Origin of the sequence: Staphylococcus cornubiensis, from assembly GCF_900183575.1 — a bacterium.
GTDB lineage: Bacteria > Bacillota > Bacilli > Staphylococcales > Staphylococcaceae > Staphylococcus > Staphylococcus cornubiensis.
Genome location: NZ_FXUZ01000010.1, coordinates 1 through 57,671, shown reverse-complemented (window position 1 = coordinate 57,671; position 57,671 = coordinate 1). Strand labels below are relative to the sequence as shown.

The 57,671-nt window shown below is 37.5% G+C and carries 62 protein-coding genes and 1 riboswitch (1 of these 63 running past the window's edge); of the genes, 6 read left to right on the top strand and 56 right to left on the bottom strand.

Annotated elements, in window-relative coordinates:
• The 11 genes from CCE82_RS09620 to CCE82_RS09570 form a co-directional block, all read right to left on the bottom strand.
• A protein-coding gene (locus CCE82_RS09620) for a SpoIIE family protein phosphatase (protein ID WP_086429178.1) crosses the window boundary here: on the bottom strand, positions 1 to 586 show its 5' portion. 419 nt of this gene lie to the left of the window's left edge; 586 of the gene's 1,005 nt are visible here — the first part of the coding sequence; the start codon lies at positions 584 to 586; its stop codon lies off the left edge, out of view.
• A 57-nt stretch (positions 587 to 643) separates the two neighbouring features.
• A complete protein-coding gene (locus CCE82_RS09615; protein ID WP_019169266.1) occupies positions 644 to 997 on the bottom strand; it encodes a type II toxin-antitoxin system PemK/MazF family toxin in 354 nt (117 codons plus the stop codon).
• Positions 998 to 1,168: a type II toxin-antitoxin system antitoxin MazE gene (gene mazE, locus CCE82_RS09610; protein ID WP_019169265.1), complete on the bottom strand. Its 171-nt coding sequence runs from the start codon at positions 1,166 to 1,168 to the stop codon at positions 998 to 1,000.
• An 84-nt stretch (positions 1,169 to 1,252) separates the two neighbouring features.
• Positions 1,253 to 2,401 (bottom strand): alanine racemase, encoded by a 1,149-nt coding sequence (gene alr / locus CCE82_RS09605; RefSeq protein ID WP_086429187.1) that lies wholly within the window; start codon positions 2,399 to 2,401, stop codon positions 1,253 to 1,255.
• A gap of 33 nt (positions 2,402 to 2,434) precedes the next feature.
• A complete protein-coding gene (gene acpS / locus CCE82_RS09600) occupies positions 2,435 to 2,785 on the bottom strand; it encodes a holo-ACP synthase (protein WP_086429177.1) in 351 nt (116 codons plus the stop codon).
• Positions 2,782 to 3,300 (bottom strand): PH domain-containing protein, encoded by a 519-nt coding sequence (locus CCE82_RS09595; RefSeq protein WP_086429176.1) that lies wholly within the window; start codon positions 3,298 to 3,300, stop codon positions 2,782 to 2,784. Before CCE82_RS09595 ends, acpS begins: the two co-directional genes overlap by 4 nt.
• Positions 3,284 to 4,813 carry a PH domain-containing protein gene (locus tag CCE82_RS09590; protein ID WP_086429175.1) on the bottom strand — a complete coding sequence of 510 codons (1,530 nt, stop codon included), beginning with the start codon at positions 4,811 to 4,813 and terminating at the stop codon, positions 3,284 to 3,286. The genes CCE82_RS09595 and CCE82_RS09590 overlap by 17 nt, the downstream gene beginning before the upstream one ends.
• Positions 4,806 to 5,279, bottom strand: a complete 474-nt coding sequence (locus CCE82_RS09585) for a PH domain-containing protein (protein ID WP_086429174.1) — start codon at positions 5,277 to 5,279, stop codon at positions 4,806 to 4,808. Before CCE82_RS09585 ends, CCE82_RS09590 begins: the two co-directional genes overlap by 8 nt.
• A gap of 269 nt (positions 5,280 to 5,548) precedes the next feature.
• Positions 5,549 to 7,036 carry a degradosome RNA helicase CshA gene (gene cshA / locus CCE82_RS09580; protein ID WP_086429173.1) on the bottom strand — a complete coding sequence of 496 codons (1,488 nt, stop codon included), beginning with the start codon at positions 7,034 to 7,036 and terminating at the stop codon, positions 5,549 to 5,551.
• A gap of 285 nt (positions 7,037 to 7,321) precedes the next feature.
• The gene (locus CCE82_RS09575) at positions 7,322 to 8,686 is read right to left on the bottom strand and encodes a UDP-N-acetylmuramoyl-tripeptide--D-alanyl-D-alanine ligase (protein ID WP_086429172.1); all 1,365 of its coding nucleotides are present in this window, start codon (positions 8,684 to 8,686) and stop codon (positions 7,322 to 7,324) included.
• Positions 8,687 to 8,697: 11 nt separating this feature from the next.
• Positions 8,698 to 9,768, bottom strand: coding sequence for a D-alanine--D-alanine ligase (locus CCE82_RS09570; RefSeq protein WP_086429171.1), 1,071 nt, complete (start codon positions 9,766 to 9,768; stop codon positions 8,698 to 8,700).
• A 153-nt stretch (positions 9,769 to 9,921) separates the two neighbouring features.
• Here CCE82_RS09570 and CCE82_RS09565 point away from each other — a divergent pair, with 153 nt between their 5' ends.
• The gene (locus tag CCE82_RS09565) at positions 9,922 to 11,127 is read left to right on the top strand and encodes an FtsW/RodA/SpoVE family cell cycle protein (RefSeq protein WP_086429170.1); all 1,206 of its coding nucleotides are present in this window, start codon (positions 9,922 to 9,924) and stop codon (positions 11,125 to 11,127) included.
• Between the two features lie 52 nt (positions 11,128 to 11,179).
• Here the strand turns inward: CCE82_RS09565 and CCE82_RS09560 are convergent, their stop codons facing one another.
• The 6 genes from CCE82_RS09560 to csoR form a co-directional block, all read right to left on the bottom strand.
• On the bottom strand, positions 11,180 to 11,944 hold the full coding sequence (locus tag CCE82_RS09560; protein WP_086429186.1) for a peptidase: 765 nt from the start codon (positions 11,942 to 11,944) through the stop codon (positions 11,180 to 11,182).
• Between the two features lie 765 nt (positions 11,945 to 12,709).
• The gene (locus CCE82_RS13065) at positions 12,710 to 12,856 is read right to left on the bottom strand and encodes an Lmo0850 family protein (protein ID WP_014613367.1); all 147 of its coding nucleotides are present in this window, start codon (positions 12,854 to 12,856) and stop codon (positions 12,710 to 12,712) included.
• A gap of 85 nt (positions 12,857 to 12,941) precedes the next feature.
• A complete protein-coding gene (locus CCE82_RS09550) occupies positions 12,942 to 15,125 on the bottom strand; it encodes a heavy metal translocating P-type ATPase (RefSeq protein WP_086429169.1) in 2,184 nt (727 codons plus the stop codon).
• A gap of 100 nt (positions 15,126 to 15,225) precedes the next feature.
• Positions 15,226 to 15,432 (bottom strand): cation transporter, encoded by a 207-nt coding sequence (locus tag CCE82_RS09545; RefSeq protein WP_086429168.1) that lies wholly within the window; start codon positions 15,430 to 15,432, stop codon positions 15,226 to 15,228.
• Between the two features lie 3 nt (positions 15,433 to 15,435).
• Positions 15,436 to 15,657, bottom strand: a complete 222-nt coding sequence (csoZ, locus tag CCE82_RS09540; RefSeq protein WP_086429167.1) for a putative copper chaperone CsoZ — start codon at positions 15,655 to 15,657, stop codon at positions 15,436 to 15,438.
• Positions 15,658 to 15,669: 12 nt separating this feature from the next.
• Positions 15,670 to 15,957 carry a copper-sensing transcriptional repressor CsoR gene (gene csoR / locus CCE82_RS09535; RefSeq protein WP_086429166.1) on the bottom strand — a complete coding sequence of 96 codons (288 nt, stop codon included), beginning with the start codon at positions 15,955 to 15,957 and terminating at the stop codon, positions 15,670 to 15,672.
• Between the two features lie 131 nt (positions 15,958 to 16,088).
• On the opposite strand from csoR, the gene cls reads away from it, so the two are divergent.
• Positions 16,089 to 17,579 (top strand): cardiolipin synthase, encoded by a 1,491-nt coding sequence (cls, locus tag CCE82_RS09530; RefSeq protein ID WP_086429165.1) that lies wholly within the window; start codon positions 16,089 to 16,091, stop codon positions 17,577 to 17,579.
• An 18-nt stretch (positions 17,580 to 17,597) separates the two neighbouring features.
• A complete protein-coding gene (locus CCE82_RS09525) occupies positions 17,598 to 18,263 on the top strand; it encodes an HD domain-containing protein (RefSeq protein WP_086429164.1) in 666 nt (221 codons plus the stop codon).
• Positions 18,264 to 18,310: 47 nt separating this feature from the next.
• On the opposite strand, the gene yidC is transcribed toward CCE82_RS09525, so the two are convergent.
• From yidC to CCE82_RS09495, 6 genes are all read right to left on the bottom strand, one after another.
• A complete protein-coding gene (gene yidC, locus CCE82_RS09520) occupies positions 18,311 to 19,177 on the bottom strand; it encodes a membrane protein insertase YidC (protein ID WP_086429163.1) in 867 nt (288 codons plus the stop codon).
• Between the two features lie 88 nt (positions 19,178 to 19,265).
• Positions 19,266 to 19,904 carry a thiamine phosphate synthase gene (gene thiE / locus CCE82_RS09515; protein WP_086429185.1) on the bottom strand — a complete coding sequence of 213 codons (639 nt, stop codon included), beginning with the start codon at positions 19,902 to 19,904 and terminating at the stop codon, positions 19,266 to 19,268.
• Complete coding sequence (gene thiM, locus CCE82_RS09510) at positions 19,894 to 20,697, bottom strand: hydroxyethylthiazole kinase (RefSeq protein ID WP_086429162.1); 804 nt, start codon at positions 20,695 to 20,697, stop codon at positions 19,894 to 19,896. The genes thiE and thiM overlap by 11 nt, the downstream gene beginning before the upstream one ends.
• Before the next feature lies 1 nt (position 20,698).
• Positions 20,699 to 21,505: a bifunctional hydroxymethylpyrimidine kinase/phosphomethylpyrimidine kinase gene (thiD, locus tag CCE82_RS09505; protein WP_086429161.1), complete on the bottom strand. Its 807-nt coding sequence runs from the start codon at positions 21,503 to 21,505 to the stop codon at positions 20,699 to 20,701.
• Positions 21,505 to 22,188, bottom strand: coding sequence for a thiaminase II (gene tenA, locus CCE82_RS09500; protein WP_086429160.1), 684 nt, complete (start codon positions 22,186 to 22,188; stop codon positions 21,505 to 21,507). The genes thiD and tenA overlap by 1 nt, the downstream gene beginning before the upstream one ends.
• A gap of 66 nt (positions 22,189 to 22,254) precedes the next feature.
• A riboswitch (TPP riboswitch) is annotated at positions 22,255 to 22,355 on the bottom strand.
• A gap of 411 nt (positions 22,356 to 22,766) precedes the next feature.
• Positions 22,767 to 23,123: a single-stranded DNA-binding protein gene (locus CCE82_RS09495; RefSeq protein ID WP_086429159.1), complete on the bottom strand. Its 357-nt coding sequence runs from the start codon at positions 23,121 to 23,123 to the stop codon at positions 22,767 to 22,769.
• A 179-nt stretch (positions 23,124 to 23,302) separates the two neighbouring features.
• Between CCE82_RS09495 and CCE82_RS09490 the strand changes: the two genes are divergently transcribed.
• Positions 23,303 to 23,737: a YwpF-like family protein gene (locus CCE82_RS09490; protein ID WP_086429158.1), complete on the top strand. Its 435-nt coding sequence runs from the start codon at positions 23,303 to 23,305 to the stop codon at positions 23,735 to 23,737.
• A 168-nt stretch (positions 23,738 to 23,905) separates the two neighbouring features.
• Here the strand turns inward: CCE82_RS09490 and fabZ are convergent, their stop codons facing one another.
• The 28 genes from fabZ to fdaB all read right to left on the bottom strand — a co-directional run bounded on the left by fabZ (position 23,906) and on the right by fdaB (position 48,463).
• Positions 23,906 to 24,349 carry a 3-hydroxyacyl-ACP dehydratase FabZ gene (fabZ, locus tag CCE82_RS09485; RefSeq protein WP_086429157.1) on the bottom strand — a complete coding sequence of 148 codons (444 nt, stop codon included), beginning with the start codon at positions 24,347 to 24,349 and terminating at the stop codon, positions 23,906 to 23,908.
• Positions 24,349 to 24,567, bottom strand: a complete 219-nt coding sequence (locus CCE82_RS09480) for a DNA-directed RNA polymerase subunit beta (RefSeq protein ID WP_240507197.1) — start codon at positions 24,565 to 24,567, stop codon at positions 24,349 to 24,351. The genes fabZ and CCE82_RS09480 overlap by 1 nt, the downstream gene beginning before the upstream one ends.
• A complete protein-coding gene (murA, locus tag CCE82_RS09475) occupies positions 24,539 to 25,804 on the bottom strand; it encodes a UDP-N-acetylglucosamine 1-carboxyvinyltransferase (RefSeq protein ID WP_086429155.1) in 1,266 nt (421 codons plus the stop codon). Before murA ends, CCE82_RS09480 begins: the two co-directional genes overlap by 29 nt.
• Before the next feature lie 110 nt (positions 25,805 to 25,914).
• Positions 25,915 to 26,145 carry a DUF1146 family protein gene (locus CCE82_RS09470; protein WP_086429154.1) on the bottom strand — a complete coding sequence of 77 codons (231 nt, stop codon included), beginning with the start codon at positions 26,143 to 26,145 and terminating at the stop codon, positions 25,915 to 25,917.
• Positions 26,146 to 26,598: 453 nt separating this feature from the next.
• Positions 26,599 to 27,003, bottom strand: a complete 405-nt coding sequence (locus CCE82_RS09465) for a F0F1 ATP synthase subunit epsilon (protein WP_086429153.1) — start codon at positions 27,001 to 27,003, stop codon at positions 26,599 to 26,601.
• Between the two features lie 22 nt (positions 27,004 to 27,025).
• Complete coding sequence (gene atpD / locus CCE82_RS09460; RefSeq protein ID WP_086429152.1) at positions 27,026 to 28,438, bottom strand: F0F1 ATP synthase subunit beta; 1,413 nt, start codon at positions 28,436 to 28,438, stop codon at positions 27,026 to 27,028.
• Between the two features lie 24 nt (positions 28,439 to 28,462).
• A complete protein-coding gene (atpG, locus tag CCE82_RS09455) occupies positions 28,463 to 29,329 on the bottom strand; it encodes an ATP synthase F1 subunit gamma (protein WP_086429151.1) in 867 nt (288 codons plus the stop codon).
• A 37-nt stretch (positions 29,330 to 29,366) separates the two neighbouring features.
• Positions 29,367 to 30,878: a F0F1 ATP synthase subunit alpha gene (gene atpA, locus CCE82_RS09450; RefSeq protein WP_086429150.1), complete on the bottom strand. Its 1,512-nt coding sequence runs from the start codon at positions 30,876 to 30,878 to the stop codon at positions 29,367 to 29,369.
• Between the two features lie 26 nt (positions 30,879 to 30,904).
• The gene (locus CCE82_RS09445; protein ID WP_086429149.1) at positions 30,905 to 31,444 is read right to left on the bottom strand and encodes a F0F1 ATP synthase subunit delta; all 540 of its coding nucleotides are present in this window, start codon (positions 31,442 to 31,444) and stop codon (positions 30,905 to 30,907) included.
• Positions 31,444 to 31,968 carry a F0F1 ATP synthase subunit B gene (locus CCE82_RS09440; RefSeq protein WP_086429184.1) on the bottom strand — a complete coding sequence of 175 codons (525 nt, stop codon included), beginning with the start codon at positions 31,966 to 31,968 and terminating at the stop codon, positions 31,444 to 31,446. The genes CCE82_RS09445 and CCE82_RS09440 overlap by 1 nt, the downstream gene beginning before the upstream one ends.
• A 161-nt stretch (positions 31,969 to 32,129) precedes the next feature.
• A complete protein-coding gene (atpE, locus tag CCE82_RS09435; RefSeq protein WP_014613343.1) occupies positions 32,130 to 32,342 on the bottom strand; it encodes a F0F1 ATP synthase subunit C in 213 nt (70 codons plus the stop codon).
• A 42-nt stretch (positions 32,343 to 32,384) separates the two neighbouring features.
• A complete protein-coding gene (gene atpB, locus CCE82_RS09430) occupies positions 32,385 to 33,107 on the bottom strand; it encodes a F0F1 ATP synthase subunit A (RefSeq protein WP_086429148.1) in 723 nt (240 codons plus the stop codon).
• A gap of 37 nt (positions 33,108 to 33,144) precedes the next feature.
• On the bottom strand, positions 33,145 to 33,498 hold the full coding sequence (locus tag CCE82_RS09425; protein WP_086429147.1) for an ATP synthase subunit I: 354 nt from the start codon (positions 33,496 to 33,498) through the stop codon (positions 33,145 to 33,147).
• A 169-nt stretch (positions 33,499 to 33,667) separates the two neighbouring features.
• On the bottom strand, positions 33,668 to 34,807 hold the full coding sequence (gene wecB, locus CCE82_RS09420; RefSeq protein WP_086429146.1) for a non-hydrolyzing UDP-N-acetylglucosamine 2-epimerase: 1,140 nt from the start codon (positions 34,805 to 34,807) through the stop codon (positions 33,668 to 33,670).
• Between the two features lie 22 nt (positions 34,808 to 34,829).
• A complete protein-coding gene (gene upp / locus CCE82_RS09415) occupies positions 34,830 to 35,459 on the bottom strand; it encodes a uracil phosphoribosyltransferase (RefSeq protein WP_086429145.1) in 630 nt (209 codons plus the stop codon).
• Positions 35,460 to 35,492: 33 nt separating this feature from the next.
• Positions 35,493 to 36,731 carry a serine hydroxymethyltransferase gene (locus tag CCE82_RS09410; RefSeq protein WP_086429144.1) on the bottom strand — a complete coding sequence of 413 codons (1,239 nt, stop codon included), beginning with the start codon at positions 36,729 to 36,731 and terminating at the stop codon, positions 35,493 to 35,495.
• Positions 36,732 to 36,751: 20 nt separating this feature from the next.
• Positions 36,752 to 37,279 (bottom strand): TIGR01440 family protein, encoded by a 528-nt coding sequence (locus CCE82_RS09405; protein ID WP_086429143.1) that lies wholly within the window; start codon positions 37,277 to 37,279, stop codon positions 36,752 to 36,754.
• A gap of 117 nt (positions 37,280 to 37,396) precedes the next feature.
• On the bottom strand, positions 37,397 to 37,822 hold the full coding sequence (locus CCE82_RS09400) for a low molecular weight protein arginine phosphatase (protein ID WP_086429142.1): 426 nt from the start codon (positions 37,820 to 37,822) through the stop codon (positions 37,397 to 37,399).
• Positions 37,819 to 38,871 carry an L-threonylcarbamoyladenylate synthase gene (locus CCE82_RS09395; protein ID WP_086429141.1) on the bottom strand — a complete coding sequence of 351 codons (1,053 nt, stop codon included), beginning with the start codon at positions 38,869 to 38,871 and terminating at the stop codon, positions 37,819 to 37,821. The genes CCE82_RS09400 and CCE82_RS09395 overlap by 4 nt, the downstream gene beginning before the upstream one ends.
• Before the next feature lie 123 nt (positions 38,872 to 38,994).
• A complete protein-coding gene (gene prmC, locus CCE82_RS09390; protein ID WP_086429140.1) occupies positions 38,995 to 39,882 on the bottom strand; it encodes a peptide chain release factor N(5)-glutamine methyltransferase in 888 nt (295 codons plus the stop codon).
• Positions 39,872 to 40,948, bottom strand: a complete 1,077-nt coding sequence (gene prfA / locus CCE82_RS09385) for a peptide chain release factor 1 (RefSeq protein ID WP_086429139.1) — start codon at positions 40,946 to 40,948, stop codon at positions 39,872 to 39,874. Before prfA ends, prmC begins: the two co-directional genes overlap by 11 nt.
• Positions 40,948 to 41,550, bottom strand: a complete 603-nt coding sequence (locus CCE82_RS09380; protein WP_086429138.1) for a thymidine kinase — start codon at positions 41,548 to 41,550, stop codon at positions 40,948 to 40,950. Before CCE82_RS09380 ends, prfA begins: the two co-directional genes overlap by 1 nt.
• 404 nt (positions 41,551 to 41,954) lie before the next feature.
• Positions 41,955 to 42,209 carry a type B 50S ribosomal protein L31 gene (locus tag CCE82_RS09375; protein ID WP_086429137.1) on the bottom strand — a complete coding sequence of 85 codons (255 nt, stop codon included), beginning with the start codon at positions 42,207 to 42,209 and terminating at the stop codon, positions 41,955 to 41,957.
• 122 nt (positions 42,210 to 42,331) lie between these two features.
• Positions 42,332 to 43,645, bottom strand: a complete 1,314-nt coding sequence (gene rho, locus CCE82_RS09370; protein WP_086429136.1) for a transcription termination factor Rho — start codon at positions 43,643 to 43,645, stop codon at positions 42,332 to 42,334.
• Positions 43,646 to 43,979: 334 nt separating this feature from the next.
• Positions 43,980 to 45,413, bottom strand: a complete 1,434-nt coding sequence (locus CCE82_RS09365; protein ID WP_086429135.1) for an aldehyde dehydrogenase family protein — start codon at positions 45,411 to 45,413, stop codon at positions 43,980 to 43,982.
• A 170-nt stretch (positions 45,414 to 45,583) separates the two neighbouring features.
• Positions 45,584 to 45,913 carry a winged helix-turn-helix transcriptional regulator gene (locus tag CCE82_RS09360; RefSeq protein WP_086429134.1) on the bottom strand — a complete coding sequence of 110 codons (330 nt, stop codon included), beginning with the start codon at positions 45,911 to 45,913 and terminating at the stop codon, positions 45,584 to 45,586.
• A gap of 47 nt (positions 45,914 to 45,960) precedes the next feature.
• Positions 45,961 to 47,226 (bottom strand): UDP-N-acetylglucosamine 1-carboxyvinyltransferase, encoded by a 1,266-nt coding sequence (locus tag CCE82_RS09355; protein WP_086429133.1) that lies wholly within the window; start codon positions 47,224 to 47,226, stop codon positions 45,961 to 45,963.
• 364 nt (positions 47,227 to 47,590) lie between these two features.
• Complete coding sequence (fdaB, locus tag CCE82_RS09350) at positions 47,591 to 48,463, bottom strand: class IIb fructose-bisphosphate aldolase FdaB (RefSeq protein WP_086429132.1); 873 nt, start codon at positions 48,461 to 48,463, stop codon at positions 47,591 to 47,593.
• 262 nt (positions 48,464 to 48,725) lie between these two features.
• On the opposite strand from fdaB, the gene CCE82_RS09345 reads away from it, so the two are divergent.
• Entirely contained in the window at positions 48,726 to 49,250 is a 525-nt protein-coding gene (locus CCE82_RS09345) for a DUF2529 family protein (RefSeq protein WP_086429131.1), read from the top strand.
• A 160-nt stretch (positions 49,251 to 49,410) separates the two neighbouring features.
• On the opposite strand, the gene CCE82_RS13060 is transcribed toward CCE82_RS09345, so the two are convergent.
• The 5 genes from CCE82_RS13060 to CCE82_RS09325 all read right to left on the bottom strand — a co-directional run bounded on the left by CCE82_RS13060 (position 49,411) and on the right by CCE82_RS09325 (position 55,664).
• Positions 49,411 to 49,572: a hypothetical protein gene (locus CCE82_RS13060; protein WP_167370975.1), complete on the bottom strand. Its 162-nt coding sequence runs from the start codon at positions 49,570 to 49,572 to the stop codon at positions 49,411 to 49,413.
• 129 nt (positions 49,573 to 49,701) lie between these two features.
• Positions 49,702 to 51,060 carry a glycerol-3-phosphate transporter gene (gene glpT / locus CCE82_RS09340; RefSeq protein WP_086429130.1) on the bottom strand — a complete coding sequence of 453 codons (1,359 nt, stop codon included), beginning with the start codon at positions 51,058 to 51,060 and terminating at the stop codon, positions 49,702 to 49,704.
• Between the two features lie 881 nt (positions 51,061 to 51,941).
• A complete protein-coding gene (locus CCE82_RS09335) occupies positions 51,942 to 53,555 on the bottom strand; it encodes a CTP synthase (RefSeq protein ID WP_086429129.1) in 1,614 nt (537 codons plus the stop codon).
• A 437-nt stretch (positions 53,556 to 53,992) separates the two neighbouring features.
• Positions 53,993 to 54,535, bottom strand: a complete 543-nt coding sequence (rpoE, locus tag CCE82_RS09330; RefSeq protein ID WP_086429128.1) for a DNA-directed RNA polymerase subunit delta — start codon at positions 54,533 to 54,535, stop codon at positions 53,993 to 53,995.
• Between the two features lie 265 nt (positions 54,536 to 54,800).
• Complete coding sequence (locus tag CCE82_RS09325; RefSeq protein WP_086429127.1) at positions 54,801 to 55,664, bottom strand: GNAT family N-acetyltransferase; 864 nt, start codon at positions 55,662 to 55,664, stop codon at positions 54,801 to 54,803.
• Positions 55,665 to 55,834: 170 nt separating this feature from the next.
• Between CCE82_RS09325 and CCE82_RS09320 the strand changes: the two genes are divergently transcribed.
• Positions 55,835 to 57,427 (top strand): BCCT family transporter, encoded by a 1,593-nt coding sequence (locus tag CCE82_RS09320; RefSeq protein ID WP_086429126.1) that lies wholly within the window; start codon positions 55,835 to 55,837, stop codon positions 57,425 to 57,427.
• Positions 57,428 to 57,671 lie beyond the last annotated feature (244 nt).

The window sequence follows — 57,671 nt, the reverse complement described above, 5'->3', positions numbered from 1 at the left end:
TATTTTTTTCTACTACACGATTTAAACGTTTCAAACCATCGTTAGGGAGTTGAGAGTGACCATAAGAATCCATCCCAAACTTAATCATACTCATGGCTAATGCAGCTGGAATGCCTTTACCAATGACGTCCGCGACCGCAAAACTCATCGTTCCATCTTTATGATCAATTAAGTTGAAATAGTCACCACTCACATGCTGAGCAGCAACAGAGATCACTCCAATTTGAATGCTATCGAATTGTGGGATGTTCGTTTTGAGCATCGTTTGTTGTAAACGTGAAGCAACATCCAGTTCTTTATCGTGGACTTCCACACGGTCAACTAATGCTTTATAGTCGGCATAATCATACCCAAAACTACCAATGACCGCTCTTAGAACATCTAAAATAGCTATCATATCTTCACGTGACAATTCGTGAATCTGGACATATTTTCTATGTATATCTACAAATTCTTCTGGTAATAAAGCATCATCAGATAAATTTTCAGAAAAAGAATGCGCTTGATTTAGAACATTTGATTTACTTTCACTTTTCAAAAATTGATCAACAAGTTGAAAGTATCGCGATTCATTCTGATTTGTCATTAAACGTTCTCCTTCCACTAAAAACTGTAAAAGGCTTTAGGAGCATTATCCTAAAGCCTATTTATGATGATTCATGTGCAGTCCTAAACTAATACCAATCGCATTGTTAACCTCTTTCATCTTCTTATCAGACAAAAACGTTAACTTTTCTTTCAATCTTTTCTTATCGACTGTCCGAATTTGTTCTAGTAAAATAACAGAATCTTTATCGAGCTTATATTTATTTTTTTCGATTTCGACATGCGTTGGTATCTTTGCCTTATTAATCCGACCGGTAATTGCGGCTACAATCACAGTGGGACTATACTTATTTCCAGTGTCATTTTGAATAATGACAACGGGCCTTACTCCCCCCTGTTCAGAACCCTGTACTGGTGATAAATCTGCTAAATAGACGTCTCCGCGCTTCATTTAGTCTTCCTTATAATCAGATGTCAAGTGTGATTCGTTACAATCGCAAGCTTCACATTCAACTGAGTACGCTTCAGTCGCTAGGGAGAGATTCAAATCTGCCATCTGTACATAACCTTCTTTTAATGACTGTTCTAAATTTTTAAATCTTGTTTGATTGAATGCTGACATAAATAGGACCTCCATATCAATACAACACATTAAAAAATTCTTTTATTATGTTCATTCTAACAAAAATATGGAGGAATCACCATACTATTTTAACAATTCGTTGGATATTTCGACCATTTCTTCTGCATGATATAGGCGAGGCACCCTTCTTCCAATATTACATAACACTTCATAATTAATGGTTTGTTGTTGTGCTGCAAGACTTTCTACAGACTGTGACGTATGCGCTTGATCATCAATTAAAATCACTTGATCACCCGGTCGAACTGTTGCAGGTACACGAATTGCTGTACGATCCATACTCACGCGTCCTACAATCTCACATTCAGCCTCTCCAATTCTGACATTTGAACCTTGCATCGAACGTAAATAACCATCTGCATAGCCAATCGGTAATAAAGCAATCGCCATATCTTCAGGTGCCGTATATGTTTGACCATAACCTACCGACTCACCTTTTAACAATGACTTTACTTCCATTACTTCTGTCACAAGTTGAACAGCAGGTGTTAATTGTGCAGTCGCAATACTTTCAATAAATGCTGAAGGATAGTAGCCATAAACTGCAATACCTGGTCTAAAAGCATTACATAATGACGGATTGAAACGTAAAGTTCCTGCAGAATTTTGCATATGAATGTAGGCAGGATGTGCAGTACTTTCAATGATTTCTTCAAAGCGTTCATATTGTATATGGGCTGAGTCATTCTCTTCATCTGCTGAATGAAAATGTGAAAAAGCCCCTTCAAATACGAGATTTTCTTGAGATTGTATTAATGCAATAATCTCATGATACACTTCTATATCTTTCACGCCTAAGCGATTCATCCCTGTATCTACTTTAATATGTAACCATAATGTCTTTTCATTATCTTCTTCAATTTCAGCAATTGCTGCTTCTAACCATGCTTTTGAAGTAACCGTTACTGCAACACGGTGCTGAATCGCCTTATTAATGGCATCAGGTGGAATACTCGATAAAATCAAAATCTTCTCCTTAATCCCATGCATTCTTAATTCAATCGCTTCATCCAAAGTCGCCACACAGAAAAACTCAGCGCCTAACTGACTTAAATGTTGCGCAATTTGTATACTTCCAAGCCCATACGCATTCGCCTTAACAACCGGCATCATGGTCTTGTTTGGTTGTAATTTAGTTAATGCATAATAATTTTCTGTAATCGCATCTAAATTAACGTTCATTGTGGTGGTGCGATAATATTTTTCTGACATCATTGTCATCCTTCCTCTATCTATATTCATCCGTTATTGTTCTAAAATGACTTGTGCGACTGCATAATGTTCTGTATGTGTAATCGAAACATGTACGCGATAGCCTTCCATTTGAATTGTAGGTTTGCCAAGTGCATCATTTTCACAATGTATTTGTTTGAATGTAATGTCCTTACCAATCCCTGTGCCTAACGCTTTACTGAATGCCTCTTTCACCGCAAATCGACCAGCTAAAAATTCGATACGGCGTCGTTCAGTCGTATAATCTCTATAGCGTTCAAGTTCTTGTTCTGATAAAATACGTTCTGGAAAGCGGGGTTGACGTTGTACTGTTTCCATAATTCGGGCTATTTCAACTAAATCTATGCCTATACCATATATCATAAAGGATCCTCTTCTTTATCGTTATGTTCTGTTAAAGGCATTGCTGTTTGTGTCTCTTCAACAACGCCTCTTTGTTTAATAAATGCCATCACTTTTTTCGCTTCTTCTTTATCAATGAGCGTAATGTCAACATTTCCTCCTGCTGTCGAAAGTGTCAATGTCGCAAGTTGGTATTTGCGCATTATCCATCCTTCATTGAAATCCACATTTTGAATTCGATACATCGGAATACGTGTTTCTTTAATCATGATAAACCCTTTTCTCACCGTAATTAAATGTGCACTATAGTTATAGCCAAATGCTCGATATTTATAAATCGGTTTTAACCACACATTAACAATAAGATGGAGGAGAAGCACGACTGCGATAATGATCGTAATGGTGATGCTAAGTCGATCCCAATCATAGAAATAGCTTAATACAATAAATCCAATCAACAGTAAAGTAATGATTACTGACACTAGTAATGCAGCGATACGCATCACTTTCACACCACTTTTACTCATCTTTTCCATTTACATCACCACCTCCTAAATACCATTGTTTGTATCGTGTGACTTTCGACTGATCCTCAAAACGTAAACCAATATTTTTGAATACAGACCCACTCGCAATGGTAAAATCAAAATGCGCTAACTGCTTACGTTGCATAAAAGGATGGGCAATTTGTTGGAAACCTAATATTTTATCCTTTTTAAAAGTGGTCGTTTTAAAACCAAACCATGTGACTTTACGAATCGACACTTCTTCATCCGTATATGCTGAACCTGATGCACGCGTCGCAATCACACTATGAATAATCATATACGTAATAATGAGTACGATAGGTAGCCATACCCACATCCATAAATAATAATGAACGAGCGCACCGATGCCGATTAAAATTAATGACACAATCCAAAAGCGGCGATGAAAACCGCGCCACGGCAATCCTAAAACAATCGGTTGAAATGAATAGACCGGTACGAGTGACTTCAAGATCTTCGCCCCTTCATGTTGCTTAATAAAAGGTAGCACCATAATCACACCATCTGCAAAGTCATCATCCAAATCCGCATCCATATCACTTGTAATTATAAAGTGGTATGACGTAAATCCAAACAGATGTCTTAAAAACGACTTCTTTTCTTGGACTGCTTGTAACTTAGTAATAGGTAACGTTAAATTAGTTACTTTAAATAAGCCGTAACGAATTTTTAAAAAATCACCTTTACGCGTTAATGTAAATCGATAATATTTAACCATGGTGATGATAACACCTGTAATATAGGCTAGAAGCAAGATTGTAATTGTCAATGTTACGATTAGTGCTACTAAATTCTTAATCCACTCCTCAACTTGATCAAACACACCTTCCCAAGGGATAATATCTTCAAAAGCAGCGAAAATCGGCCCTACAGTTGCCAACGTGACAAAAACGGCACCACTTGTCATTGCCATCAATAATAAATTTTGCGTAGATAATTGATAAATCATTTCTGAAGGTGCTTGCAGTTTATGCGTTGGCGCAGTTTCGTAATCGTTCGTTGCCTCAACATTTGCAGTTTCGGCCTGAACTTGCTTGTCGTCTTCACTTTCTATTATAGCTTTTACTTTCTCTATTTCTTCTTGAATCCATTGACTCTGCCTTTTCGTCACCATATTCAAATCAATACCATCACTCGGTGTTTTTATTGTGAGTTTTACACCACCTACCAATTGATGCACGATAGGTTGCACAGTATCCATCGATTGAATGCGACGTATATTAAGCTCTTTTTGTTCCAAGTTAAACAGGCCACTTTTTAAAATAAAGTAGTCACCTTCAATCCAATAACGCGTTCGATAGATTTCAACTGTCCGTCTAATGAATGTGATAGCAAACGATAGAGTGATGATACCTGGCCATATATAGTTCGTCCAATCTGTAAAATCAAAGCTATCCAACTGAAAAAATAAAAATAAGATGATCAAAATAATATTGTTCTTTATCGCATCAATAATACTTAATATGTAAGAAATCGGATGTAACTTTTGAGGACTATACATCGCTGTCACCACCTTCTAATCGCGCAAGACAAAATGATTCAATTTCAGTAATCGTGTCATCAAAGAGCAACGGCAAGACCAACTCATGGCCTGCAGTATAACAAGTCAATCGATCGAGATGAAAACGTCTCATTAATGGTCCAGATTTACGTCTCACATATTGGATACGCTCAATTTGAATCACTTCATTTCGCTTAAACCACCAGTTTTTATTGATTTCAATATAACTGTCCGTCACACGGTAATGATAATAGCGATAGAGGAGTATCGGTCGAATGATAAAATAAAGCACGTCAATGAGCGCTAGCCCCACGAAAATGTAGGTCCCGTAAAATGGCATATCATAATAAAACCATACAACGACTCCAGCGACTAACAAAATGAGCGTAGCAATCAATTGATATAGATGCCACAATTTCAAATAGCGACGTGCTTGTTTGGGACTTCCAGAAAATTCAAGTTGCATGCAGATGGTCACTCCCCCAGTAAATTTAGCATTATTATATCACAAACTTTTTTCATACTGATAGCTAGATATGTAGCATGAGCGTTTTAGTGTTTCATCCAAGATTAATTCGTATCAAAATCAATTTGTACGTTGGTAAATTGAGTGATAGCAAAAAAGTGTCCCGTAATCCTTTATGAAGTTCATTTAGGAAGGCTATTAAAAAAGCAGCACACGCATCTCATTTGAAATGCATTGTGCTGCTCTTGACTTATATGAACGAATGACGCTTATTTTTGATGATCCGCAAATGTACGTCCTTTTTTCACTTTTGATTCTCTTTTATGTTTGAAGTTACCTTTTTTATTGCCACTTGGTTTATGATTACGTCCTGGTTTTGAATGACGTTTATTGTTACCGCCTTTACGGTTACCTTTTGGTGAACGGCCATTTTTACGTGCAAGTGGTTTTTCAAATGTTAATTGCACTTCAACTTCATCATTAGATTCAACTAATTCTTGTAATAATGCTGTGACAAGTTCAGTTTGATCGTAAGTTTCTAATAGTTGTTTCGCAATATTTTCTACACGTGGTTCTTTTGCAGCATCCATCCAACTTTGAACTTTGCTCTTAATTTCGTCTTCACGTGCTTTTAACACTTCTTTACGATGCGGTGGTCTTAACGCGCGCATTTGACGGCGGTTTGTTTGCTCGATTTGACGAATATAGTCCATTTCGATTGGGTTTACGAATGTCACAGCAATACCATGTTTACCCGCACGTCCTGTACGACCAATACGGTGTGTATAACTTTCTGTATCTTGCGGAATATCAAAATTATATACGTGACTCACACCCGAAATGTCTAATCCTCTTGCTGCAACATCTGTCGCAACTAAAATATCAATTTGATCGTTTTTGAACTTTTTCAATACTTCTAAACGTTTCGCTTGTGTAATATCACCGTGAAGTCCTTCAGCTTTGTAACCTTTTGAAAGTAACGCACTTGTTAACTCATCAACACGGCGTTTTGTACGACCGAATACGATGGCTAATTCAGGTTGATGTACATCTAGGAAATTCGTAAACGTGTCGAATTTTTCAAGTTCTTTAACGATTGTATAATATTCGTCGATTTGTGGATCAGAAATCTCATTATTCATCGTTTTAATAATACGTGGCGATTTCATAAATTTTTGAACTAATTCTTGAATCGCTTTTGGCATTGTAGCCGAGAATAACATCGTTTGTCGATTTTCTTTTGGAAGTTTATCCATAATATAACGCATATCATCAATGAAGCCCATGTTCATCATCTCGTCCGCTTCATCTAAAATTAAAGTTTCGATTTCTTGCGTTTTTAATGTACGACGGTTAAGGTGGTCAATCACACGACCTGGTGTGCCGACAACGATTTGTGGACCACGCTTTAAAGATTTAATTTGGCGATCGATAGGCATACCACCAAATACAGTCACGACTTGGACTTTTTGACCGCGGCTAAATTCGCGTAATTGTTCAGCCACTTGCATCGCTAATTCACGTGTAGGTGCTAAAATAAGTGCACGCACGCCTTCTTGACCAACTACTTTTTCGATCAATGGGATACCAAACGCACCTGTTTTTCCTGTTCCGGTCTGAGCTTGACCGAGTATATCAATGTTTTCGAGTGCGTATGGAATACTGTCTTTTTGAATGGGTGTCGGTTCCGTAAATCCCATTGCCTCGAGGGTTTCAGCTGTACGTTCTGAAACGCCTAATTCTGTAAATTTTTGCAAAGTAATTCTCCTTTTTTGAATCATCATTCTTATATATTTTTGTCAAATAAGTTTAATCTAACTTCTACATATTACCATTTTCGTCACAATACCGCAATAAACGAAAGTTCACTATCATTTAAATTCTTATATATTCTCTATGATTTTAATTCAATTCACTTCAGGTTTTAAGCCGGCTGTATGCGGTTAAGGAATTAAATTTTATACCCTCATTTCAAATCATTTTCAAATAAAAAATGGAACAAAGACATGTCACCTTACACGGCTTCGTTCCATTCATACATTTTATTCTGCTTGCACGAGCGCTTCGACAACTTCTTCTAAATGCATACCACGAGAAGCTTTAACGAGGACGACGCTATGTTGTCCTACTATAGATGTCATATAACGAATCAATTTATCCTTTTTATCGAAATGAATCGCCTCTTGCACAAATGATTTACCTTTTTCGTGAATATCCATCGCACCCTCACCATAAGTATAGAGTTGATTTATACCTTTACCTTCTAAGTACGCTCCTACACTGGCATGCAGTTGTCGTGATTGGTCCCCGAGTTCAAGTACATCACCTAACACAAGAATTCTGTCACCTTTCATATGACTCAAAGTATCAATTGCGGCTTTCATACTCGTAGGACTCGCATTATACGCATCATTAATAACTATCGCACCATTCGGCGTCATGAACTTCTGCATACGCATACCTGTCAATTTAAGTTCAGTAAATTGCTGTTGAATTTGTTCATCCGTTAAGCCCATAATACGACCAACTGTAATTGCAATCGTTGCATTTCGCATATTATGTTCACCTAAAATCGGAATGCGATATGTGACATCACCATTTACTGTAAACGTAATACCATCGTCATGATGTGTCACCATTTGACATTGCATATCATTTGAAGGTGACAAACCGACACTCACTTGATGCGCTGTTGATAAAGTCTCGACATGGGGTTGTAATAATGGTTCATCACCATCATAAATGAAATAACCATCTGCCTTTAAGCCTGTCACAATTTCAAATTTTGCTTTTGCAATCCCTTCTCTTGACCCTAAATCTTGCATGTGAGATTCACCGATATTTGTAATTACCGCAAAGTCCGGTTGTGCAATGTTCGACAACAGCTCAATTTCATGAAACCCTGACATACCCATCTCTAAAATTGAAACTTCTGTATCTTCTTTAAGTTCTAAAATCGTTAATGGCATGCCGATTTCGTTATTGTAATTGCCTTGTGTTTTTTGAACTCGGAACTTTCCTGATAAGACGTTTTCCAACATATCTTTAGTCGTCGTCTTACCATTCGAGCCTGTCACCGCAATGACAGTCGGTGCGACATGTTGTAAATACGCTTTTGCCAACTGTTGTAGTGCAATTAATGTATCCTCTACATAAATGACCGGTCCTGTTGAAGGTGCAGTCATTGTGCTATTCTTTTGGAAAAACGTCGCACTTGCCCCATCGTTCAATGCTTGCTCACTATACTGATGACCGTCTACATTTTCACCTTTGAATGGGATGAATAACTGTCCTTTTTGAATATGTCTCGAATCGATTGTGACGCCTTTAATTTCAACATCTAAGTATTGTGGTTCGATTTCACAGTCTACCCATTCAGCAAGTTGTTTGAGCGTTATATTTATCATCGTCAAAACTCCTAATCAATTCGATGTTTATTTTTTTGCTTATCTTCGTAACGTGCCTTCGCAAGGTCGATCAACTTTGTAATTAATTCTGAATAAGAAACACCCATATTTTCCCATAATTTCGGATACATACTATACGCTGTAAATCCAGGCATCGCATTCGTTTCATTGATGAAAATTTGATTGTCAGACGTCACGAAAAAGTCTGCACGTAACAAGCCTGAACAGTCTGTCGCTTTAAATGCTTCTACAGCCATATTGCGTAAAGTCATTTGAACTTCTTGATCAAGATCAGCTGGAATAGCGAGCTTTACTTTGCCATCTTTATATTTTGATTTATAGTCATAGAAAGCGACATCTTTGACAACTTCACCTGGCCATGTTGTTTCAGGATAGTCATTTCCTAGTACAGCTACTTCAATCTCACGCGCATCCACACCCTGTTCAATGACAAGCTTACGGTCAAATTGGAAAGCTTCTTCAATCCCTTTTATTAAAGAGGCTTCATCTTCACATTTACTAATCCCCACACTTGAACCTAAGTTCGCTGGCTTAACGAATACGGGAAATTCTAACTTATCATGGACGAGCTTAATAATATTTTTACGGTATTTTTCATATTCACTTCTTAGAAAGCTCACGTATGGTAACTGAGGTAAACCGCGATGTGCAAATAATTGTTTCATCACAAGTTTGTCCATTGAACTTGATGCCGCTAACACACCATTCCCCACATACGGAAGGTCTAGCACTTCAAATAATCCTTGAATCGTACCATCTTCACCATTTGGCCCATGCAATAATGGGAAGACAGCATCATAACGACCGCCTTGACTACTTTTTGTCAACATTGCTGAAATATCAGTCGTAGGGACGTCTTCAATACGTAACGCTTCCACATCAGTAATGTCTTCAGTAATATTATCCATTTTTTTCCATTGACCATCATTCGTAATATAAATAATATCGATGTGGTAACGCGCTTTATCAATTGCATTCAACACATTTTGTGCGGTTAAAATTGACACATCATGTTCGGCACTTTTACCACCATAAATGATACATAATGCTTCTTTCGACATAACTCCGCCTCCATATTTTTTATCTAAACTCCATATTACCACGACTCTCATTTGTATTGCATTTATTTTCCGAGATTATTAGCAATTTGATTACAACTTATGTAAAATCGGTATATAATGACAATATAGAATTTATGTGTAAAGGAGATTGGCATGGTATCCTCTCGTCAACAAACGCAAAAGTCGTTTTTGCGCCGCCTAGATTGGCCACTCATCGCACTAATCATTATATTATGTATCATCAGTGTGGTAACGATACATTCAGCGATGGGTGGGGGCCAATATAGTCTTGATTTCGGTGTAAGACAAATTTTTTATTACATACTTGGTGCAATCATTGCGTTCATGATTATGCTGTTTTCACCTAAAAAAATACGCAATTACACTTATACGGTATACATCATTTTCAATATTTTATTATTTGGTTTAATACTCCTACCAGAATCTTCCATTACACCAGTGATTAACGGGGCTAAAAGTTGGTATCGTTTTGGTCCAATCAGTATTCAACCTTCAGAATTTATGAAAATCGTACTTATTTTAGTGATTTCAAAGGTTGTCGCACAACATAATCGTTTCACCTTCAATAAGTCTTTTCAAACAGACGTCATGTTACTGTTAAAAATTGCAGGTGTGAGTTTAGTCCCTATCGCGTTAATTTTATTACAAAACGACTTAGGTACGACACTCGTCTTTTTAGCGATTATTGCTGGTATTGTAATTGTAAGTGGTGTCACATGGAAAATTTTAGCCCCATTATTTGGAGGCGCAATCGTCCTAGGAGGTAGCTTAATCCTATCTATTATTTACAAACCAAGCTTAATAGAGAATGTAGCGGGCATTAAAACGTATCAATTAGGTCGTATCAACTCTTGGCTAGACCCTTATTCATACAGTTCTGGGGACGGTTTCCATTTAACAGAGTCATTAAAAGCCATTGGTTCAGGCCAGCTGATTGGTAAAGGATTAAACAACGGAGAAGTTTATATTCCAGAAAACCATACAGACTTTATATTTTCAGTGATTGGAGAAGAATTTGGCTTTTTAGGTTCCGTCATCTTATTAGGCGTATTTTTATTGTTATTACTTCACTTAATTCGTATGGCGATGAATTCGGACGATCTGTTCAACAAATCATTCATTATCGGTTATATTAGTTTATTGTTGTTCCATATTTTCCAAAACATTGGCATGACCATTCAACTTTTACCGATTACTGGTATTCCGTTACCATTCATTAGTTACGGCGGGAGTTCGCTGTGGAGTATGATGGCGGGCGTCGGCGTACTACTGAGTATCCATTACCATACACCGAAAAAATACAACGATGAAGCACCTACACAAAAACGTACAACATAATAATTAAAAAAGAGGCTGAGGAACAATGACGTTTCCCCAACCTCTTTTTTAATTATTGCTTTGTTTTGCGTCGTCGTGAAAAGAACACAACAACTACACCTAATGCCATCATTGAAAGTGCAAGTGCCATTTGACCGATTGCATTCACTTGTGGTTCCCCTGCTGCCGGCAACATTTTAGCTGCTTTATCTTGTTGATTCAACACTTTGTTTGTATCTACTTGTTGTTTCGTTGGTGCCGCTTTTGCAGCCGTCACCATTTTATCCGTTTTATCTTGTGCAGTTTGCGTTGACACGTCTTTTTGCTTTATATTCGGTGTTACAGCTTTTGAAGATTTTGTTGCTTTTTGTGCATCGCTCGCTTTGGCATCTCCAGTTGCATCGATGTGTTTAACAGCGGGTCCTACTAATGCTGGAGGTTCAATTTGTAAATCACTATCCCCCATATCTTGATCATCTGCTGGTGCAAAAACAGGCGCCTTCATTTGACTTGGATCTGCAATTTTTAAAATATCATAATGTGGATTCGTATTAGGTTCAGTAATCGATCCATCTTTATTCAAAACACCGTATGGCACTGCCCCTTTTGGTGGATTTGTTAACATACGTTTTAAATACGCACTATCATCTTCACCTTCTAAATGCGGGTAAATATATGTCGACTTATGGATTGTAGGTGTCGTATCTTTTTTCGCCTCATCCTTAACCATCACTTTCGTATTATCTGTCGCATCCTTTTCCGCCGCTTGTGTGTCATGCGCATAAACTTGCGTCGCTGCTGTAGCAATCAAACCTGTAACCACTAATTTTTTTAACATATACATCCATCCGTTCTTTGAAGTAAATTTCATCAAGGTGACTTAGTAACTGTAGGTGCCTCCTAACTGTTCAATCCTCTATGTTTAGCGGATTGGTTTAAGATTCACGCTCACACAACATCTCTCTTTAATGTTATTATACACAAAAAAACACAATTATATATATACATTTACTATATATTTAACAACTTTTTTTGGATATTATTCATATTTATTTTTTGACAATTCAAAACAACACACTAACCTTATGAGTATAGATAAAACCTAGATATTATTTCCATTTTAATTCAACCCAATTAAGTTGAGACAAGGGCAAAAGGGAGCATTCACGATCACCACTACATTTCTTTCTTCATCCCATACAAATTCAAGAACGATTGAACAAATACGTTAGATGTGATTAGTGCCATGTCTATACAAATGCTTTTTATTTTCTATGTAGACCCTCTTTCACTTCGATGATGTAATCGGGGTCACTTCTACAAACATGTTGATTTTATGATTGCGGACTTGGCCGAGACTCCTGAGGGATCAGACGCAGCCGAAAATCCAATTCGACTTGATTTAATGTTCACACCAATCAAGCCGAATTTAGTTGAGGCAAGTCCCCTAGGAAAGCAAGGACAAAAGGGAGCAATCAACAAAATCAATTTCTCCTTCTATAACAACCCGATTACGCAATCGAAAATACCTAACGAAGTGTATAAAAACGAAAAAACACCTAGATGTGACATCAGTCAACATCTAAGTGCTTTTCACTCTAACTTAATACGGTTTCAATTTCTCAGTTGCAGGATTTGGTTTGGGTAATGATCGCATAATATCTAATCGGGGCTTCGTTTTTTTCACCTTCACACCGATTGAAGATAACATTTGGACCACATTTTGAAGCTTATCATTCTTTTTCGCCATTTGATCACCCCGTATTCTGCTATCTACTCCTTTATCTTACCCTAAATTGTAGCGCTTTACTACACCAAATCGTAAATTCATAAAATTATTTTTTCACATTTTTTAATCTTAATGCATTTAATACAACAGAAACTGAACTAAATGCCATCGCTGTACCTGCGACCCACGGGGCTAAAAAGCCAGCTGCAGCAATAGGAATACCAATCAAGTTATAACAAAAGGCGAAAAATAAGTTTTGTTTAATATTTTTAATCGTTAAGCGACTCAATTTAAGTGCTTCTGCAACACCACTCAAATGATTTCGGACTAACGCAATATCCGCTGATTCGAGTGCAATATCTGAACCAGAACCCATGGCAACACCGATATCACTTTTCATCAACGCAGGGGCATCATTAATACCATCCCCCACCATCATGACACGTTTGCCCTCATTTTGTAATTCTGTAATGACTTTAGATTTTTCATCGGGCTTCACTTCTGCAATAACACGTGTAAAGCCAAGTTCACGACCAATAGCTTGAGCGGTTTGTTGACTATCTCCACTTAACATCACTAAATCATAATCTGTATTTAAAGCACGAATTACTGCTTGCGCTTCATCTTTTGGCTCATCTCTGACACCGATTATCGTAACAAGTGTATCATTGATTGTCATACCAATCACTGTAGCACCTTGTTCAGCCAACTCGTGAATGGTATTTTGTTGTGCTTCGGTTAACGTGTTTTCCGTTACTACAAAGCGCATAGAACCGATGCGAACATGTTGATCATCAATTATACCTGAAATACCGCTTCCTGTATGCGTTCTGTATTCTGTTACAGGTAAGACCGCTTCATCACTGAAATGATGAACTAATGCTTTTGAAAGTGGATGTTCAGATTGTATTTCTAAACTTTTGACATAGGCACCGATATGCGCATCATCAGCATAATTGTATGTTTGCACAACTTTAGGTTCACCATTTGTGATTGTACCAGTTTTATCAAATACAATCGTATCCACATGTTGCGCTTGTTCTAATGCTTCAGCCGTTTTAAACAAGATACCCGATTCTGCCGCGCGACCTGAGCCGACCATAATCGAAGTCGGCGTTGCAAGCCCTAATGCACATGGACAAGCAATAACAATGACAGCGATAAAAATTTCGAATGCTTCTGTAAATTGAAATGGTGTCACTACGAAAAACCATACGATAAATGAAAGTAATGCAAGGACTACCACAGTTGGTACAAAAATATTTGAAATTTTGTCAGCTAACCGTTGAATTTGTGGTTTATCGTTTTGTGCTTCTTCAACGACTTTAATAATTTGATTTAACACTAAGTCTTCACCGACATGTGTCACTTTAAGCTTAATAAAATTCGTTTGGTTCATCGTACTACCAATGACTGTGTCGCCAATTTTCTTTTCAACCGGCATACTTTCACCCGTTAACATTGCTTCATTAACAGTCGTTGTACCTTCAATCACTTGACCATCTAACGGGATTTGTTGACCACTTCGCACCCATACAATGTCCCCTACACGAACATCATCAATCGCAATCATTTCAGTCCGACCCTCACGTTCTACTTCGGCATCTTTCACTTGTAGTGCAGCAAGTTTACTAATTGCATCACTTGCATGCCCTTTTGCACGCATTTCAAAATATTTCCCTAACAAAATGAGGGTAATCAACACAGCACTCGTTTCAAAATAGAGTGGCACATGACCGCCATGACCTATATGCGTTAACATTAAATAAATACTGTAAAAGTACGCTGCTGATGTTCCCATCGCAACCAAAACGTCCATATTCGCACTTTTACTTTTTAAAGATTTATAAGCACCTACATAGAATTGCCAACCGAGAACAAATTGAATCGGTGTCGCTAAAATAAATTGAAACCAGCCATTCATTAAAATAGTGGGCACCGGTATAAAACTTAAAAATGAAAAGTGACCGAACATCGTATAAAGTAACGGTAATGCTAAAACAAGTGAAATAATGAATTTCGCTTTTTGACGTTTTAATTCATTATTTTTTCTTTTTTCTGTTTCGGCTTTCGTCTCCATTGGAAAAGCTTCATAACCAATTTTCGCAACGCGTTCATATATTTGTTCAATTGTAATTTGATTCGGGTCATACTTAACTGTCCCATTTTCCATTACGAGGTTCACGTTGATTTGATCAATTCCCGCTTCACGTTGCAATACACGTTCAATACGCGCTGAACAGGCTGCACATGTCATACCTGCAATTTTAAAAGTTTCTTCTTGAGCCATTACGTCATCTCCTATACCTATAGAGGGTATATTTTTAATATGAAATGAGGGCTTACTTCTCATCTCTTCAATGAAAAACTAAGCCCTTGTTTACGTTAAATTATGATACAACATCATAACCTTGGTCGTAAATACGTTGCTTCACATCTGCCAATGCACTTTCATCATTGACTTCTACTTCTACTCTATTTTCAGCAGGGAATGCCTCTACATGTGTCACTTGTTCATTTTCTTTTACTGCACCTTCAACTGCTGCTTTACAATGTGCACATGTCATACCTTCTACTTCAATGATGTGTTTTGCCATTTTTTACACTCCTTTATGTGATTGGATAACAGGAAATCCTGCATCATAAATTTCTTTTTCTATCGTGTTAAGATTTGCAGGCGTTTCGTAAGTCAATGCAATTTGTTGTGTCATCAAATCAATATCAACCGACTCGACACCTATTAAACTTAACAACCGATCAGTTAATTGCTGTTGTTGTTGTTCAGTTGTTAATTGTGTTACCTTAACATAACCATGTTCCATACATGTACCTCACTAATCTTTCATTAGTTTTTGAAACGTCACTAATAATTCTTCCATCGCTTCGTCTTGATGGCCCTCTTCAATCTTATGCATAATACAGCCTTTCATATGATGATCTAATAAACGCGATGCCACACTGTTTAGTGCTGAACGTGTTGCTCTGATTTGTGTTAACACGTCATCACAATAGACATCTTCATCTATCATGCGGTTGATTGCTTTCACTTGGCCTTCAATACGATTCAAACGCGACTTCAAGTTACGTTTAATTTCTTCAGAATGATGTGCTTGTTCAGTCATGTCACATCCCCCAGATTCATTTTGATACTTCAATGATATACCCTATATAGGTATGTGTCAATGCGTAAAATTCCTCTTAAGCATATAACATGATACAATAAAAGCACTTCACAAAAAAGGAGAAAAAAGTGATGCCAGAGTTTTTTTATGCGATTTTTTACAATCAAAATGTACTCATCAACTACCTATTAGTCGGTGCATTTTTATTAAATCTCATCTTCATCTTTACCATTATTTTTATGGAAAGAAGAAGTGCGAGTTCTATATGGGCTTGGATTTTTGTATTGGGCTTATTCCCGCTTGTTGGCTTTATATTATATTTATTATTTGGTAGACAGATACAACGAAAATCTATTTTTAAACTCGAACAACAAGATCGTATCGGATTAGACTCTATCGTCAATGAACAACTCACTGCCCTTAAAAATGGCGAGTTTGAAGCTGACAATCCTCATATTCAAAACTATAGTCGTATGATTCAGATGTTGCTTTATAATAATTCAGCATACTATACAAATAATAATGAAATTGAATTACTGACAGATGGCAAGCAAAAGTTCGATCGTTTAAAAGAAGATATTCGTCAAGCGGAAAAATATATTCATATTCAATATTATATTTTTCGCCATGATGCCCTTGGAAAAAGTTTATTAAATCTATTAGAAGAAAAACTTGAACAAGGCGTCGAAGTGAAAATGTTATATGATGATATGGGTTCTCGTGCATTAACATTACGAGATTTTAAACGCTTTAAGCAAAAAGGCGGTCACGTAGAATCTTTCTTCCCTTCTAAGTTACCGCTTATCAATTTACGTATGAACAATCGTAATCACCGAAAAATCGTTATTATAGACGGTCAAATTGGTTATGTTGGTGGCTTTAATGTTGGTAATGAATACCTCGGTTTATCCAAAAAGTTTGGGTATTGGCGCGATACGCATTTACGTATTCAAGGTAATGCTGTCAGTGCGCTACAGTTACGTTTCATTTTAGACTGGAACTCTCAATCGCACCGTGACAACATTACATATAGTAGCCAGTATTTTCCAAAACCTAAACAAACGAACAATGGAAATATAGGGGTACAAATTGCTTCAAGTGGTCCTGATGAATTTTGGGAACAAGTGAAATACGGTTATTTAAAAATGATTTCAATGGCAAAAAATGATATTTATATTCAAACACCTTATTTTGTACCTGATGAAGCATTTATGGATGCGCTAAAAATTGCTGCTTTAGGTGGCGTCAATGTCAACATTATGATTCCATCTAAGCCTGATCATCCGTTCGTTTATTGGGCAACTTATAGAAATGTCGCAAGTCTCATCGAAGCGGGCGCACGCGTTTACCTTTATGATAACGGGTTTTTACATGCGAAAACGTTAACGATTGACGATGAAATTACGAGCGTTGGTACGACGAATATGGACAATCGAAGCTTTACTTTAAATTTTGAAGTGAATGCATTTGTATATAATGAAAAATTAGCGAGAGAAGTTCGAGAAAGTTTTGAAGAAGATTTAAAAGTATGTACAGAATTGACAAAAGAACGCTATGCACAACGAAGCGTATGGGTTAAGTTTAAAGAATCCATCAGTCAACTCCTCTCCCCTATTTTATAATTTTAAGGAATGACAAAAATGAAACAACAACATATTAATGCAGCTGAACATTATATGAAAGCCGTGCATCAAGACGATGGTAGCGGGCATGACATCGCACATGTATTACGTGTGAGAAAACTTGCACTTGAAATTGCACAACAATATCCATCTGCCAATCAATATCATATCGAAATGGCATCACTTCTTCATGACACTATCGATGAAAAATTAGTTGATGCGCAAACTGCACGTCACGCACTCTATGATTTTTTTAAGGAGCAAGGTGTTTTATTGATTGACCAGGAAGCAATTTTATACATTATAGACCATATGAGCTTTCGAAAAACAAAAGAAGTCGGCACGCTCAAAACGATAGAAGCACAAATTGTACAGGATGCTGACAGACTTGATGCGATTGGTGCGATTGGTATTGCACGTACTTTTCAATTCGCTGGTCACTTCAATGAACCGATGTGGACAGGCACTGATAGTTTGAATGACATGCAACAACAATCGAACTTTGACGCCTTGCCACCTTCAGCAATCAAGCACTTTTTCGAGAAACTACTCAAATTAAAAGATTTAATGAATACGTCTGTTGCTATTCAAATGGCACAACAACGTCATAGCTTTTTAGAGCAGTTCTTACAACAGTTCTTCGATGAATGGGACACTGATATCACTGAAAATAAACCACACTAAAAAGAGGGCCTCAATGAGAGACCCTCTTTTTAGTATTCGATATGTTACTATTTCTTTTTATTCTTTTTGCTCACAACTTGCGTATTTTTACCAGCTTTTTTACCGTTCTTTTCTGCTTCAAACTTTTTAATTAATGGCGCAACTTCTTCTTTTGCTTTTTTACCATATACGACATTTGCAATATAAGTTTGAATCACAAGGAATGCAGCAGATACTGACCAGTATAAACCTAATGCCGCCGCAGAACTAAATGAAATCCACACGATCATAATTGGTGAGATTATCATCATCATATAACCCATTTGACGTTGTTCTTGAGGCATATTTAAACTTGACACATATGCTTGGAAGAAATAAAGGACACCCGCAATGATTGTAATCCAAATATCCGGTTTATCTAAATGGAACCAAAGGAAGTCTGAATACTTCGTAATACCGCCACCAGACGGATATTTTAAGACGAAGAATAATCCCATGATGATTGGCATTTGAAGGATGAGTGGTAAACATCCTAACATACTTGCCATTGGGTTCATATTGTATTTTTTATATACTTGCATCATTTCCTGGTTGGCTGCCATCTTGTCTTCTTGTGTACGTGCGCGTTTTACTTTTTCTTGTGCCTCTGTAATTTCAGGCTTCGCAATCTTCATTTTTTCACGCATCATGTGCATGTTTTTATAGTTTGATAACATGAATGGTAATAAAACAATACGTACAACCAATACGATGATAATAATGGCTAATCCATAGTTATTATTTAAATGATCCCCTAACCAGTGAATCAATCTGTCCATTGGTTGAACAAACGTATTAAAAAAGAATCCGTCTCGATTACCCGGTTTACTATAGTCACAACCCGCTAGAAGTAAAACTACACCTGCAAGCATTGTCATTAACGCTTTGTTCTTCATTTTTCCACCTCTAATGTAATATTCACATAAATGATATTTTATCATAGAAATCATCAAGGTGGAAATATATTCCGGCACAAATTGAACTTTATTTAAAATATTGTAAGTAACGTTTCACAGATTTTTCAATATCTGTGCTATGTGTAATTGAAGAAATCGTTGCAATACCGTCAGCACCGTTTTTAATGATTGGTGCCATATTCTCTTCTGTAATGCCCCCAATAGCGACCATTGGAATATTTTCATCGTATTCTCGCATGCGTCGAATTAATCGGATACCGCCTGGTTTACTCGCATCTAACTTAGAACTTGTTTCATAAACAGGACCTACACCAATGTAATCCACATTTGTAAGGTCAGATTGATCATATTCTTCAAAACTGCCTACACTGAGGCCGATAATTTTATCTTCTAATAAATGTTCGAATGTCGACACTTTCGCATCATCTTGCCCTACATGTACACCATCAGCATCAACTTCAATCGCTAAATCGATATCATCATTCACAATGAAAGGCACGTTATAATGACGACATAAATCTCTAAGACGAACTGCCATTGCTTTTTTCTCTTCACCTTTTAAAGATGAAGGTCCTTTTTCGCGAAATTGATACATCGTAATACCCGCTTCTAATGCTTCTTTTAAAATGCCATCTAAAGTGCCTCGTTTGACATCTTGCGTACCCGCGATAAAATACACACGCAATTGTTTTCTATTAAAAGTCATTTTCACTCACTTCTCTCTTTTTAATCTCTAATAAGTAGGATTCAGCTAAAGTTTGATTTAATGCATCTACAAAAGCGACTAAAAATGTACCTGGTAAGTCTGCGCCCTCACGTAACTCAGCTTGTTCCGCTGAAATATTGTAGTATGATACAGCTTCAATTAATTGATCAATAGAAGGCTGTTTTTCACCTAATAGAAAACTTGCGACAACTGCACCTAACAAACAACCCGCACCTGTGATTTTAGTCAATAACGGCGAACCGTTTGCTAATATTACAACTTTTCCATCCTGAACGACAACGTCCTCTTTACCTGAAAGGACAATAGCCGTTTGATATTTCTCATAAGCTTGGTAAGCAATTGTTGCAACATCAATATCAGAAGCGCTATCTGTGCCTTTCATCGTCGTTGTCATATCAACTAATGTCATAATCTCAGAAGCATTTCCTTTAATTACTGAAACATCAATTTCTTCTAAAAATCGTCTACAGAAATCTTTTCGGAATTGTGAAGCCCCTACTGCAACAGGATCAAAAACGATTGGTACACCCATGCGGTTGGCTGTTTTAGCAATAGCTAACATATCTTCGCTATTTCGTGTTGTCAACGTTCCTATATTGATTAATAAACCTTTTGTCACTTTGAAAAAATCTTCTGCTTCTTCTGGTGCCTCACTCATAGCAGGACTTGCTCCTAAGCTTAACAAACCGTTTGCAGTAAAATTTTTCACAACATCATTTGTATAGCAAACGACGAGGGGTTGTTGCTTTCTAACTTCTGCTAAATAATTCATGTTAATCCCACCCATTTAATTTTTCATATGCAAAGTGATTTACTGGGCCACGGCCTTTACCAATTTCTGGCGTATGTTGAATGGCTAGAGAAATATATGCTTTCGCTTTGGCAACAGCGTCATAAACTGATTTTCCTTTAGCTAATTCTGCGGTAATCACTGCAGAAAACGTACAGCCTGTGCCATGTGTATGTTGCGTAGGATAGCGTTCACTTTTAAATTCATAATGGCCATCTCGAGTAAATAAGTGGTCCACAGCATCACCTTCTAAATGTCCACCTTTAATAATTACCCCTTTTGAACCGATATCATGAATAAAAAATTGGCCTACTTGATGAATTTTTTCAACCGAATCGATTGTAACACCAGAGATTTCCTCTGCTTCAGGTACATTAGGTGTTGCAACATCTGCATAAGGTAAAAGTGTTTCTTTCAAACGATTACGTACTTTTTGATCCATTAAAGAATCACCGCTTTTTGCAACCATAACTGGGTCAATCACATACGGGATATTAATCTTTTTCAAATATTTCTCAATAACTTCCATCATTTCTGGCGTCGGTATCATACCTGTCTTTAACGCATGGGGCATTTCATCATTAAAAACACTTTCCAATTGCTCTTCTAGCCAACTCGCCTCTAAATTATGAATATGTTGCACTCCCATTGAATTTTGAGCGACAATACTTGTCACTGCCGCCATTCCATAAACACCACATGAGTGAAAAGATTTTAAATCTGCCATTGCCCCTGCTCCACCGCTTGGATCTGTCCCTGCAATCGTAAGCGCAATTTTTGGTTTTTTCATTATTTCTCTCCTCCAAATTCCCAATTTTCAAGTTGATAGGCCATATTGAAAAATTTTCTTTCATGCACTGTACTTTGTAAAAAGTTTTGTCTCAATTGTTGCTGCACTTTATCGGAACTGATTTCTGCATATGAATCAAGCCAACGATCAATATATGACAACAATGTATCCATTTCTTTATTGTAAAAATCGAACCATGCTTTTAACGGATGATCAGCTTCAAATGTATTTTTTTCAATTGCCATTTTACCTATTTGTTGATAAACGTACGGACACGGTGCCATCGCAGCAATCGTATAAGCGACATTGTCAAAAGCATAAGCGTTATAATACATATGTTTAATATAATGATCTGCCGATGGATACCAATCTCCGTCTTTAATGATATCCTGATAATTTTCACCCACATAATCTGCTAAAATATGATGTGCTTCAACCTCTCCAGAACTCGCAAATTGAATTTGTTCTGTTAAAAATTGAATTTCATCTTTCGTGTCCACTTTAGGTATGAGCAGTGCATATATTTTTGCAAATTCATTCAAATAGCGCGAGTCTGCACGCAAGTAATGTTTGATGGCTTCTGTTGAAATATCCCCTTTAAGCATGCCTTGTATAAAATCATCGTGATAAATTTGTTCAATAATCGGTTGTGCTTCTTGCTTTATTTGTTCAGAAAATCGCATCTTCATTCTCCTTTAATATGAAAAAAGACTACCTTGAAGTAGCCTCGTTCACACAATTAAAGCATTCGTGTCCACTTGCTACTTCCCTACGTTGGTATCATCCAAATCAGGTTCAGAGGGTCTGAATATATTCATCTCAGCCAAAATAGGCACCCCTAGTAGTCCTTCATTTTTTATTTATCTTTAATGTATCAGAAAGTAAACGTAAGTTCAATTATGTTAAAACACTAAACAAGTTGTGAAATATATGTATAGATAAACAAAACAAATTGCCCAATTAGACTATTTTCCATTTCTTCCGTACCGTTCTTGAATATGAATAAGCATAAAGGTGGTGATTGGCCACTAAATACAATTCATGTATTTAATAGCCAATACACCTCATTTTAAGGTTGATAGATAGACAATTTGGGTAACTGGTTGTATACCAAATATCATTAGAGCTCAAGCTAATATGTTGAAGATAAAAGTAATCATGTGAGATAAATCGAATTATTTAATTGGAGAATATACTTTGAGAAGGGTTGATAAAATGTGATGGGATTATCAAATATTGAAAAATATTTACTACTGCTTTGCTATTCAATGTTGAACGCATCTGAGTTTGACACTGCTGTTGCTGTACAAATTGGAGAGATTTGTGAAACGAGTAATTCTGTAGCGTAACGCTTTTCTTCGTTATGATAAAAACGTCTTGTTTGGATTTGCCCGCTCACTGCTACAGTTGTCCCCTCATGGATCGTTTCATGAATTTGAAGAGCAATGTTACCAAACGCTTTACAATTTAAGTAATCAGTGATGGGCTTTTGGTTTTTACTTAAATACTCTCGCGTCACAGCAACGGTAAATGTAACAAAGTAGCTCTCTTCTTTTTCGTAAAAACTAGGCGGGCGGTTAATCATACCTACTGCTTGAAAATGGTTAATGTTGTTCACCTCCTGTATCCACAATATATATGTTTCAATTAGAAAAGACAAAATGCAGTTTTTCATAAAATAATAGGTTAGTTAATGCAGTATTTAAGCGTAATCGAGAATTTTTTGAAATATTGCGTTATAATGAAATGTATCATAGAAATTTCGTAAAATTTTTAAATGATATGGAGGTGGCTCCAATGAAGACGTTTAAAGCTGTTCGTTTTCAAATTGTTTCTGAAAATAGTAGCGTGGCTGAATATGAACTTTTAGACGGTGTAATTATTAACAAAGAGAATAGTGGTACGGGCTGGTTGCTAGAAATTGTGATTTCAGATATACATCAAGAACAGATGGAAGCTTATATGGAAAGTGAAGAACTATTAGATATTCGTGTCGTAATTACGCGACCTTCGAATGATCCGGCGCTATTCGATGCAACTATCAAACATATTACACCTTTGAATGGAAGTATCTCAGTCGTTTTTGAATGTCATATTTACACATTACGTCAAGTTTATGCTGAGAACTTACTTGAACAACTTGTAAATGAAGGATTGCAAGGTCAAGAACTCATTACGACGTTCAATCGAATGATGAAATCGAAACCACGCTTAAAAGATGAACGGCATTAACATTTAAAATGTACATACACCACCAATGTCATACTGTCTTTTATTTGCGCTGTTCAAACAAATATGATTATTAAAAAGCAACACTTCTCGTATGAGTAATGTTGCTTTTTCATGTCTCTGAATATAGAAACCACCCCGTCTTTTTGATGAGGTGGTTGGATGTATTGCTTACGCGTTTGGATCTTGCAATGCAAAAGTCAATTCACAACTACACGCCACTTGACCATCAACGGTTGCTTTTGCAGTGCCTTTACCAATAGGTCCTTTAATTTTTGTGATTTCAACTTCTAATACTAATGTATCACCTGGCACGACTTGTTTTTTGAATCGACATTTATCGATACCAGCAAATAAAGCAAGTTTCCCTTTATTTTCTTCACTATTTAACATCGCAACTGCGCCAGTTTGTGCCAATGCTTCAGTAATTAAAACACCTGGCATAACTGCATAATCAGGAAAATGTCCTTGGAAAAATGGTTCGTTACCTGATACTTGCTTAATCCCAACGCAACGTTGACCTGGTTCGTATTCAACCACTTTATCAATCAATAAAAAAGGTTGTCTATGCGGGATGATATTTTTAATTTCATTATAATTAAAGATTGTTTCCATTAGTGATGTCCTCCAATTGTTTCGATAATATGTTGCCAAAACCTCAAATTAAATGTGTTCAGCACGTTATCATGGTTAATAATAAAGCCTGTCATCAAACCTACTACAAACATCATAATCGCTACAAATACGAATAAAGTTAATTTGAAACTGACTGAATCCATTAACGTTTGTAGCCAATAAGTCCATCTAGTCATTAACTCTTTCAATATCTGCACCTAAAGATTTGAGTTTACCATGAAAATCAACATAACCACGGTCAAGGTGTTTTAACTCAGTGACTATTGTCTCACCGTCAGCAACGAGACCAGCTAAGATTAATGCTGCCGCTGCACGTAAATCCGTCGCTTTCACTTGCGCACCTTGTAATGCACTTTTCCCTTCAATTTTAGCACTTCGACCTTCAACAGAAATTTGAGCGTTCATACGTTTAAATTCTGCGACGTGCATAAAACGATTTTCAAAAACTGTTTCAGTCACAACTTTATGTCCTTCAGCTGTGAGTAATAATGCCATCATTTGAGACTGCATATCTGTTGGGAAACCTGGGTGTGGTAATGTTTTAATATCAACAGGCTGTAATTGTTCTGGTGCTGTAACACGGATACCCTCTTCTGTGTAGTCTAATTCGACGCCCATTTCTTCTAATTTATACACGAGGCTTGTCATATGCTCTTTAATCGCCCCTTTGACTAATACATCACCGCGTGTAATGGCAGCTGCAATCATTAATGTACCTGCTTCAATACGATCAGGAATAATGGCATGTTTTACACCATTTAATGACTCAACACCGTTAATAATGACTGTGTCGGTACCTGCACCTTTGACATCGCCACCCATTTCATTGATGTAGTTTGCTAAGTCTACAATTTCGGGCTCTCTCGCAACATTTTCAATCACTGTACGTCCTTTAGCTAATGAAGCCGCCATAATCACATTTTGTGTAGCACCTACACTTGGAAAATCGAAATGAATTTCATTGCCGACAAGTCCTTGTGGTGCTTCTGCATAAATGTAGCCCGCTTCTTGATGAATTTCAGCGCCAAGTGCTTCTAATCCTTTTAAATGTTGTTCAATCGGACGTGAACCTATCGCACACCCACCTGGTAATGCTACTTTTGCTCGACCTAAACGCGCCAATAATGGGCCCATCACAAGAATGCTCGCTCTCATCTTGCTCACATATTCATAAGGCGCTTCCTCACTTAAGTCTTTTGACGCATCGACTGTTACGGATTGATGCTTTTCATTATATTTAATTTTTGCATTTAACACGCTCAATACATTATTAATAGTTTCCACATCACTTAACGCCGGAACGTTGACGAGTTCACTTTTGCCATGACTTGCTAATAAAGATGCTGTGAGAATTGGCAAAACTGCATTTTTCGCTCCTTCTACTCCGACTTCACCCTTAAGTGTATTTCCACCTTTAACAATAATTCTATCCATCTTATTAATCCTCCACTATGCTTACAGCTCTATTCTATTTTTGCTCTGAAAATGAATCTATCTACCCATAACGTATTAACTGATTTGATTCACTTTAAACATGTTTACGTTTAAAATAAGTATTTAATCTGTGTTGAAAATTGTAATAAATCAATGATAAAATTACTCACGCCTGTGCCAATCACTATTGCCAAAAATATCATGATGACTTGAACTTGTAATGGAAATCCTTTTTTGAAAAACTGATCTAAACGAACGGCGTTTAATCCCCAATAGGCGACACAAATGCATAAGACATGCATTATAATATGTGCTATCGCAAATTGTCCCAAATAATCCATTAATTTATATTGCTCCTTCACATATAATCTCTTTACTAATTTTACATGATTTAAAGCGCAAATCATACTATAAGCAACTTAAAGAAACACAATTTTTTACATTATGTTGCTAAATGACAAGCAATTTACATTTTACTGTCTTTCATACGTCTTGTATAGATTTTTGTTAGGCTATATCAATGTTGCATCGTCAGTCTGTATGCATCACTACTATCCATCACACGACACGCGCATTTTCACTATATGTTGGAGGCTTTTGACGAGTCTTCCTTTCAATCCGACGCACCCTCTCCTTCTTATCATCAAAGCGATGCCACATCAAACCCAAACTACTAAAAATGGAATGATATGTGTTTTTGTCGAATTCATATTTCTGAGTTCAACCTAAAAAGAAACGTGAAAAAGCTCGGTCTGCCACAAGGGACATACCGAGCTTTTTAAATGTGCATAAGGTTATTTATATTTTGCAACTTCGATACGGTTTTCTGCACGCTTCAGTGCACGTTCAGCACGTTTTAAATCCGTATCATTTCGATCACCTTCAAGGTAGAATGTTGCACGTTGTTTCGCTGATTTTGCACGTTCTAAGTCAATATCATCTGCCGACTCTGCAGACTGAACTAAAATATTGACTTTTTCATGACGAATTTCAGCAAATCCTTCTGTTACAGCTATATAATCCGATTTGCCATTGATAGTCACTTTCACATGACCAATTCTTAATGGTGTAACCGTCGGAATGTGACCGTACATCACACCCATCTCGCCTGCTGTCGTTTGCAAGACAACAATTTCGACATTGTCTTCTTTGTAAACAGAACCATTAGGAGTGACGATATCTAAGGTTAATGTGTTCATTATCCAAGCCTCCTAATTTGTATTAAACTTCTACACCCATGTCTTTAGCTTTAGCAATTACATCATCAATGCCACCGACTAAACGGAACGCATCTTCAGGAATGTGGTCGTATTTACCATCTAAAATTGCTTTAAAGTCTTGAACTGTTTGTTTAACTGGTACATATGAACCTTTTTGTCCTGTAAACTGTTCAGCAACGTGGAAGTTTTGTGACAAGAAGAATTGAATACGACGCGCACGTTCAACTGTTTTCTTATCTTCTTCTGATAATTCATCCATACCTAAGATTGCGATGATATCTTGCAATTCACGATATTTTTGTAACGTTGATTGAACTTGACGCGCAACTTCATAATGCTCTTGTCCGACAATAGTTGGCTCTAAAGCACGTGATGTTGAAGCTAATGGATCCACCGCTGGATAAATACCCATCTCACTTAATTTACGCTCTAAGTTTGTTGTCGCATCTAAGTGAGCGAAAGCTGTTGCTGGTGCCGGGTCAGTATAGTCATCGGCAGGTACGAATACAGCTTGAATTGACGTAACAGATCCTTTGTTCGTTGATGTAATACGTTCTTGTAATTGACCCATTTCTGTAGCAAGTGTTGGTTGGTAACCTACTGCTGATGGCATACGACCTAATAATGCCGATACCTCAGAACCTGCTTGTGTGAAACGGAAGATGTTGTCGATGAACAATAACACGTCTTGACCTTGTTCATCACGGAAATATTCAGCCATTGTTAAACCAGAAAGTGCAACACGCATACGCGCACCTGGTGGCTCGTTCATTTGACCGAATACCATCGCTGTTTTAGCAATAACACCACTGTCTTTCATTTCGTAGTACAAGTCGTTACCTTCACGTGTACGCTCACCAACACCGGCAAATACCGAAATACCACCATGCTCTTGTGCAATGTTGTTGATAAGCTCTTGGATTAATACGGTTTTACCTACACCGGCACCACCGAATAAACCGATTTTACCACCTTTAATGTATGGCGCTAATAAGTCAACTACTTTAATACCTGTTTCTAAAATTTCCACTTCTGTAGAGAGTTCATCAAATTTAGGCGCTTCACGATGAATTGGGTCACGACGTACAGATGCATCAATAGGTTGTTCTAAATCAATATGTTCACCTAATACATTAAATACGCGACCTAATGTTGCATCGCCGACAGGGACACTAATCGCTGCTCCTGTATCTCTTACTTCTGCACCACGTTGAACACCGTCAGTAGAGTCCATTGCGATTGTACGCACAACATCATCGCCTAAATGAAGCGCAACTTCTAATGTTAAGCTCTCAGTCTCACCATCTCTTGTCACTTCAATAAGCAGTGCGTTGTTAATGTTTGGAATTTCGTTATGTTCAAAACGCACGTCAATTACTGGCCCCATGACCTGAGTTACACGGCCTAATCCCATGTTTCTTCCTCCTTATAATCAAAATTATTCTAACGCTGCTGAACCACCAACAATTTCAGTAATTTGTTGTGTAATGGCTGCTTGTCGCGCTCGGTTATATTGTAATGATAAATCGTCAATCATTTCTGTCGCATTATCTGAGGCATTCTTCATTGCATTCATACGTGACGCGTGTTCACTTGCTTTTGCATCAAGAATCGTGCCATAAATTAAACTCTCAATATATTGAGGTAATAATACTTTAAGAATGGCATCTTTATCTGGCTCAAATTCATAAGATGACAATGCACCATGACCTAAGCTAGAGTCCTCTGGAGATAATGGTAATAATTTTTTACTGCTAGGCTTATTCTCGATTACACTCATGTAATGGCTATAGTAGATGTGTAATTCATCAATTTGTTCATCTACGTATAAATCGATAGCACGTTTTCCGATTGCCTGAATCGTTTTGAATGCAGGTTGATCTGGAATATCCGTTAAAGTGTTTTCAAGTTGATAGCCACGGTTTTGTAAAAATGTCGCGCCGATTTGTCCAAGTACAATAATACAATACTCTTCTGGACTATTATGACGTTGTTCGATATCACGAATCATTTTCTTTAACACGTTCGCACTATAAGCACCCGCAAGTCCACGATCGCTCGTAATGACCATATAACCTACACGTTTCACAGGACGTTCGTTCAACATTGGATGTGTTGAAACTTTATTCGATCCTGCAATTGCTGTAATTGCGTCTTTCATTTTTTCCATATAAGGACGAAATGTCATCGCATTCTTCTCAGCTTTACGCAATTTAGAACTTGATACCATGTTCATCGCATTCGTAATTTGCTTCGTCTTCTTAGTCGATTTTATACGAGAATCAATTTCTTTTAATGAAGCCACCATCTCACCACCTTATCTATTTTAATCATCTGTTCAATTATTCTTCTGTAGCTTTAAAACCTTTTTTGAATTCATTGATTGCTGATTCAAATTTTTCGTCTGCAGGTAATCCACCTGTTTCGCGAATTTCAGTAAAGATGTCGTTTGCGTTAGATTTTGTCCATTCGATAATTTCAGATTCGAAACGTGTAATATCGACAACTGGAATATCATCTAAATAGCCACGCGTTAACGCATAAATAATCAATACTTGGTGTTCAACAGGAAGTGGTTTGTTTTGGTCTTGTTTTAATACTTCAACCGTACGTTTACCACGTTCTAATTTACTTGCTGTTGCTTCATCAAGGTCAGAACCGAACTGCGCAAATGACTCAAGTTCACGATAAGATGCTAAGTCAAGACGTAATGTCCCGGCAACCTTTTTCATCGCTTTGATTTGTGCAGATCCCCCTACACGTGATACTGAAAGACCCGCATTAATCGCTGGACGGATACCAGAGAAGAATAAGTCTGATTGTAAGAAGATTTGACCATCTGTAATAGAGATAACGTTTGTTGGAACGTATGCTGAGATGTCCCCCGCTTGTGTTTCAACAAATGGTAAAGCTGTAATCGAACCGCCACCTAATTCATCATTTAACTTCGCCGCACGCTCTAATAAACGACTATGTAGGTAGAATACATCACCTGGGTATGCTTCACGACCTGGTGGACGACGTAATAATAATGATAACTCACGGTATGCAGCCGCTTGTTTTGTTAAATCATCATAAACGATTAAGACATGCTTACCGTTGAACATAAATTCTTCTGCCATAGATACACCTGCATATGGTGCGATGTATAACATTGGCGCTGGTTGTGCCGCTGATGCAGAAACAACGATTGTGTAATCTAATGCACCGGCTTGACGTAATTTTTCAACTGCTGCACGAACAGTAGATTCTTTTTGACCAATTGCGACATAGATACAAATCATATCTTGGTCTTTTTGGTTTAAAATTGTATCAATCGCAACTGTCGTTTTACCAGTTTGACGGTCACCGATGATTAACTCACGTTGACCACGACCAATTGGTACAAGTGCGTCAATCGCTTTGATACCTGTTTGTAAAGGCTCATCAACAGATTTACGTGCCATAACACCTGTTGCTTTTTTCTCGATAGGACGTGTTTTTGTTGTATTTAATGGGCCTTGTCCATCAATAGGTTGACCTAATGAGTTTACAACACGACCGATTAATTCTTCACCTACTGGTACTTCCATGATACGTCCAGTACGTTTCACTTCGTCGCCTTCTTTAATCTCATCATATGGACCTAAAATAACGACACCCACGTTTGTTTCTTCTAAGTTTTGTGCCAGTCCAAGTACGCCGTTATGGAATTCTAATAATTCACCAGCCATAACGTCGTTCAATCCGTGAACTAATGCAATACCGTCACCAATTTGAATAACTGTACCTACATCCGTTACAGACATTTCTGACTCATAGTTTTCAATTTGTGAGCGAAGTAATGCACTAATTTCTTCAGCTTTTATGGCCATCTATGTCACTCCTCCATTTAATCTAATTAATGTGCTCTGTTAAATTTCTTAACGAGTTGATTTAAATCATTTTGTACACTACCGTCATACACTTTTGTACCAATCTTTACGCGCACGCCACCGATTAGTTCTTCATTTACAGTAGGGTGAATGATTAAATCTTTAAGTCCTGTACGATCTAACAATGCGTTTTTCACTTGCATCACTTCATCCTCATCTAAAGTTGAAGCTGATTCAACATAGGCATCTGCTAGACCATGGAAATCGTAATACTGCACTTCAAATGCTTTGAAAATAGCAGTAATTAAATGTAAATTACGGTGTCCCGCAACAATTTTTAACGTATTCATCAAATAAGGTTGTGTACCTGTAAAAACATTATCTACAATATGGCGTCTATCCGCTATTGTAATTTTTGGTTCATAATCGATGCTTTTCAAGTAATCAATTTGATTTTCAACGGCAGTATTGATTTCAGTAAATTCATCATATACCTCGGATAATACATTGTGTGATAATGCAACATCATACAGTGCTTGGGCATATTTTTGAGCAACGTCAGCCATTACTTATCCCCTACCTCTTTAACGTACTTCTCTACTAAAGCTTTTTGATCTTGTTCAGAAATTTCTTTACGTAATACTTTTGATGCGATCAGTACTGAGAGTTCCGATACTTGATTATTAATTTCTGCTAATGCACGTTCTTTTTCACTCTTAATTTCACTTTGTGCCGTTTCAAGCATACCATTGGCACGTTGATTTGCTTCATGAAGGATTTCTTCTTGTTGACGTCTTGCTTGTAGCTTCGCGTCTTCAAGAATTTTATGAACTTCATCTTGTGTTTCTTTTAATTTTTGTCTATTTTCTTCTTCTAAACGTTGCGCATTCAATTTTGCACGTTCGGCATCATCAATGTCTTGATTAATTGAACGCTCACGATCGTCCATGACTTTTTTAAGTGGTCCCCAAGCAAACTTTCTAAGTAGTGCAAGTAAAACGAGGAAAGTTACTACTGTTACAATGATATCCCCGATGTTCACACCACCACCTGCTGCTGCAAGGGTAAATAAATTAGCAGTCACTATGATGTACACTCCTTTCAACCATTTCATCTGTTCAAACAATAAAAACGAATGGCGAAAGTCTAATCTATACTAGACCTCGCCCTGACAAATGTTTTTCATATGTAAAGATAAGAAATTAACAAATGTCTTGATTACGTCATGCTTTCTAACTGATTCAGTCTCGATTAAATGAATAATACGATGAATGTGATAACTACACCGATGATTGGAAGTGCCTCAACTAAACCGATACCGATGAACATAATTGACATTAATTGTGTACGCGCTTCTGGTTGACGTGCTACACCTTCAACTGTTCTAGAAACGATTAAACCGTTACCAATACCTGCACCTAATGCTGATAATCCGATTGCGATTGCTGCTGCGATTAAATTCATTATATAAATCCTCCTAATTGTTTTAAATTTTAATTTTTTATTTTAATGGTTGTCTGCTACTTTGTGCGACATATACACCATTGATAACATGATAAAGATATAGGCTTGAATTGAGCCTACGAAAATTGAAAAACCTTGCCAAATGATTAATCCTGGAATACCAATAATAAAACCAAATGCAACTGTCAAAGTCACTTTTGAAAGTAATCCTAATAAAATCTCACCAGCATAGATATTACCGTAAAGACGAAGACCTAACGTCAATGTCGATGCAAACTCTTCAAAGACATTAATAGGTAAAAGTGCAAGATACGGTTTTCCATAGCCTTTAAGGTAAGATTTTGGTCCTCGCATTTTAACACCATAATAGTGTGTTAAAAGGACCATCATTGTCGCGAGTGTCAAAGTCACATGTGCATCTGCTGTTGGTGACTTCCACCATAGTGTATGACCGTTCACAAACTGAAATGGAAGCCCTAGCATATTCGCCACAAAAATAAATAAGATTAAAGTGACGGCTAAGAAGTGAAATTGTCCACCTTTTGACCATGCCATATTACTTTCAATGATGCCACGGACAAAGTCAAAAACCCATTCGATGAAGTTTTGTGCACCTTTTGGTCTTTTCTGGAGATTGCGTGTACATAAGACTGCAATAATGAATACTATCACTGCTGTAATCAACAACATCATAATAGTAGATAAGTTGAAATTAATATCTACTCCGAGAAAATTCCAAGTCACCACGGGATGTTTGTGATCCATTCTAGATTTCACCTCTTTTCAAAATATAATTCATTTTTTAATCCTTCTTTAACAAAGGACGAAAAACCATTAACACATATGAAACCATTAATCCTACTAGCACACCGAGTATATGTATTTGTGCTTGAAAAAGTACCCAAATGACACATGTAAGTATAGCGACGAGATACCGCCAACCATTACCCGTTGATATGGGTTGTGCAGTGTTACGCTTTGACCGCCATAAATAATATTCAAAAATACATGTGTTCACTATCGATGCTATTGTCCCTATGATGAGCCCAAGTACAATCGGTTTTTGTACGTCTAATGAATAAAGGATTAACAGCCCTGCTAAAATCGTAGCGTAATATGTTAAAAACGGCTGAAACATTTTATAAAAACGATTCATATTGAGCCTCTTTTCTGCCCTAAAGACACAATTTTGAAAGCCGTTCCATACATACAACTTTCATGATAATATAGGGCGAAAAGCGTGTCAATTGCACAATTAAAAGGCTCATTTTTTGTCAATTGAATTGTCACAATTTTGACACATTTACCCCTATAATTACATCACTTTATTTTTCTACTTGGAATGGTGCGGGTTTTTGATCAATTAAACCATAATAATATTTAATATTTTCACAAATGCGCTGTGACGCTTGCCCATCACCATATGGATTTTGTGCGACACTCATCGCCTCGTACAATGCAGCGTCCGTTAATAAAGCTTTAGTTGCTTCATATACATCAGCTTCTTCAGTGCCGACAAGTTTAAGTGTCCCCGCTTCCACACCTTCTGGGCGCTCTGTCGTATCTCTAAGGACAAGTACAGGCTTACCTAATGAAGGTGCTTCTTCTTGCACACCACCCGAATCCGTCAAAATAAAGTGTGCTTGATGTGCGAAGTTATGAAAATCAACAACTTCTAGTGGTTCAATTAATTCAATTCGTTCATGATCACTTAAATGTTCGTAAGCAATTTCACGCACTTTAGGATTTTTATGCATTGGGTAGACGATGACCGCATCTTCAAATTCTTCAACAATTTTTCTCGCCGCTTTAAAAATATGATGCATAGGTTCACCAATATTTTCACGACGATGCGCAGTAAGTAAAATAATGCGCTTATCTTGATGACGTTGAATAATATCTGAATGGTATTGTGGATCGACCGTTGTATGCATCGCGTCAATCGCTGTATTACCCGTTACAACAACCTTTTCAGGGTCTTTATTTTCTTGCAATAAATTTTTTTGTGCCTGTTCAGTCGGTGCAAAATGTAAATCAGCCATAATACCGGTCATTTGACGATTCATTTCTTCTGGGAATGGAGAATACTTATTCCAAGTTCTTAAACCGGCTTCAACGTGACCAATGCTAATCTCGTTGTAGAATGCAGCGAGACTTCCTGCAAAAGTCGTTGTCGTATCTCCATGGACCAATATCATATCTGGTTGTGCCTGTTGAATCACATCTTCTAACCCGAGCAACACACGTGATGTCACTTCTGATAACGTTTGGCCTTGCTTCATCACATTTAAGTCATAATCAGGTTCAATTCCAAAAGTTTCTAATACAGAATCTAACATTTCACGGTGCTGTGCAGTGACAACTACAATAGGTTCTAATGATTCATCTTTTTTCAGCTGTAAAACGAGCGGTGCCATTTTGATGGCTTCAGGCCTTGTACCAAAAATCGTCATAATCCTTTTCATGTCAATGCGCTCCTTATATGAATTATTTTGTACCGAATAGACGGTCTCCAGCATCGCCGAGACCAGGGATGATGTATGCATTTTCATCTAACTTTTCATCTAATGCGGCAATAAAAATATCCACATCTTCATGTGCGGCTTGAAGTTTTTCTACGCCTTCTGGAGCGGCAATTAAACACATAAAACGAATATGCTTCGCGCCTCGTTTTTTCAATGAGTTAATTGCTTCAATCGCTGATGCACCCGTTGCAAGCATTGGGTCGACTACGATGATTTCGCGTTCTTCAATATCTTGTGGTAACTTCACAAAATATTCAATAGCTTCAAGTGTCTCAGGGTCACGATATAAACCTACATGCCCTATTCTTGCTGCAGGTACAAGGTTTAAAATGCCTGTTGTCATACCAAGACCTGCGCGCAAAATTGGAACAAAAGCGAGTTTTTTACCTGATAAACGTTTCGCAATGGCTTTTGTAACAGGTGTTTCGATTTCAACTTCTTGAAGTTCTAAATCGCGTGTCACTTCATAAGCCATTAACATACCTACTTCATCAACTAATTCACGAAATGCTTTTGTCCCTGTATTTACATCTCGAATATAACTCAACTTATGTTGGATTAAAGGGTGATCAAATACATGTACTTTACCCATGATATTGCCTCCGTTTATTCTAAATTAATCGGTTTATTGATATAAAGGGAATTTTTCAGTCAACGCTTGAACACGTGACTTCGCATCTGCTAAAACTTTTTGATCTTCATGATTTTGGAGTACGTCGCTAATAATACGGCCGACCTCTTCAAAAGCTTTTTCATCAAAACCACGCGTCGTTGCAGCTGGCGTACCTAAACGGATACCACTTGTAACGAATGGTTTTTCTTGATCGAATGGAATCGTATTTTTATTACATGTAATACCGATTTCATCTAATGTTTCTTCTGCCACTTTACCTGTAATACCTACTGAACCTTTGACGTCTACTGATACAAGGTGGTTATCTGTACCGCCAGAAACGATTCTGAAGCCATTATCTTTTAAAGTTTTCGCAAGCATTTGTGCATTTTTAATCACTTGTTGTTGATACGTTTTGAATTCTGGTTGTAATGCTTCACCAAATGCCACAGCTTTCGCAGCAATCACATGCTCAAGTGGACCACCTTGAATGCCAGGGAAAATTGTTTTATCAATCTCTTTTTTATACTCTTCTTTACATAAAATCATACCACCACGAGGGCCACGTAATGTTTTATGCGTTGTCGTTGTAACAAAGTCCGCGTATTCAACTGGATTTTGGTGAAGTCCAGCTGCTACAAGTCCTGCGATATGCGCCATATCTACCATTAATTTCGCACCGACTTCATCAGCAATTTCTTTAAATTTCTTGAAGTCAATTGAACGTGAATATGCAGATGCACCTGCAACGATCAGTTTAGGTTGATGTTCTTTTGCTAACTTACGTACTTCTTCATAGTCGATATGCTCTTCTTCTTTTGTCACACCATATTCCACGAAGTTATAGAACTTACCACTGAAGTTAACTGGTGAACCATGTGTCAAGTGACCACCATGACTTAAATTCATACCTAACACTGTATCACCATGCTCAAGTGCAACAAGATATACAGCCATATTTGCTTGTGAACCAGAATGCGGTTGGACATTGACATGTTCAGCATTGAACAGCGCTTTTGCTCTATCAATTGCAAGTTGTTCAGTTTGGTCTACAAATACACAACCACCATAGTAACGGCGTCCAGGATAACCTTCAGCATATTTGTTCGTCATCACTGAACCTTGTGCTTCCATCACTGCTTCAGAAACAAAGTTCTCAGATGCGATGAGTTCAATGCTTGTGTTTTGACGATGAAACTCTTTTTGAATACTTTCAAATACAGACTTATCTTGTTTAGCAAGAAATGACATAGACAATTCCCTCTTTTCTGTTAAAGTTGATATTTAGCACGTTCGCCGCCGATTTTTTTCGGTCGAGATGTCGCTACAGTCACAATTGCTTGGCCAACTTGTTTCACTGTAGTTCGGACAGGTACTGCCACATGCTTAAGATGCATACCAATCAATGTTTGACCGATATCAATACCTTTGTCAGCTTGGATATGTTCGACAACCATGGGCGATGTCATATGACGATAAGCATGCGTTGATAAAGAACCCCCTGCATGCACATCTGGTACGACAGAAACTTCAGTCATCACATATGGGTCAAAATCTTTTCGCTCGATTGTGATGGCACGGTTAATATGTTCACAACCTTGAAAAGCAAATGAAACACCTGTCTCCTGTTGAATCTTAACAAGTGCTTCGAATATTTCTTTAGCGACATCCATAGAACCTGTCGTTCCTATACGCTCCCCTTGAACTTCTGAAGTCGAACAACCTATGACACATATCTCACCTTCATTAAAAAACGATTGGGCTTTGAGTTCTTCTAATAATTGATTTAAATCCTTCATATGGTTACCCCCTTGTTATACGTATGAGTCAAAAAAACAATAATTAAAGAACTGTGAAACATGCTATACGTCCTTTATTATAACTTATTTTTTCTTGAACTTATACTGATTATACAATTATTCTGCCACTAATTTAGTCTTTAACTTTTCAATCATACGTGTCAATTGGTCAAATACTTTTTCATACGTTTCATAGCACCCTCCATAAGGGTCTTCCACCGCTAAATCTTCATTCACATAGTCATTTAATGCATACACATTTACTTCTGATCCGTACATCGCCTGAATCATTTGACAGTGTGAAGCTGTCATCGTTAAAATCAAATCCGCTTCAGCATCGACTTCATCAAACAACTGTGCAGCATTCGGTATAGGCAGCTCGTGACGCTCTAGCAATTCACGACTATGTGTAGAAATAGGTTGGCCATCTTGTGCCATTAAACCTCTCGAAACAATATCAAAGTCCGGCATTAGCTGTTGTGCAATACTTTCAGCTAAAGGGCTACGACACGTATTTCCGGTACATACAAAAACGATTTTCATAATGACTCATCCTTTACGACTTGTTGACTAACCGCCTTTAACATCCGATTTCTCAATGCTTCCGTTTCAAAATTATCTTCAAATCCATAAATATACGCCATTTCTACTTCATCTAATTGGTCTAATTGATGTAAAACGTCATACAGATTATGGTTAGCCCCTTGAACATCTGTTTCACTGTCACTGATAACAATCACTTGTGCGCGCTCTGGCAAAAACACTTTCTTTGTTTCTGGTACGATAAATGCAATTTTTGACCAATCGGCATGTGCTTCTTTACGAATCGGTGCATTCAATTGTTCAATCATTTTAAGTGGCGTCGCCGGTGCATAATGACGATATTTCATCCCAGGCGCAATTGGTTTTTCAGTAGATAGTGGGGCATACACTTCGACAGATTGTGGCAAAATATCATTTAACATGTGTCGTGTTATCGTACCTGGTCGTGCAATACGAAATGGAAACGATGTACAATCCACAACTGTACTTTCCAAACCTGCGTCACTTTGAGTTGAACGAATAATACCGTCTACCCGATGATTTAAATCATTGAATGCATGCTCAAAAGTTGTTGGAGAAGGACGTCCACTTAAATTCGCGCTCGGTGCTGCAATAGGAAGATTAACTGCCTTCAACAATGCTTTTGCGACGGGATGACTCGGCATACGTACTGCCACAGAATTCAATCCACCAGTAACCCGATCACACAAGAAACCTTTTTTTAACGGTAAAATAAATGTAATCGGACCTGGCCAAAAAGCTTCCATTAATTTACGTGTAGATTCCGAAATGTCTGCCACAAAATCTTCCAATTGCTCTGTATCATATATATGAACAATTAAAGGGTTATCGGAAGGACGACCTTTCGCTTCATAAATTTTACGAATAGCCGTATCATCTTTCGCATTTCCACCTAAGCCATAAACCGTCTCTGTAGGAAGGACGACTAACCCGCCATCTTGGAAAGTTTTTACAATTTCTGCTAATTTCGGATATTCGTGTAATCGCGTAGTATAGTCCCGAACATCCCAAATTTTTGTTTCTGACATTAACGTCCACCTCTCCTTCTCTTCTATTTTACTACAAAGTCAAAAATGGGTGCATGACTTCAATCGTAAGAATGTGTCTTAGATTTGACTGTCGTGCGCCCATTTTTAATTGATTATAAATTGTTACAAATTATCATGTTGTTCATCAAGATACTCATGGTACCCATTTGATGTGGACCATTTAAAATGAAAAATCCGTGCATTTCCATTAATATCTGGAATGACCTCTGTCTTAATATGTGGATATAACTGTTGCATCATCTCTGTCAACTGAACGCCTTGTTGAAAACCAATTTCAAAAACAACCGGTGCGCCATCATGCATGACATGTGGTAAGTCTCGCAATATTGCTTCATATACTTGATAACCTTCTTGATCCGCAAATAACGCCACATGCGGTTCATATTGAATGACACTTTCATCCATCAAACCACGTTCATGTTCACCAATATACGGCGGATTAGAAATTAAACCATCCAGTCGAATGTCCTGATCTATGAGCGGTTGTAAAGCATTGCCTTGTATAAAAGTGATGTCTTGTTGGAGACGACACGCATTCTCTTTTGCGACTAATAACGCTTGAGACGAAATATCTGTCGCAATCACTTGTAATTCGGGTATTTCAGCTTTTAATGTGACTGCAATCGCACCACTTCCAACCCCTACATCAGCTACACAAGAAGTTGCCTCAGTTAATTGGTTTAAAAAGTAATGCACCACTTCTTCTGTTTCAGGTCTCGGAATGAGTACATCCGAATTCACTTTAAATGGACGTCCATAAAATTCAGCTTGACCGACAACATATTGTACCGGCATTCCAGTGAGAAGTTGTAATAGGCCGTCATTCAGTTGTGCAAGTGTAGAATCAGGAATAGCCACCATTTCGTTTAAAATCAATTGCGTTCTCGACCATTGTAATGTATCCATCAAAAACCATTGAACAGCATTTGCGTCGTAGCCTTTTGCTATCATTCGCTTCTCGGCATCTTGTCGCCACTGTTTATAGTTCACCAGTATTAAGCTCTTTCAACTTCTCAGTTTGTTCATGCATCGTTAACGCATCCACAATTTCATCCAACTTTCCTTCCATAATTTGGTCTAATTTTTGTAAAGTTAAACCAATGCGGTGGTCTGTGACACGACTTTGCGGATAGTTATATGTACGAATACGTTCCGAACGATCACCTGTTCCAACTGCTGACTTACGTTGTGCTGCATATTTTTGTTGTTCTTCTTGCAACTTCATATCATACAAACGTGCTTTTAACACTTTCATCGCTTTTTCACGGTTTTGAATTTGAGATTTTTCTGAAGATGTCGCAATGACCCCTGTTGGCAAATGGGTAATACGAACGGCAGAGTCAGTCGTATTGACGTGCTGTCCACCTGCACCACTTGAACGATACGTATCAATTTTCAAATCTTCATTGCGGATTTCAATTTCTACATCTTCTACTTCTGGGAGTACTGCAACAGTGGCCGTTGACGTATGAATACGACCGCCTGATTCAGTTTCAGGTACACGTTGTACACGGTGCGCACCATTTTCATATTTCAACTTACTATAGGCACCATCACCAGAAACTGAGAAACTGATTTCTTTATAGCCACCATGGTCGCTTTCTGTTGCTTCTACAATCTCAAGTTTAAAACGATGTGATTCGGCAAACTTAGAATACATACGGAATAAGTCGCCCGCAAAAATTGCCGCCTCATCACCGCCAGCAGCACCACGAATCTCAACAATAACGTCTTTTTCGTCGTTCGGATCTTTTGGAATGAGCAACAATTTCAATTGCTCTTCAAGTTCTGGCACTTCTGCTTTCAATGCATTCGCTTCTTCTTTTAACATTTCAACTTCATCAGCATCATCAGTTTCCGCAAGCATCAATTCAATTTCCCCAGCATCTTCTTTCACTTGTTTATATTGACGGTAGACCTCTACCGTTTTTTGTAATTCTGATTGTTCTTTAGAATATTTTCTAAGAAGATTTGAATCACTCACAACTTCTGGATCGCTTAACAATTCATTCAGTTGTTCATAACGTTCTTCAACAATGTCTAATTGATCAAACATTATTCCAACGCCTCCTTATCATTTTCACTCGGTGCTACGATATGATGCGCACGACAACGCGGTTCATAACTTTCATTTGCACCTACAAGTATAATGGGATCGTCTACTTTTGCAGATTTGCCATCAATTAATCGTTGCGTACGACTCGATGATGCCCCGCAAACAGCACAGACCGCTTGTAATTTTGTAATATGTTCACTCACCGCTAACATTTCAGGAACAGGGTGAAAAGGTTCGCCTTTAAAATCCATATCAAGACCTGCAGTAATGACGCGATAGCCTCTTTCTGCAAGCGTTTCTGCAATGTCTACAATATCACGATCAAAAAATTGAATTTCATCAATGCCGATAATATCTACACCATTTAAGTCATGATGCCATATATCACTTGCTTTAGAAATATTAATCGCTTCTATTTCATTACCATTGTGAGAAACGACTTTTTCTTTATGGTAGCGGTCATCAATTGTTGGTTTAAATACAACCACTTTTTGCTTTGCATAGACACCTCGGCGTAAGCGTCTGATGAGCTCTTCTGACTTACCACTAAACATGCTTCCAGTAATGCATTCTATCCAACCTGAATGGTACGCTTCATACATGATTCTTTCCACCTTTTTCAAAACAAAATCAATTCATTATATCATAAAATATACGTATTCGTTGATGTAATTCGTATGTATATCAAATTTCATAAATTTCTTGCACTTTTTTCTTAATTATATCCTTGCACCTTTGAATGTCACCTTTCAAAACGTTTCACTGATGGTAATATTTTAACAACATCGCTCGCGTTTTGAATTTCCATAGGTTGATGCTAAAAAGATGAAACAATGTAAAAAAGTGGGCACGCAATCTAAATGATTAGATTCCGTCAACCCACTTCAACGCATAACACGTTTTCTTATGATGCGATATCAAAGAAAACGTGTTTGCATTCATTTTATTCACATTGAGTCAAGAACATAGTTTAGATGAACGGCTGTCCATCCAACCCAATATTTTCTTAGTTGTTTGATTTGAGACCAAATTTTTTGTTGAAACGTTCCACACGACCATCTGCAGCAGCAAATTTTTGGCGTCCTGTGTAGAATGGATGTGAATCAGAAGAAATATCTAAACGAATAACTGGGTACTCGTTACCATCTTCCCATTCCATTGTTTCGTTTGAGAATTTAGTAGAACCACTTAAAAATTTGTAATCAGTTGTCGTATCTAAAAAGATAACTTTACGGTATTCTGGATGAATCCCTTGTTTCATAATTTTCAGCTCCTTTGCCCTGAACCATCCGGAACAGAGTTATTTGTGAGTTTTTACCCAATACTTAAACATTATATAGGCCGTGTCATGAAAATGCAACCCTACATACGAAATTATTAAAATTAAATAATAGGTTTACCTGTCTTACTACTTTCTGCCGCACTTTGTTGTAACACTTCGAAAAATTCGGCATTGGATTTTGTTTTCTTTAACTTACGAATAAAACGCTCTGTAAAATCAGGCGAGTTTGAAAACATATTTCTTAGTTGCCATAAGCTATCCAATTCATTTTTCGGAATAAGGAGCTCTTCTTTACGTGTTGAACTTCTAGAAATATCAATCGCTGGGAAAATACGGCGCTCAGAAAGACGTCGGTCTAAATGTAACTCCATATTCCCTGTTCCTTTAAACTCCTCATAAATCATGTCATCCATACGTGAACCTGTATCAACTAATGCAGTGGCTAAAATCGTTAAACTGCCACCTGCTTCGATATTTCTCGCAGCACCAAAAAATGTTTTAGGTCCATGGAGTGATGCTGGGTCTAGACCACCCGACAACGTACGACCACTTGGCGGTACAACAAGGTTATATGCACGTGCTAATCGCGTAATCGAATCCATTAAAATAATGACATCTTCCCCAATCTCAACAAGACGTTTCGCACGCTCCAGTAACAATTCTGCTACTTTCACGTGATGTTTTGGATGTTCATCAAACGTTGAATGTACCACTTCTGCTTCGTCAACTGAGCGTTCAATGTCAGTCACTTCTTCTGGTCGTTCACCGATGAGAAGTATAAAAAGTTTTGCATTGGGTTTGTTCGTAACAATCGCATTCGCAATTTCTTTGAGTAAAGAGGTTTTACCTGCTTTAGGCGGTGCAACAATTAAGCCACGTTGACCTAAACCAATTGGCGTGATTAAATCCATCACACGTGTTGAATAATTTTGAGGTTCTGTTTCTAATTTGATTCTTTCATCTGGATATAAAGGTGTAAGAGCTTGGAAGTGAGGACGTTTTTTGACTTCTTCCGCATTGTGATCATTAACAAAGTCAACTTGAAGTAATCCATAGTATTTTTCGTTTTCTTTAGGCTTTCGAACTTTTCCAGTTACTTTATCACCTAATTTAATTTCGAACCGACGAATTTGACTGGCAGATATGTATATATCTTTCTCCCCTTTTGAGAAGTTTACGGTTCTTAAAAAACCATAGCCATCTGCTTGTATATCATCGAGGATACCTTCCATATAATAGTTACCATCTTGTTCCATTTGCGCTTCCATTATTGCAAGTACGAGTTCTTTTTTGTTTAATTTACTATAGTTAACAAGTTTAAGAGATTTTGCCTTTTCAGTGAGGGCTTTCGTTGTATAATTCTTATATAATTCATGAAAAGATTCATATTGCGGAGATGTTCTTTCCCTTGACATGTTAAACACTCATTTCATTTTAAAGTCTATTAATCGCAAATGTTACGATTAAACCTTACTATATCAAATAATATCCTTTATGACAAAATATCAATGGATTTTACAACAAAAATTCAAATTTCGTCCATAATCCCTGTACTTCCCACTCATAAGCAGGACTTCTATCTATCAACCTTTGCGCATCTGGGGATAGGACATAAAAATTTTCAAGTTTTGCTTTTCGTTCATCGTAGGAGAGGCGCCGGGACATAATTGCGTTTTCCATCACTATTTCATCATAAAAAAAGAAAAAGGCTCGGATATCGTCCTTGCCCTTTCCTAATGATTGAATCAGTTATTCACCTTTATAATAACCGGCGATCGATTTGACTTCTAAAAATTCTTCAATACCGAAGTCCCCCCATTCACGACCGATACCTGATTGCTTATAACCGCCGAATGGTAAATCTGGTGCACGTCCAGCTTCATTAATTTCAATCGTACCTGCTTCAATTGAACGTGCAACACGGATTAAATTGTCTTTATTTTTACCGAAAACGTAACCTGCAAGGCCGTATTTTGTATCATTCGCAATTTCAATCGCTTCGTCTAAATCTTTATAAGTGATAATTGACATAACCGGCCCAAAAATCTCTTCTTGTGCAATCGTCATTTGATTATTCACATTTGTAAAGATAGTAGGTTTTGCGAAATAACCTTTATCGAGGCCATCCGGTTTACCTGTGCCACCATAATAAAGCTCTGCACCTTCATCGATACCTTTTTGAATATAGTCTTGCACTTGGTTGTATTGTTTTTCACTGACAATAGGACCCATTTCTGTTTCCGTGTTTTGTGGATCGCCAACTTTAACATTGGCCATTTGTTTTTTCACTTCTTTTAAAAAGTCATCTTTAATGCTTTCTGGTACAAGTGTACGTGTGCCTGCAGTACAAACCTGTCCCGTATTATTAACCACTTTTTTCACTGCAGCTTTTGCCGCTTCTTCAAGGTCTGCATCGTCTAAAACGATAAATGGTGATTTACCACCTAATTCAAGTGATACTTTTTTGAAGTCTTTGCTTGCTGATTCCATAATTTTTGAACCTGTACCACCAGAACCTGTAAATGACATCATACGAACGTCTGGATGTTGGCTTAACGGTGTACCAACACCTTCACCGTCACCATTCACAAGGTTAAATACACCTTTAGGCACACCGACTTTCTCGAAAATTTCAGCTAAAATAATGGCTGCATAAGGCGTCATTTCAGAAGGTTTTAACACGACTGGACTTCCGGCTGCAAATGCGGCTGCTAATTTCAATGATGTTTGGTTCGTAGGGAAGTTCCAAGGCGTCACAAGTCCAGCGACACCAATCGCTTCTTTCACGATTAAATTATCGCCTCTACGTTCTTCAAATCGGAAATTATCCAACGCATCACGTGCTGCTTTGAAATGGTTGAGTCCCATTTGATAGTGCACTTTCTCTGATTGCGTCACAGGTGCACCAAGTTCTAAAGTCATGGCTTCTATTAAATCATCTTTACGATTTTCATATTCTTTAACTATGCGATCTAACAATTCTTGTCGTTCTTTAACTGTAGAGTTACGAAATGAAAGATAGACGTCATGAGCAGCTTGAACTGCTTGGTCCACATCTGCTTTATTCCCTTTCGCGATATGACCCAATACTTCTTCTGTGGCAGGGTTGATGACTTCCATTGTTTCGCCGCTATTACTTTCAACCCATTCACCGTTTATAAATTGCTTCGTTTGATCTCTCATGAACAAACACTCCTTCATTTAATATCGTATCCTTAGTATTACCATGTTCATTCGATTTTAAACCCAATAAAAGAAATCAAAAATATTCTGTCATGTTATAAAATGTATGCAAAATATAAAAGAGTAAGCACATACGCCAACTTTTCGCGATGTCTTACTCTTTGATATCATTATTGCGCTTTTTCCTCTAAATCAATATAGTCATGCGCCCAAGTTTCAAGAGGTTCTAATGCACGTGCGAGTGCTACACCTTTTTCAGTTAAATGGTAACAAACTGACGGTGGATTTGTAGAAATAACTTCTTTCGTTAATAAATCTGCATCAGCCAACTCAGCAACTTTCATTGACAACGCTCTATTTGTAATAGGGCGTAAATGTCTTTTCATCTCTGAGAAATGCGCTTTATATCCATCACAGGTAGAAAGGTAATGTAAAATTAAACCGTTCCAACTGCGCCCTAATATTTTAAATGTTTCTTCTAAATATGGACATACTTCCATGGTTATCACCTCACATCTTTAAATTTGTGATAACAATACATACCGGATTAAGCTTCAACTTGCTCCGTCCAAATATCAGCACCTAACGCTTTAAGTGTTTTCACAATATCTGTATAACCTCGGTAGATATGCTTAACATTATAAATCGTTGTCACACCTTCTGCTAATAACCCGGCAACAATCAAACATGCACCAGCACGCAAGTCACTTGCATACACTTCAGCACCTGATAATTGTGAAGGTTTCACTGTTGCAGTACTTTGATCTGCTGTTATCAATCCATTCATTTTTTGTAATTCTTTCACATGTCTGAAGCGCTCTGGATAAATCGTTTCAGTGACAAAACTTGGTCCATTTGCTAGGAAGAGTAAAGGCGTAATAGGTTGTTGTAAATCCGTTGCAAAACCGGGGTACACAAGCGTTTTAATATCTACGCTTTTATAAGGTGCAGAAGATTGAACTATCATGTAGTCATCGCCTGTCTCTATTGTAACACCTAACTCTTTCAATTTCACAGTGAGTGCCTCCATATGTTTCGGAATGATGTTGTCGATATGCACCGACTCCCCACAAGCGGCCGCAATACACATGTACGTTCCCGCTTCGATACGATCCGGAATAATGGAATGGCGACTCCCATGTAAATGAGGAACACCTACAATTTTAATTGAACTCGTTCCTGCACCCGTTACTTTTGCACCCATACTATTTAAAAAGTTAGCAACATCAACGACTTCAGGCTCTTTTGCAGCATTTTCAATAATCGTCTGTCCTTCAGCACGTGTCGCAGCAAGCATAATATTAATTGTTGCACCGACACTGACAATATCTAAATAAATGTTCGCACCAACGAGTCGGTCAGCCTCAATTTTCATCGACGTCATGCTCGACTCATCTACCGTTGCACCTAAAGCCTTGAAACCTTTAATATGTTGATCAATCGGTCTTGGGCCAAGCGGACATCCTCCAGGTAAACCAATGACACACTTTTTAAAGCGACCGAGCATTGCCCCCATCATGTAGTATGAAGCACGCAAAGACTCAACTTTATTATTCGGCAAAGGGGCATTTTCAATGTTTGTTGGATCTACTGATAAAGTTGTCCCGTTGAGTTCAGTTTTGATGTTTAAATCTCCCAATAAACTGACTAAAGTTTCAACATCTGAAATTTGCGGTAATCCATCTAACGTTACCGGTGCTTCCGCCATTAATGTGGCTGGAATAATCGCAACAGAACTATTTTTCGCACCGTTAATTTCAACGCTTCCTTTTAAAGTTTGACCACCTCTTATTTTTATCACTTCTTGTGCCATGTCATTGAACTCCTTTTCCCTTGCTCATTTTAACCTTAAATTACTATATTAAAAGCATTATAATGTAATTTTTTTCAAATTGCAAAATGAAAAAACGACGATTTAAGATGTTTCGTGATGCTTTCTGTTTGATTTTTGCGAAAAGCATCGTCATTTTTAGTTCTTCTAATCCATTGAATATGCGACATTTCAACATGCATATCAATATGAATTATGAAACTGAAAATTTTTCAGAACCAAGCCTTTGTCTACATACGAAAAAGAGAGTAGTTTCACAAGTTGTGACCAGACTACTCTCCTTTTTATATATTGTGTATGTAAGACTTAAATCATGTAATTCCCGCCTTACACATCATCTACTTAATTAACCTTTAATGTTGTCCGCTTTTCCAGAAGTACCGAACTCTCTAATTTTACCGATAACTGTTTCTTTAATTGCTTCACGAGCAGGCCCTAAATATTTACGTGGATCGTAAACTTCTTTGTCTTGATCCAATACTTCACGTACACGTTTAGCTGAAGCAATTTGGTTTTCAGTGTTGACATTGATTTTAGCAGTTCCAAATGAAATCGCTTTTTTAATGTCATGTGTAGGAATTCCAGTACCACCGTGTAATACTAATGGTAAACCAGTTGACGCACCGATTTCTTCCATTTCTTTAAAGCCTAAGTTTGGTTCACCTTTGTATGGTCCGTGAACTGAACCTAAAGCAGGTGCTAATGTATCAATACCTGTAGCTTTAACTAAGTTTTGACATTCCATAGGGTCAGCGTAAATCACACCCTCCGCTACAACGTCATCTTCTTGACCGCCAACAGTTCCTAATTCAGCCTCAACAGATACACCACGTTCGTGCGCGTATTCTACAACTTTTTTCGTAATTTTTACGTTGTCTTCGTATGGCTCATGTGACGCATCGATCATCACAGATGTGAAACCTGCATCAATCGCTTCTTTACATTTTTCAAAGCTTGAACCATGGTCTAAGTGAATCGCTACCGGAATTGTAATTTCGTAGTCATGTAATAGTCCCTCTACCATTTTAACTACAGTATAGAAGCCACCCATGTAACGTGCTGCTCCCTCAGATACACCAAGAATTACAGGTGCATTCTCTTCTTGAGACGCTTGTAAAATTGCTTGTGTAAACTCCAAGTTGTTTAGGTTATATTGACCTACAGCATAACCATTTTCTTTTGCGTCGATTAACATTTCTTTCATTGAAACTAAAGGCATGAAAGTTCCTCCTTGCGTGCATGTCGCACGAATATTTATAAGTACAGTATAGCAAAGTCATTCCTAATATGCACCGCAAAATCGCAGTAAATTTGTGAAAAATATCGTAATTTCTAATGTAAGCGCAACCATTGCTGTGTATTGATTCTCGCACGATTATTTTATAAAATGAATTTTGAATTTCCTATCGTCAACAGCTGTTTTAAAGTCAAAAATTTAATTTTATATATATACAAAAAATGATATAAAGGAGGAGATGTAGATGTCTAAAATACTTACAACACAATTAACAGGGGTGTTTAATCGGCTCGATCAACAAGAACTCGATATTCAAATGGCCGCTCAAAGTCTGATTCAAGCAATAGGTGGAGAAGGGCACGTCTATATTAAAGGTTATGGCGATTTAAAATGTTTTGAGCCGTATATCTTAACAAGTTTTGAGAAATTACATTCAAGTTTGGCATTAGAGGACTGCCCATCTTTTGATGCATTGGATACGACAGATAGAGTTTTATTGTTTGGTGCGGAATATAGCGAAGAAATGGCAAAAGATTTAGAGCAATTAATAGCAGATGACCGCGATGTTGTGGTCATTACGAACAAACCAAAATCCGTGACATTGCCAGATCATTTGATGCACTTTATCAATTTATCGACACCAAGACCTATTGTTTATACTGAGGATTATGACAAAGTCGTACAGCCCCATCTCATCGCGTTGAATTACGTTTATTACGAGATTTATACGCAAATGGTCGAAATGATGCGGGATTTAGATTTGGAATAGCATTTTTTGCAACGTTACTTTTAGGATATGATATGGAAAGATTCCGACTGGGAAAACTTAATGTCCCAGTCACTTTTCCATTTTTGTACACTGAAAATGTCCTTGATGATTGACGAGATTTTCAGTGTATCACTCCTCTCAATGAAATGTTGCCCCTATGTTACTCCTTCTCTTTCTTTTTGAACACATACTCAATGATAGAATAAACGACTAAAGTAATGATGGTAATGATGCAAGTCGGAATGATCATATCGTTCCAAATAAAGTGCGCGACTAAAATAGACGCAATGATAAACCAAATGAATTTCAACCAGAATTGCATTGCGATACACCTCCACTTGTGACACATTTTATCATTTATTTTAAATGTATAAAAATATCATTTAATAATGGTATACAAAAAAAGACAAGCATCTCTTATATCTCAAAAGATACCTGTCTTGCTTTAATTTTAATGTACGACTTCTTGTCCACGCTTATTCCATGTGAAGATAAAGCTAATCATCGCTAATACACTAATAATTGTTAATAAAATGAAGCCTGCGCTCCAACCCATATGATCCACAATCGCACCCATTACGATATTAGCCATTACAGCACCACCAAGGTAACCGAATAAACCTGTTAAACCAGCTGCAGTCCCCGCTGCTTTTTTCGGTACATAGTCCAATGCTTGTAAACCAATCAACATCACTGGACCGTAAATTAAAAAGCCGATAGTGATTAATGCAAGATTATCAACAAGTGGATTGCCTGGCGGGTTAAGCCAGTATACGACAACCGCGATTGTTACACCGATCATGAAAATAAAGCCTGCTGGACCACGACGGCCTTTGAACACTTTATCGGATAACCAACCACAAATCAGTGTACCCGGAATACCTGCCCACTCGTATAAAAAGTAAGCCCATCCTGATTCTTTCATATCAAAACTTTTCACTTCGCTTAAATAGAGCGGTGCCCAGTCTAACACGCCGTAACGTACAAAGTAGACGAAAATATTGGCAATCGCGATAATCCATACCCATTTATTGTTGAGCACGTATTTGAACAAAATTTCTTTCGTCGTCAATTCTGTTTCAAATGTCTCTTTCTTTTGAGTTGGATAATCATTGCGATATGCTTCAATTGACGGTAAACCTTCTGATTGCGGCGTATCACGCACTAAAACGTATGATGCAATGGCAATCACAATCGCAACGAGCGCTGGATAAATAAACGCCCCTTCAAAACCTTGTAAATAGCCAAAGCTCAGTGAACCTGTCAAATAAATCCCAAATAATGCGATCGGCGCCATTAAACCGCCACCCACGTTATGTGCGACATTCCAAATAGCTGTTTTACTTCCGCGTTCACTCACACTAAACCAATGCACGAGCACACGACCAGAAGGCGGCCATCCCATACCTTGGAACCAACCATTGAGGAACAGCATGATGAACATGATCGTGACACTTGATGTTAACGCCGGTATGAAACCCATGAGCAAGTTGACAATAGCGGTTAACACAAGGCCTAACGTTAAAAAGATACGCGCATTACTTCTATCACTGACCGTACCCATCACAAACTTACTAAAACCATAAGCAATCGAAATCGCGGATAACGCAAAACCGAGTTCCGCTTTCGAAAAGCCCATGTCCGCTAAGTAAGGCATGGCAATAGAAAAGTTTTTACGCAACAAGTAATAACCTGCATAGCCTAAAAAGATACCGATAAACACTTGGAGCCTTAACTTTTTATACGCTTCATCTTGTTGACTTTCTGGCACAGGTGTCGCAGCTGCAGGCGGTTTTAAAAACTTAAACATATGTATCCTCCCCTTTATTATTAAAAAAATATTAATTTCATGTAAAGTTTATGCATTGTCACAAAGTTTGTCAATCGCATTTTTACAACTTTGTAAGGGGTTTCAACTCAATATGATGGTTTTCTTTTATCATAAGTAAAGAAGATGGAATTATAAAAATTTTTAATGCTATTGATGCAGAACTTTATTTAACTTGCCCTTTTGCTATGAAATGTGTGTTTGATTGTCCTCATGGCTTCGCGTTTCCTAGGGGCTGGCCCTTCAACTAACTAACGCTTGATTCAACAGTTACATTTGTTGAAGCGTTAGTGGATTTTCCGGACCAGCTGATTCCTCAAGAGTCTCAGCCTTTTGGGCAATCTTACATCAAATGCAGTCACTAAGGGCAAGTTTAACAATGGAGACAATTCATATCATCCATTTTTTATGTTCTATTCATCCTCATTTTTCGATGATATTATCATTAATAATTAAAATAAGTCCATCAATAAGATATAGGCCGGAAAACTCAATTGTCACCGATTCCCTCTCCATAAGTGAAAATCAAAATATTGAAGTATAAAATCAATTAAGGTGAATGGGAATCAAAAAATTTGATTCCCATTCACCTTATAAGCTTGCTTCATTGATACGCAGCATTTAAATTTAAATTGCTAAAATGGGCGAGATTTCTGTACTCCCCCCAATATCCAAATCAGCTTCCAACTCGTCTCCAGTTCAATCAATCCGAATTACGTTGAGGTAAGTGCCCTAGGAATATGAGCCCACGACAACAATTGCGGAAATTTAAAGCATGACCAACGAGCGCGTTTGATAATAATAAATCAAGGTGAGACAACCGGAAATTTTATATCCCAGTCCTCTTCACGTCTGCGATTACTCTATTTCGTTTTATTTTGTTGTAATACTGCCGCTTCGATAAATGATTTGAAAATCGGTTGCGGACGGTTGGGTCTTGATAAAAACTCTGGGTGGAATTGACATGCGATAAAGAATGGATGTTCTTTCAATTCAACCATTTCAACTAAACGGCCGTCTGGGCTTGTACCTGAGAAGATCATGCCTGCCGCTTCAAGTTGTTCTCTGTATTCGTTGTTGAACTCATAACGGTGACGGTGACGTTCTTCCACTTCTGTTTTACCGTAGATTTTTTCAGCTAATGTACCTTCTTGAATCGTACATGGGTATAAACCTAAACGTAATGTGCCCCCTAAGTCCTCGATATCTTTTTGTTCTGGTAATAAATCGATAACTGGGTATGGTGTGTTTGGATCTAACTCAGCTGAGTGCGCGCCTTCTAGACCTACAACGTGACGTGCATATTCCACTGTCGCAAGTTGCATTCCTAAACAAATACCGAAGAACGGAATTTGTTGTTCACGTGCATATTTAATCGCTGAAATTTTACCTTCACTTGCACGGAAACCAAAACCACCTGGTACGAGAATACCATCTACATCGGATAAGTATTCTGCAGCGTTCTCATCATTCACTTCACTTGAATCAATCCAACGAATCTCAATATCTTTCATAAATTGGTAACCGGCATGTTTAAGTGATTCTGCAACTGAAAGGTACGCATCTTGTAATGACACATATTTACCTACAAGACCAATTGTCACTTTACCTTCTAAGTTATTCACAACGCGTAATAAATGATTCCATTCATCAAGTTGCGTATCACGATCCACTTGTAAACCTAAGCGCTCAATAACTAAATCATCCATGTTTTGATGGCTTAATTGTAACGGAATTTCGTAAAGTGATTCTGCATCACGACATTCGATGACACTTTCTTTATCAATGTCACAGAACAACGCAATTTTATCTTTTAAGTCTTGTGTCATTTCATATTCTGTACGCACAACGATTAAGTCAGGTTGAATCCCTAAACCACGCAATTCTTTCACACTATGTTGTGTTGGTTTCGTTTTCATTTCTCCTGCAGCTTTAATGTATGGTAGGAGCGTACAGTGCACATACATCACGTTGTCACGACCTAAATCACTCTTAATTTGACGAATCGCTTCGATAAACGGTAAAGATTCAATGTCCCCTGTTGTACCACCGATTTCTGTAATGACAACATCTGCGTTTGTGCTTTCTCCAGCAAGTAACAGACGTGACTTGATTTCGTTAGTAATATGTGGAATGACTTGAACTGTTCCACCTAAATAGTCACCACGGCGTTCTTTTTGGAGCACGTGTGAGTAAACTTTCCCTGCTGTTACGTTAGAGTATTGGTTTAAGTTAATATCGATAAAACGTTCATAATGACCTAAGTCTAAGTCTGTTTCTGCACCATCATCTGTAACGAATACTTCCCCGTGTTGATATGGACTCATTGTACCTGGATCCACATTTAAATAAGGGTCGAATTTTTGGATTGTCACCTTTAATCCTCTATCTTTTAATAAGCGTCCTAGTGAAGCAGCCGTAATCCCTTTACCTAATGATGAAACCACGCCACCAGTTACGAAAATAAATTTAGTCATAATTTCATTTCCTCCTCGTTTGTTGTCAGAAGTACCTTTCAAAATGTAGGGGTGAAGTTGTGTGCCAATCATTTATTATGCGCAGAACAGCATTCTCATTTTTAAAAGTTTTCATTGTCTTACTCTCGTATGGATGGCGCTCAAGGTTAAACATGCTTATCTTTTATGTTCGACCCACTTAAACCCATTAGTAATACAATGTGACATTTAATATTGAGAATCATTTATGTCCACAAGCTTTAATAAAATTAAAAAAGTTCCCACTCACAATATCATGATTGTAAGGGGAACCTTAACGATAGATGAGACTCGTTATTTCGGAGCCATCACTACTTTCTATCGTTCTCATTTATTTATCCGTCCTAATTAAAGGAGCCCGAATAAAATTTTATCATGTTGTCGTAAAAAGTCAATAAACTTTATTTAGAAATCAGAAATTAAAACGTTTCTTCCTCTTCATCTTCTTCAAGTTCATCGTCTTCATCGTATGTTTCATCAATCTCTTCTTCATCTTCTTCTACAACAAGGTCTGACTCTTCAATTTCATCTTCAACACGTTCATCTTCAGGATCATCTAAATCTTCTTGATCATCCGTACGATTCGGAATATTGTCATCGCCTTCCAAATCATCTTCGCCTAATAACGTTAAGTTTTTATCTTCTTCGTCATCTTCATCAAGAATATCAAATTTTTGAATTGTTGGTGCGATTTTCTCTTCAATATCATCTACTGAATACCAATCGCGAAGACCCCAAACATTATCGCCTACACTTAAAAAACGGCCATCCGTATTTAAATCTGTGTAAAATTGAACGATACGGTCTTCAATTTGTGCATCTTCGTAATGACCAATACGTTTAAACTCATCAATAATATCATAAAGGTTCATTGTTGCATTTTGCTCACTTAAAAGCGTATAGGCCATATCAATAAATGATTTTTCATCAACCATTTCTTGTGTGTAATCTTGTAATTTCATCAGCACATCTTCCTTTCAAAGGTTAACATTTCTCTTCATTCAGATATTTCAAACTGTAAAAAACGGGCACGCCTAATCGTTGCCCATCATATGTTGCTATGCATTCATACACATCTATCGCATGACAGACGCGTTTTAAACATCCACTTTAACAAAATTAAATTATAAATGACTGCTGATGATTTCGCAATGTTTTCAGTTAGATTTTTCAAAGCCTTCTGTAATCGTTATTGCATTAGAACGAGGTAAACAGTGCCTCACTCCGCTAATAATTAATATATTTTTCTAACGTGACATAGTCATCAGTCGTCACTGTCTCAACGAAATTACTCTTATGAAACAGCGGTGTGAGTTGATGATTAGGACCAAATAAAGTCGTTTCAATGACTGTTATTTCATGGTTTTCTTTTCGAACATATGTTGCTAATTGACGAAGTGCATTTTGTGCAATGCCCGTATCTCTATGATCATCATCTACATAAAGTGCGCGTATCATAAGTCGTTCGTTAAAAGCCTCAATCGCTATAAACCCTACTTTTTGATGATCTAAAACTAAGTCTACAATTTCAATCGGTCCCGCATTAGAATCTTCACTCTTTTGTAATTTTAAAGATGACACATACTTATGGTCCAAATCAAGATAATACAGACGCTCTTTACCGATAGGTCCTTCCTCTTTTGTCGCGGTATGCATAAAACCTGCACGTTCATACACGTTCCAAGCCGCTTCATTTTCTGCATCCACGACTAAATACAAATGATTAAAATCCGGAAAAATCATTTGAACATATTCCGGTAATGTCATCATAATTTTCGTTCCATATCCATTCCCTTGATACGCTTCATTAATTGACAACGAACGAATATACACGACTTCATAAGGTGTATCATAGCCCTCGTGTTGATAATGTTGATGTAAAACAAAAAAACCAATCACTTCATCTTGATCATTCAACACAATGTTCGCGACTCTGTTTTCATCATTCAATGCATCATCCAAAACTTCTTTGGGTAAAGAGGAATAAATGCGTTGTCTCTCATTTAATTCAAATTGAAATAAAGCGTCACGGTATTGCTTATCATATAATTGTATAGTAATATCATCAAAGCGTTTACTTTTGATTTTCATTATTTTATCCATCCCTTTATTTTTTATTCTCCATATATAATGTTGACATAATTAAAGGGGTTCAAACAAATTTTTATAGGGATATTTTAGAACTTTTACAGTTAAACGCTTCATTGTTTTCTACACCAATCATTATCCCTCAATTTCATAGCATTAAGAAAGGGGTTCACATGAACAAGCACAACAATTTAAAGAAAAAGAATCGCAATATTGTTTACACCGTTTCTTTTAGCATTATTTTAATTCTCACTTTGTTAGCAGCTATTTTTCCTAAAACATTTGGCGCTTATGCTCAAAATACATACGATATGCTCGCTTTAAACTTTGGATGGCTGTTTTTAATTATTGTTTTTGTACTTGATATTTTCTTAATTTTCTTAGCACTTTCAAGATATGGCCGATTCAAGTTAGGACGCGATGACGAAGAACCTGAATTTTCGTTTATGTCGTGGATTGGTATGTTATTTTCAGCTGGCTTAGGTGTCGGAATCGTCTTTTGGGGCGTTGCCGAACCGTTAACGCATTACTTACATTCACCGTTTCCAAAGCGTGTTGATGGTCAAACAGTTGAATCTGCACGTCTCGCGATGGGTTATACTTTTTTCCATTGGGGCATTTCGCAGTGGTCTATCTTTGCGATGAGTGGTTTAGTGGTCGCTTATTTCCAGTTCCGCAAAAATCGTGATGGTCTCATTTCAACCGCGATGGAACCTGTTTTTGGAGAGACGTACAAACGTCCTTATCGTAATATTATTGACATTTTAGCGATTATCGCGACAGTGATGGGGATTGCCACTTCAATTGGTCTCGGTATTTTACAAATTGCTGGTGGTCTCAATCATGTCTTTAAAGTGCCGAACACTTCGCTAACATTGATTTTGATTACCTTACTGATGACACTCATTTTCCTCGGTTCTGCATTAACGGGTATTAACCGCGGTGTGAAGTGGCTCAGTAATTTAAATATTATTATTGGTGCATTGCTGTTACTATTTATCTACATTTTTGGTGACTTACGTTTTATCGTTGAGACTTTTACGGTTTCTATCGGTGACTATCTCACGCATTTCGTACAATATAGTTTACGTATGGATCCTTATACGGGTGACAATTCTTGGATTCAAAAATGGACAGTGTTCTACTGGGCATGGGTGATTTCTTGGTCGCCATTTATTGGTGGTTTTGTTGCGCGTGTCTCAAGAGGTCGTACAATACGTGAATTTGTCGTCGGCGTGCTGATCATTCCGCCATGTATTTCATTTTTATGGATTTCTGGGTTTGGCGGAACAGCGATTAATTGGGCCCTCCATCATCATGACGGAATCGAAAAAGTTGTCGATCAAGATTATACTGTCGCACTCTTTGAATTGCTTAGTAAGTTTCCTTTATACGAACTAACAAGTGCTCTGGCGATTATTTTAATTTTTACATTTATCGTCACAAGTGCAGACTCCACAACACATATCGTCTCAGGTATGGCAACAGGTGGTGTTCAAAACCCGAAACGTAAGCATAAAATGGTATGGGGCATCTTAATTGGTGCGATTTCAGTTGCATTAACTGTTGCAGGTGGACTTACAAGTTTACAAACAGCATCTGTTGTGACAGGATTACCATTCTCTATTATTTTATTACTGATGATTTTCTCATTGATGAATGCCTTAAGACGTGAACATACGAAACATTTTAAAATGACGCATATTGATGATGAAAAAGACTTTTCTCGTACAATAGAAGAACGCGAACGAGATAATGAGATGTAAGTTCGTCAATTGATTTTGGGGGTGGGACATAAAAAAATTGATGATATTGATGCAATATATTGTTTAACTTGCCCTTCCGCTATGGAGTATGTTTTTGATTGCCCTCATGGCTTCGCGTTCTTACTGTTTTGCAAGTGTTTTTTTAGTATTTTGGCATCGCTGAACTACACCTAGCTGATTTTAAAATTTTTTTCTAGGTGTTATACTGAATATGTAGGAAAAATTTGAGTTGTTTAGTCATAAC

Coding starts and splice junctions, on each gene's coding strand:
- CCE82_RS09320 (WP_086429126.1), top strand. CDS start 55,835: ATGAACAAGCACAACAATTTAAAGAAAAAGAATCGCAATATTGTTTAC.
- CCE82_RS09400 (WP_086429142.1), bottom strand. CDS start 37,822: ATGAAAATCGTTTTTGTATGTACCGGAAATACGTGTCGTAGCCCTTTA.
- acpS (WP_086429177.1), bottom strand. CDS start 2,785: ATGATATATGGTATAGGCATAGATTTAGTTGAAATAGCCCGAATTATG.
- CCE82_RS09565 (WP_086429170.1), top strand. CDS start 9,922: ATGGTATCCTCTCGTCAACAAACGCAAAAGTCGTTTTTGCGCCGCCTA.
- mazE (WP_019169265.1), bottom strand. CDS start 1,168: ATGTCAGCATTCAATCAAACAAGATTTAAAAATTTAGAACAGTCATTA.
- atpA (WP_086429150.1), bottom strand. CDS start 30,878: ATGGCCATAAAAGCTGAAGAAATTAGTGCATTACTTCGCTCACAAATT.
- CCE82_RS09570 (WP_086429171.1), bottom strand. CDS start 9,768: ATGTCGAAAGAAGCATTATGTATCATTTATGGTGGTAAAAGTGCCGAA.
- fdaB (WP_086429132.1), bottom strand. CDS start 48,463: ATGCCTTTAGTTTCAATGAAAGAAATGTTAATCGACGCAAAAGAAAAT.
- alr (WP_086429187.1), bottom strand. CDS start 2,401: ATGTCAGAAAAATATTATCGCACCACCACAATGAACGTTAATTTAGAT.
- CCE82_RS09365 (WP_086429135.1), bottom strand. CDS start 45,413: ATGAGAGATCAAACGAAGCAATTTATAAACGGTGAATGGGTTGAAAGT.
- CCE82_RS09545 (WP_086429168.1), bottom strand. CDS start 15,432: ATGGCAAAACACATCATTGAAGTAGAAGGTATGACATGTGCACATTGT.
- CCE82_RS09410 (WP_086429144.1), bottom strand. CDS start 36,731: ATGTCATTTCTTGCTAAACAAGATAAGTCTGTATTTGAAAGTATTCAA.
- CCE82_RS09445 (WP_086429149.1), bottom strand. CDS start 31,444: ATGGCTGACGTTGCTCAAAAATATGCCCAAGCACTGTATGATGTTGCA.
- CCE82_RS09595 (WP_086429176.1), bottom strand. CDS start 3,300: ATGGAAAAGATGAGTAAAAGTGGTGTGAAAGTGATGCGTATCGCTGCA.
- upp (WP_086429145.1), bottom strand. CDS start 35,459: ATGGGTAAAGTACATGTATTTGATCACCCTTTAATCCAACATAAGTTG.
- CCE82_RS09355 (WP_086429133.1), bottom strand. CDS start 47,226: ATGGCACAAGAAGTGATAAAAATAAGAGGTGGTCAAACTTTAAAAGGA.
- CCE82_RS09470 (WP_086429154.1), bottom strand. CDS start 26,145: ATGGATTATTTGGGACAATTTGCGATAGCACATATTATAATGCATGTC.
- CCE82_RS09585 (WP_086429174.1), bottom strand. CDS start 5,279: ATGCAACTTGAATTTTCTGGAAGTCCCAAACAAGCACGTCGCTATTTG.
- CCE82_RS09335 (WP_086429129.1), bottom strand. CDS start 53,555: ATGACTAAATTTATTTTCGTAACTGGTGGCGTGGTTTCATCATTAGGT.
- CCE82_RS09325 (WP_086429127.1), bottom strand. CDS start 55,664: ATGAAAATCAAAAGTAAACGCTTTGATGATATTACTATACAATTATAT.
- CCE82_RS13065 (WP_014613367.1), bottom strand. CDS start 12,856: ATGGCGAAAAAGAATGATAAGCTTCAAAATGTGGTCCAAATGTTATCT.
- yidC (WP_086429163.1), bottom strand. CDS start 19,177: ATGAAGAACAAAGCGTTAATGACAATGCTTGCAGGTGTAGTTTTACTT.
- fabZ (WP_086429157.1), bottom strand. CDS start 24,349: ATGGAAACAATCTTTAATTATAATGAAATTAAAAATATCATCCCGCAT.
- atpD (WP_086429152.1), bottom strand. CDS start 28,438: ATGGGATTAGGCCGTGTAACTCAGGTCATGGGGCCAGTAATTGACGTG.
- CCE82_RS09375 (WP_086429137.1), bottom strand. CDS start 42,209: ATGAAACAAGGGATTCATCCAGAATACCGTAAAGTTATCTTTTTAGAT.
- csoZ (WP_086429167.1), bottom strand. CDS start 15,657: ATGGAACATGGTTATGTTAAGGTAACACAATTAACAACTGAACAACAA.
- csoR (WP_086429166.1), bottom strand. CDS start 15,957: ATGACTGAACAAGCACATCATTCTGAAGAAATTAAACGTAACTTGAAG.
- rho (WP_086429136.1), bottom strand. CDS start 43,645: ATGTCAAGGGAAAGAACATCTCCGCAATATGAATCTTTTCATGAATTA.
- CCE82_RS09575 (WP_086429172.1), bottom strand. CDS start 8,686: ATGATAAATATAACGCTCAAACAACTTGCTGAATGGGTAGACTGTGAA.
- CCE82_RS09345 (WP_086429131.1), top strand. CDS start 48,726: ATGTCTAAAATACTTACAACACAATTAACAGGGGTGTTTAATCGGCTC.
- prfA (WP_086429139.1), bottom strand. CDS start 40,948: ATGTTTGATCAATTAGACATTGTTGAAGAACGTTATGAACAACTGAAT.
- wecB (WP_086429146.1), bottom strand. CDS start 34,807: ATGAAAAGGATTATGACGATTTTTGGTACAAGGCCTGAAGCCATCAAA.
- CCE82_RS09525 (WP_086429164.1), top strand. CDS start 17,598: ATGAAACAACAACATATTAATGCAGCTGAACATTATATGAAAGCCGTG.
- murA (WP_086429155.1), bottom strand. CDS start 25,804: ATGGATAGAATTATTGTTAAAGGTGGAAATACACTTAAGGGTGAAGTC.
- rpoE (WP_086429128.1), bottom strand. CDS start 54,535: ATGAAATTACAAGATTACACACAAGAAATGGTTGATGAAAAATCATTT.
- CCE82_RS09615 (WP_019169266.1), bottom strand. CDS start 997: ATGAAGCGCGGAGACGTCTATTTAGCAGATTTATCACCAGTACAGGGT.
- CCE82_RS09550 (WP_086429169.1), bottom strand. CDS start 15,125: ATGGCTCAAGAAGAAACTTTTAAAATTGCAGGTATGACATGTGCAGCC.
- CCE82_RS09405 (WP_086429143.1), bottom strand. CDS start 37,279: ATGAAGGATTTAAATCAATTATTAGAAGAACTCAAAGCCCAATCGTTT.
- CCE82_RS09560 (WP_086429186.1), bottom strand. CDS start 11,944: ATGTTAAAAAAATTAGTGGTTACAGGTTTGATTGCTACAGCAGCGACG.
- cls (WP_086429165.1), top strand. CDS start 16,089: ATGCCAGAGTTTTTTTATGCGATTTTTTACAATCAAAATGTACTCATC.
- CCE82_RS09590 (WP_086429175.1), bottom strand. CDS start 4,813: ATGTATAGTCCTCAAAAGTTACATCCGATTTCTTACATATTAAGTATT.
- thiD (WP_086429161.1), bottom strand. CDS start 21,505: ATGAAAAAACCAAAAATTGCGCTTACGATTGCAGGGACAGATCCAAGC.
- glpT (WP_086429130.1), bottom strand. CDS start 51,060: ATGTTTAAGTTTTTAAAACCGCCTGCAGCTGCGACACCTGTGCCAGAA.
- CCE82_RS09395 (WP_086429141.1), bottom strand. CDS start 38,871: ATGTCAGAAACAAAAATTTGGGATGTTCGGGACTATACTACGCGATTA.
- atpB (WP_086429148.1), bottom strand. CDS start 33,107: ATGGATCACAAACATCCCGTGGTGACTTGGAATTTTCTCGGAGTAGAT.
- CCE82_RS09425 (WP_086429147.1), bottom strand. CDS start 33,498: ATGAATCGTTTTTATAAAATGTTTCAGCCGTTTTTAACATATTACGCT.
- CCE82_RS09380 (WP_086429138.1), bottom strand. CDS start 41,550: ATGTATGAAGCGTACCATTCAGGTTGGATAGAATGCATTACTGGAAGC.
- thiM (WP_086429162.1), bottom strand. CDS start 20,697: ATGAATTATTTAGCAGAAGTTAGAAAGCAACAACCCCTCGTCGTTTGC.
- CCE82_RS09490 (WP_086429158.1), top strand. CDS start 23,303: ATGAAGACGTTTAAAGCTGTTCGTTTTCAAATTGTTTCTGAAAATAGT.
- atpE (WP_014613343.1), bottom strand. CDS start 32,342: ATGAATTTAATCGCAGCAGCAATCGCAATCGGATTATCAGCATTAGGT.
- tenA (WP_086429160.1), bottom strand. CDS start 22,188: ATGCGATTTTCTGAACAAATAAAGCAAGAAGCACAACCGATTATTGAA.
- thiE (WP_086429185.1), bottom strand. CDS start 19,904: ATGACTTTTAATAGAAAACAATTGCGTGTGTATTTTATCGCGGGTACG.
- CCE82_RS13060 (WP_167370975.1), bottom strand. CDS start 49,572: ATGCAATTCTGGTTGAAATTCATTTGGTTTATCATTGCGTCTATTTTA.
- CCE82_RS09360 (WP_086429134.1), bottom strand. CDS start 45,913: ATGGAAGTATGTCCATATTTAGAAGAAACATTTAAAATATTAGGGCGC.
- CCE82_RS09465 (WP_086429153.1), bottom strand. CDS start 27,003: ATGAACACATTAACCTTAGATATCGTCACTCCTAATGGTTCTGTTTAC.